At 71.5% G+C, this 55,622-nt stretch carries 50 protein-coding genes (1 of these 50 running past the window's edge); 25 read left to right on the plus strand and 25 right to left on the minus strand.

All coding sequences use genetic code 11. The features are described from left to right. Positions 1 to 250 (minus strand): transposase (locus B9O00_RS21225; RefSeq protein ID WP_143596303.1); only part of this gene is annotated, 250 nt, incomplete at its 3' end. Between the two features lie 572 nt (positions 251 to 822). Between B9O00_RS21225 and B9O00_RS21230 the strand changes: the two genes are divergently transcribed. Beyond that, complete coding sequence (locus tag B9O00_RS21230) at positions 823 to 3,033, plus strand: PAS domain-containing hybrid sensor histidine kinase/response regulator (protein WP_159460281.1); 2,211 nt, start codon at positions 823 to 825, stop codon at positions 3,031 to 3,033. A 113-nt stretch (positions 3,034 to 3,146) separates the two neighbouring features. Here B9O00_RS21230 and B9O00_RS21235 read toward each other — a convergent pair whose 3' ends face one another. Beyond that, a complete protein-coding gene (locus tag B9O00_RS21235) occupies positions 3,147 to 3,845 on the minus strand; it encodes a Crp/Fnr family transcriptional regulator (RefSeq protein WP_085124743.1) in 699 nt (232 codons plus the stop codon). A gap of 219 nt (positions 3,846 to 4,064) precedes the next feature. Here B9O00_RS21235 and nirK point away from each other — a divergent pair, with 219 nt between their 5' ends. Next, complete coding sequence (gene nirK / locus B9O00_RS21240) at positions 4,065 to 5,135, plus strand: copper-containing nitrite reductase (RefSeq protein ID WP_085124744.1); 1,071 nt, start codon at positions 4,065 to 4,067, stop codon at positions 5,133 to 5,135. Between the two features lie 89 nt (positions 5,136 to 5,224). After that, a complete protein-coding gene (locus B9O00_RS21245) occupies positions 5,225 to 5,692 on the plus strand; it encodes a pseudoazurin (RefSeq protein WP_085124745.1) in 468 nt (155 codons plus the stop codon). Between the two features lie 130 nt (positions 5,693 to 5,822). Here B9O00_RS21245 and B9O00_RS21250 read toward each other — a convergent pair whose 3' ends face one another. The 6 genes from B9O00_RS21250 to B9O00_RS21275 form a co-directional block, all read right to left on the minus strand. Continuing rightward, on the minus strand, positions 5,823 to 6,191 hold the full coding sequence (locus tag B9O00_RS21250) for a hypothetical protein (protein ID WP_085124746.1): 369 nt from the start codon (positions 6,189 to 6,191) through the stop codon (positions 5,823 to 5,825). A gap of 143 nt (positions 6,192 to 6,334) precedes the next feature. Continuing rightward, a complete protein-coding gene (locus tag B9O00_RS21255; protein ID WP_085124747.1) occupies positions 6,335 to 7,165 on the minus strand; it encodes a FadR/GntR family transcriptional regulator in 831 nt (276 codons plus the stop codon). 17 nt (positions 7,166 to 7,182) lie between these two features. Beyond that, entirely contained in the window at positions 7,183 to 8,145 is a 963-nt protein-coding gene (gene yjfF, locus B9O00_RS21260) for a galactofuranose ABC transporter, permease protein YjfF (RefSeq protein WP_085124748.1), read from the minus strand. Further along, positions 8,142 to 9,263, minus strand: coding sequence for an ABC transporter permease (locus tag B9O00_RS21265; RefSeq protein ID WP_089229609.1), 1,122 nt, complete (start codon positions 9,261 to 9,263; stop codon positions 8,142 to 8,144). The genes yjfF and B9O00_RS21265 overlap by 4 nt, the downstream gene beginning before the upstream one ends. Further along, the gene (locus B9O00_RS21270; RefSeq protein ID WP_085124750.1) at positions 9,260 to 10,762 is read right to left on the minus strand and encodes a sugar ABC transporter ATP-binding protein; all 1,503 of its coding nucleotides are present in this window, start codon (positions 10,760 to 10,762) and stop codon (positions 9,260 to 9,262) included. Before B9O00_RS21270 ends, B9O00_RS21265 begins: the two co-directional genes overlap by 4 nt. A 119-nt stretch (positions 10,763 to 10,881) precedes the next feature. Further along, positions 10,882 to 11,811, minus strand: coding sequence for an ABC transporter substrate-binding protein (locus tag B9O00_RS21275; protein WP_085124751.1), 930 nt, complete (start codon positions 11,809 to 11,811; stop codon positions 10,882 to 10,884). Positions 11,812 to 12,090: 279 nt separating this feature from the next. On the opposite strand from B9O00_RS21275, the gene B9O00_RS21280 reads away from it, so the two are divergent. The 3 genes from B9O00_RS21280 (at position 12,091) to B9O00_RS21290 (ending at position 19,816) form a co-directional block, all read left to right on the plus strand. Continuing rightward, positions 12,091 to 14,379: a nitric-oxide reductase large subunit gene (locus tag B9O00_RS21280; protein ID WP_085124752.1), complete on the plus strand. Its 2,289-nt coding sequence runs from the start codon at positions 12,091 to 12,093 to the stop codon at positions 14,377 to 14,379. A 343-nt stretch (positions 14,380 to 14,722) separates the two neighbouring features. Further along, positions 14,723 to 18,724: a PKD domain-containing protein gene (locus B9O00_RS21285; RefSeq protein WP_085124753.1), complete on the plus strand. Its 4,002-nt coding sequence runs from the start codon at positions 14,723 to 14,725 to the stop codon at positions 18,722 to 18,724. Positions 18,725 to 18,877: 153 nt separating this feature from the next. Further along, the gene (locus B9O00_RS21290; RefSeq protein WP_089229611.1) at positions 18,878 to 19,816 is read left to right on the plus strand and encodes an agmatinase; all 939 of its coding nucleotides are present in this window, start codon (positions 18,878 to 18,880) and stop codon (positions 19,814 to 19,816) included. Positions 19,817 to 19,864: 48 nt separating this feature from the next. Here B9O00_RS21290 and B9O00_RS21295 read toward each other — a convergent pair whose 3' ends face one another. The 3 genes from B9O00_RS21295 to B9O00_RS21305 all read right to left on the minus strand — a co-directional run bounded on the left by B9O00_RS21295 (position 19,865) and on the right by B9O00_RS21305 (position 22,306). Further along, on the minus strand, positions 19,865 to 20,296 hold the full coding sequence (locus B9O00_RS21295; protein ID WP_085124754.1) for a hypothetical protein: 432 nt from the start codon (positions 20,294 to 20,296) through the stop codon (positions 19,865 to 19,867). Between the two features lie 92 nt (positions 20,297 to 20,388). Further along, positions 20,389 to 21,309, minus strand: coding sequence for an NAD(P)-dependent oxidoreductase (locus B9O00_RS21300; protein ID WP_085124755.1), 921 nt, complete (start codon positions 21,307 to 21,309; stop codon positions 20,389 to 20,391). A 76-nt stretch (positions 21,310 to 21,385) separates the two neighbouring features. Next, positions 21,386 to 22,306: a LysR family transcriptional regulator gene (locus B9O00_RS21305; protein ID WP_085124756.1), complete on the minus strand. Its 921-nt coding sequence runs from the start codon at positions 22,304 to 22,306 to the stop codon at positions 21,386 to 21,388. 107 nt (positions 22,307 to 22,413) lie between these two features. On the opposite strand from B9O00_RS21305, the gene B9O00_RS21310 reads away from it, so the two are divergent. From B9O00_RS21310 to B9O00_RS21355, 10 genes are all read left to right on the plus strand, one after another. Then, positions 22,414 to 24,750, plus strand: coding sequence for a molybdopterin-containing oxidoreductase family protein (locus tag B9O00_RS21310; protein ID WP_085124757.1), 2,337 nt, complete (start codon positions 22,414 to 22,416; stop codon positions 24,748 to 24,750). 505 nt (positions 24,751 to 25,255) lie between these two features. Beyond that, positions 25,256 to 26,353 (plus strand): TMAO reductase system periplasmic protein TorT, encoded by a 1,098-nt coding sequence (gene torT / locus B9O00_RS21315; protein WP_085124758.1) that lies wholly within the window; start codon positions 25,256 to 25,258, stop codon positions 26,351 to 26,353. A 29-nt stretch (positions 26,354 to 26,382) separates the two neighbouring features. Beyond that, on the plus strand, positions 26,383 to 27,939 hold the full coding sequence (locus tag B9O00_RS21320) for a sugar ABC transporter ATP-binding protein (protein WP_085124759.1): 1,557 nt from the start codon (positions 26,383 to 26,385) through the stop codon (positions 27,937 to 27,939). Next, positions 27,940 to 28,965, plus strand: a complete 1,026-nt coding sequence (locus B9O00_RS21325; protein WP_200808618.1) for an ABC transporter permease — start codon at positions 27,940 to 27,942, stop codon at positions 28,963 to 28,965. 80 nt (positions 28,966 to 29,045) lie between these two features. After that, complete coding sequence (locus B9O00_RS21330; protein ID WP_085124760.1) at positions 29,046 to 29,777, plus strand: LamB/YcsF family protein; 732 nt, start codon at positions 29,046 to 29,048, stop codon at positions 29,775 to 29,777. 61 nt (positions 29,778 to 29,838) lie between these two features. Beyond that, a complete protein-coding gene (locus tag B9O00_RS21335; protein WP_085124761.1) occupies positions 29,839 to 30,078 on the plus strand; it encodes an acetyl-CoA carboxylase in 240 nt (79 codons plus the stop codon). 8 nt (positions 30,079 to 30,086) lie between these two features. Further along, complete coding sequence (locus B9O00_RS21340) at positions 30,087 to 31,472, plus strand: acetyl-CoA carboxylase biotin carboxylase subunit (RefSeq protein WP_085124762.1); 1,386 nt, start codon at positions 30,087 to 30,089, stop codon at positions 31,470 to 31,472. Continuing rightward, on the plus strand, positions 31,472 to 32,350 hold the full coding sequence (locus B9O00_RS21345) for a 5-oxoprolinase subunit B family protein (RefSeq protein WP_085124763.1): 879 nt from the start codon (positions 31,472 to 31,474) through the stop codon (positions 32,348 to 32,350). The genes B9O00_RS21340 and B9O00_RS21345 overlap by 1 nt, the downstream gene beginning before the upstream one ends. Continuing rightward, complete coding sequence (locus tag B9O00_RS21350; RefSeq protein WP_085124764.1) at positions 32,340 to 33,311, plus strand: 5-oxoprolinase subunit C family protein; 972 nt, start codon at positions 32,340 to 32,342, stop codon at positions 33,309 to 33,311. The genes B9O00_RS21345 and B9O00_RS21350 overlap by 11 nt, the downstream gene beginning before the upstream one ends. A 151-nt stretch (positions 33,312 to 33,462) precedes the next feature. Beyond that, entirely contained in the window at positions 33,463 to 34,044 is a 582-nt protein-coding gene (locus B9O00_RS21355) for a biotin transporter BioY (RefSeq protein ID WP_235017172.1), read from the plus strand. Positions 34,045 to 34,081: 37 nt separating this feature from the next. Here the strand turns inward: B9O00_RS21355 and B9O00_RS21360 are convergent, their stop codons facing one another. From B9O00_RS21360 to B9O00_RS21375, 4 genes are all read right to left on the minus strand, one after another. Then, positions 34,082 to 35,215, minus strand: coding sequence for an endonuclease/exonuclease/phosphatase family protein (locus B9O00_RS21360; RefSeq protein WP_085124766.1), 1,134 nt, complete (start codon positions 35,213 to 35,215; stop codon positions 34,082 to 34,084). A 209-nt stretch (positions 35,216 to 35,424) separates the two neighbouring features. After that, a complete protein-coding gene (locus tag B9O00_RS21365) occupies positions 35,425 to 36,804 on the minus strand; it encodes an aspartate aminotransferase family protein (protein WP_085124767.1) in 1,380 nt (459 codons plus the stop codon). A 178-nt stretch (positions 36,805 to 36,982) separates the two neighbouring features. Then, a complete protein-coding gene (locus B9O00_RS21370) occupies positions 36,983 to 38,215 on the minus strand; it encodes a M24 family metallopeptidase (protein ID WP_085124843.1) in 1,233 nt (410 codons plus the stop codon). Positions 38,216 to 38,388: 173 nt separating this feature from the next. Next, a complete protein-coding gene (locus B9O00_RS21375; protein WP_085124768.1) occupies positions 38,389 to 39,903 on the minus strand; it encodes an NAD-dependent succinate-semialdehyde dehydrogenase in 1,515 nt (504 codons plus the stop codon). A gap of 183 nt (positions 39,904 to 40,086) precedes the next feature. Between B9O00_RS21375 and B9O00_RS21380 the strand changes: the two genes are divergently transcribed. Next, a complete protein-coding gene (locus tag B9O00_RS21380; protein WP_085124769.1) occupies positions 40,087 to 40,914 on the plus strand; it encodes a 2-keto-4-pentenoate hydratase in 828 nt (275 codons plus the stop codon). Between the two features lie 221 nt (positions 40,915 to 41,135). Here the strand turns inward: B9O00_RS21380 and B9O00_RS21385 are convergent, their stop codons facing one another. Then, positions 41,136 to 41,771, minus strand: coding sequence for a TetR/AcrR family transcriptional regulator (locus B9O00_RS21385; protein ID WP_200808620.1), 636 nt, complete (start codon positions 41,769 to 41,771; stop codon positions 41,136 to 41,138). 96 nt (positions 41,772 to 41,867) lie between these two features. On the opposite strand from B9O00_RS21385, the gene B9O00_RS21390 reads away from it, so the two are divergent. The 3 genes from B9O00_RS21390 (at position 41,868) to B9O00_RS21400 (ending at position 43,442) form a co-directional block, all read left to right on the plus strand. After that, positions 41,868 to 42,452, plus strand: coding sequence for a hydrolase (locus tag B9O00_RS21390; protein ID WP_085124771.1), 585 nt, complete (start codon positions 41,868 to 41,870; stop codon positions 42,450 to 42,452). Then, entirely contained in the window at positions 42,452 to 42,745 is a 294-nt protein-coding gene (locus B9O00_RS21395) for a DUF1330 domain-containing protein (protein ID WP_085124772.1), read from the plus strand. The genes B9O00_RS21390 and B9O00_RS21395 overlap by 1 nt, the downstream gene beginning before the upstream one ends. A 487-nt stretch (positions 42,746 to 43,232) precedes the next feature. After that, entirely contained in the window at positions 43,233 to 43,442 is a 210-nt protein-coding gene (locus B9O00_RS21400; RefSeq protein WP_085124773.1) for a cold-shock protein, read from the plus strand. Between the two features lie 207 nt (positions 43,443 to 43,649). On the opposite strand, the gene B9O00_RS21405 is transcribed toward B9O00_RS21400, so the two are convergent. From B9O00_RS21405 to eutB, 6 genes are all read right to left on the minus strand, one after another. After that, positions 43,650 to 43,997, minus strand: coding sequence for an FYDLN acid domain-containing protein (locus tag B9O00_RS21405; RefSeq protein WP_159460282.1), 348 nt, complete (start codon positions 43,995 to 43,997; stop codon positions 43,650 to 43,652). A 147-nt stretch (positions 43,998 to 44,144) separates the two neighbouring features. Continuing rightward, entirely contained in the window at positions 44,145 to 44,642 is a 498-nt protein-coding gene (locus tag B9O00_RS21410) for an Lrp/AsnC family transcriptional regulator (RefSeq protein ID WP_085124774.1), read from the minus strand. A gap of 12 nt (positions 44,643 to 44,654) precedes the next feature. After that, complete coding sequence (gene doeB / locus B9O00_RS21415; RefSeq protein ID WP_235017173.1) at positions 44,655 to 45,671, minus strand: N(2)-acetyl-L-2,4-diaminobutanoate deacetylase DoeB; 1,017 nt, start codon at positions 45,669 to 45,671, stop codon at positions 44,655 to 44,657. A gap of 129 nt (positions 45,672 to 45,800) precedes the next feature. Continuing rightward, positions 45,801 to 46,982, minus strand: coding sequence for an ectoine hydrolase DoeA (gene doeA / locus B9O00_RS21420; RefSeq protein WP_085124775.1), 1,182 nt, complete (start codon positions 46,980 to 46,982; stop codon positions 45,801 to 45,803). 134 nt (positions 46,983 to 47,116) lie between these two features. After that, a complete protein-coding gene (locus B9O00_RS21425; protein ID WP_085124776.1) occupies positions 47,117 to 48,109 on the minus strand; it encodes a cyclodeaminase in 993 nt (330 codons plus the stop codon). A gap of 163 nt (positions 48,110 to 48,272) precedes the next feature. Next, on the minus strand, positions 48,273 to 49,256 hold the full coding sequence (gene eutB / locus B9O00_RS21430; protein ID WP_085124777.1) for a hydroxyectoine utilization dehydratase EutB: 984 nt from the start codon (positions 49,254 to 49,256) through the stop codon (positions 48,273 to 48,275). A 211-nt stretch (positions 49,257 to 49,467) separates the two neighbouring features. Here eutB and ehuB point away from each other — a divergent pair, with 211 nt between their 5' ends. The 5 genes from ehuB to B9O00_RS21455 all read left to right on the plus strand — a co-directional run bounded on the left by ehuB (position 49,468) and on the right by B9O00_RS21455 (position 53,713). Continuing rightward, positions 49,468 to 50,355 (plus strand): ectoine/hydroxyectoine ABC transporter substrate-binding protein EhuB, encoded by an 888-nt coding sequence (gene ehuB, locus B9O00_RS21435; protein ID WP_085124778.1) that lies wholly within the window; start codon positions 49,468 to 49,470, stop codon positions 50,353 to 50,355. Between the two features lie 124 nt (positions 50,356 to 50,479). After that, positions 50,480 to 51,208, plus strand: coding sequence for an ectoine/hydroxyectoine ABC transporter permease subunit EhuC (gene ehuC, locus B9O00_RS21440; protein ID WP_085124779.1), 729 nt, complete (start codon positions 50,480 to 50,482; stop codon positions 51,206 to 51,208). 260 nt (positions 51,209 to 51,468) lie between these two features. Next, the gene (gene ehuD, locus B9O00_RS21445; RefSeq protein WP_085124780.1) at positions 51,469 to 52,128 is read left to right on the plus strand and encodes an ectoine/hydroxyectoine ABC transporter permease subunit EhuD; all 660 of its coding nucleotides are present in this window, start codon (positions 51,469 to 51,471) and stop codon (positions 52,126 to 52,128) included. Continuing rightward, positions 52,128 to 52,961, plus strand: a complete 834-nt coding sequence (gene ehuA / locus B9O00_RS21450) for an ectoine/hydroxyectoine ABC transporter ATP-binding protein EhuA (RefSeq protein ID WP_085124781.1) — start codon at positions 52,128 to 52,130, stop codon at positions 52,959 to 52,961. The genes ehuD and ehuA overlap by 1 nt, the downstream gene beginning before the upstream one ends. After that, positions 52,958 to 53,713, plus strand: coding sequence for a GntR family transcriptional regulator (locus tag B9O00_RS21455; protein WP_085124782.1), 756 nt, complete (start codon positions 52,958 to 52,960; stop codon positions 53,711 to 53,713). The genes ehuA and B9O00_RS21455 overlap by 4 nt, the downstream gene beginning before the upstream one ends. A gap of 5 nt (positions 53,714 to 53,718) precedes the next feature. Here the strand turns inward: B9O00_RS21455 and B9O00_RS21460 are convergent, their stop codons facing one another. From B9O00_RS21460 to B9O00_RS21470, 3 genes are all read right to left on the minus strand, one after another. After that, complete coding sequence (locus tag B9O00_RS21460) at positions 53,719 to 54,744, minus strand: D-cysteine desulfhydrase family protein (RefSeq protein WP_085124783.1); 1,026 nt, start codon at positions 54,742 to 54,744, stop codon at positions 53,719 to 53,721. A 62-nt stretch (positions 54,745 to 54,806) separates the two neighbouring features. Then, positions 54,807 to 55,262, minus strand: coding sequence for a MarR family winged helix-turn-helix transcriptional regulator (locus tag B9O00_RS21465; protein ID WP_085124784.1), 456 nt, complete (start codon positions 55,260 to 55,262; stop codon positions 54,807 to 54,809). Positions 55,263 to 55,343: 81 nt separating this feature from the next. After that, positions 55,344 to 55,622, minus strand: the final stretch of a protein-coding gene (locus B9O00_RS21470; protein WP_085124785.1) for an FMN-dependent NADH-azoreductase. It continues 348 nt past the right edge of the window; the window shows 279 of its 627 coding nt (coding positions 349-627); the start codon falls outside the window, past its right edge; the stop codon is at positions 55,344 to 55,346.

Consider the following 55,622-nt stretch of genomic DNA (forward strand, 5'->3'; position numbering starts at 1 on the left):
CGATGCGCCGGCTCGATTGGACCCGGTTGAGATAGCCGTAGACGTAGAGCTTCAGCAGCACCGCAGGATGATAGCTCGGCCGTCCAGTCGCCGCAGGATCGACACCGCCGAAGCCCAGCGCGGCGAGATCCAGCTCCCCCACGAAAGCATCGATCACCCGAACCGGATTATCCTGGTGCACCCAATCTTCGAGGCTTTCCGGAAACAGTGTCGACTGATTGCGATCCACACCCTCGACAAAGCGCCTCATCACCGCCCCCGTCGGATCCGACGAGGAATCGTAGCAGCCGACGCGTTTTCACACAGCCAGGGTCAGCTGCTGCCGGTCGGGTGATGGCTCTCGCGTGCCCGATCGAGGCAGCCGGTCGGCCAGGACAGCGCTGTCGGTCCGCTTCGATCGGGCGCCGACGTTCCGGGCCAGGGCCATTCCGACGAGGTCCCGCTTCGAATGCCCGGTCGGCAGGACAACGGCGGGGCAGCGGGGCGACCCCCGCGCGCAAGGCTCTCGGCAGGCCAAGCCCCTGCACGGCCGGTTGAGTGTTAAGCCGGTATAAACCATGGTGCTCCGACGATGCCCATTGTCTTTGAGGGACGTCGCGGAGGATGGTAGGGCCATCGGCGCGTCGGAGAGCCCGGGCGAAGATGGAGATGAAAGTACCCTACCGGCCGCTCCTCACGGTTGCATCGCTGGTCGCCTGGATCGCGGTCGCCGGGACCACGCGAGCCGCTCCCGAAAGTCAGCCTGCCGTCGCTGCCGCCCCGCCTGCCGTCGCTGCCGCCCGGCCCGCCGGGGTTGCTGCCGACGCCGGGCCGGACAGGCGCGTGGGCGAGGTGCGCGTGCGCGAGGCGTCCGACCTCGGTCTCGTCATCGGGGTCTCGGCGGTCGCCGGCCTCGTCGTGGCGCTTCTGGGGGGCCTGACCCTTGCCGCGCGGCGCCAGAACGTGCGCCTCAAGGCGGAGATCGCGGAGCGGGAAGCGGTGTCCCGCCTGCTGGTCGAGAACGAACGGCAGCTGCGCGAGCAGTCGGACCTGCTGCGCCTGACCCTGGAGTCCATGGGGCAGGGTATCTGCGTCATGGACGAGGGCTTCCGGCCGCTGCTGTGGAACAAGCTGGCCTCGGAGCTGTCCGGGGTGCCGCTGGAGATGTACGAGCGCCGTGCCTCGGCCGCCGAGATGGTCGAGTACCAGCGGACGCTGCCGCCGCCCTACGTCCACATCGAGTCGAACCGGCGCGAGACGAAGAACTTCAAGGCGCGCGCGATCGACGGCGACCGGGGGCTGGAGGACTACTACGAACGCGCCGGCCACAAGCCCGGGATGTGGATCGCCGCGACCACCCGCTGGATGCCCGACGGCCGGACCGTGCGCATCTACCAGGACATCTCCCTGCGCAAGCAGGCCGAGGACAGCATCCGCGAGAGCGAGGGGCGCCTGCGCGCCATCATCGACAACTCGCCCAACGAGATCTCCCTGGCGGACACCGCGGGCCGCTACACCCTGGTCAACCGGGCGATCGCCGAGCACCAGGGCCACAGCCCGGACGAGATGGTCGGGTTGACGGCCTACGACCATTTCCCCCGGGACCTGGCCGAGGTCGTCGCCGACCAGGAGCGCAGGGTCCTGCGGACCGGCGCGCCGTGCGAGCGGGAGGTGGAGCTGCCCGTCGAGGGCGGCGGCAGCTACGTCGGCCAGATGGTCAAGTTCCCGGTCATGAAGGAGGACGGCGAGATCTTCGCCGTCGGCACCATCACCACCGACATCACCGCCCTCAAGCAGGCCGAGCAGGGCCTCCAGGAAGCGGTCGCGGGATCCCGGCGCGCGCAGCGCCTGGCCGAGGAGGCCAACCGCGCGAAATCCGACTTCCTGTCCAACATGAGCCACGAGCTGCGCACGCCGCTGAACGCCATCATCGGCTTCACGGAGCTCGTCGCCGACGACGCAGCGCGGCCGGTCGGCGAGCAGCACCGCAACAGCCTGGGCTACGTCCTGCGCGCCAGCCGGCACCTGCTGACCCTGATCGACGACGTCCTCGACCTCGCCAAGATCGAATCGAGCGCCGTCGCCCTGGCGCCGGAGGCGGTGGACGCCGGCCAGGTCGTCGAGGAATGCCTGTCGCTGGCGCGGGCCCTCGCCGCGCCGCGCGGCATCACCGTCGTGCCGGCAACGCTGGACGTCGCGGCTCCGCCGATCCACGTCGACCGCACCCGCTTCAAGCAGGTCCTGCTGAACCTCCTGTCCAATGCCGTCAAGTACAACCGCGACGGCGGCCGGGTGATCGTGGAGACCGGCCGGCCGGCAGCCGGGCGCCTGCCGATCGCCGTGCGCGACACCGGCCCGGGCATCGCCCCGGAGCTGCTCGACCAGCTGTTCGATCCCTTCGACCGCCTGGGCGCGGAGCACAGCGGCATCGAAGGCACCGGCATCGGCCTGACCATCACCAAGCGGCTGGTGGAGCAGATGGGCGGCGCGATCGCGGTCGAGAGCAGGGTCGGCGAGGGCTCGGTCTTCCGGGTCGAATTCCCGCTGTCCTCGGAGACCGCCGCGGCCTCGTCGGCGCGCGAGGAGGCTGACGGCCCCGCCAGTCCGGACCTGAGCGGACGCGTTCTCTACGTCGAGGACAACCCCGCCAACCTGGAACTCGTCCGCCGCATCGTGAGCCGCCATCCGGGCATCGCGTTCAGCGCCGCGCCGACGGCGGAAATCGGTATCGCCGAGGCGCGCGCCGACCCGCCGGACGTCATCCTCATGGACATCGACCTGCCCGGCATGGACGGCTTCCAGGCATTGGAGGCACTCGCCGTCGCGCCGGAAACCCGCCACGTCCCGGTCATCGCCGTGACCGCCGCGGCGACGGGCAGCGACATCCGGCGGGGCCAGGCCGCCGGCTTCTTCGACTACCTGACCAAACCCATCGCGGCGAAGCGCCTGATCGCCACCGTCGCCCGGGCGCTGAGCCCGGCGGCGGCGTCCGGCTGCCTCGTCGTCGGCGACCCGCCCGTGAACCCGGCCATCGCCCGGAGACGACCGGGCTGACCGGGAGGCGCCCGCGAGATCGCCGACCCTCCGGTCACGGCCCTCGAGATGTCGACGACCTGCGGCTTCGCTCACGCCCCGGTCGACGTCGGCAGGCCCGGAACGAGCGCGCCTCACCCCTGCTCGGCGATCTCGACCAGCCTGTGCGGGTGGCGGATCACCAGGTGGCTGCTGCGCCGCGACTCGACGATGCCCTGCTGGTCCCAGGCCGAGAGGGTGCGGCTGACCGTGTGCAGGGTCGTCGCGGTCATCTCGGCGAGGTCCTGGCGCGAGACCGGGAAGGGGATCTCGACGCCGGCTTCGGTACGGCGGCCCGACTGGTTGGCGAGGCGCAGCAGGGTCGAGGCGATGCGCCGCTCGACCCGCTGGGTCGCGATCGCCTGCAGGCGCGCCTGCAGCTCCTCGATGCGGCCGCCGATCACGCCGATGGCGTTGAGCGCGATCTTCGGGAAGCGCTCCATCAGCTCGGCCAGGCGCGGCGCGCTCCAGGACAGCGCCAGGCCGTCCTCGAGCGCGACCGGCGTCGCCGGGAAGGGGATGCGGCGCAGCACCGCGACCGTGCCGACCAGGTCGCCGGGGCCCATGTAGCGCAGCACGACGTTCTGGCCGTCCGGCGTCGTCTGGTCGAGGCGCAGGCGGCCCCAGCCGAGCACGTAGCCGTGGGTTGCCTCCTCGCCCTGCTGGAACAGCGTCTCGTCCTTCTTGAGCGGCCGCTCGTGCGCCTCGCGCGCGACCGTCGCCAGCTGGTCCTCCTCGAGGCCGCCGAAGAAGGGCACGCGCTGCAGCACGCTGGTGCGGGCGGGAATGTCCATCGGCTCTCTTACCTTTCCTTGCGCGGCCGGCCGCGGCCGCGCGAGCGGGCCGTCTCGGCGCGGCCGGTCCCTGCCGGGACGGCAGGATGCCCCGCCGGCGGGCGGCAAGCCAGCCGAGGCCTTTGTGCACTGCAATTGCTGCAACGCAAATAAGACGGGCCGGGGCCGGCTATCTCTTTCCTTGTCGAAACGACGAACCCCGCGTCAAGGAGAAGAGAGATGACCTCCCTCAAGCAAGCCCTGGTCGGCACCGTCAGCGCGGTCGCGCTGGTCGCCGGCCTGGCCCTTGGCGCCGACGCCCTGGCGGCCGACCAGACCGCCGACGCCGACGCCGCTGCCACCAGCGCGCTCGCGCAGCAGAGCATCAGCCGCGACCCGACCGACCTGCCGGGCCCGATCACGCGCCGCGAGCCGGCGACCGTCAAGGTCCACCTGACGACGATCGAGCGCCAGGGCCAGCTGGCCGACGGCACGACCTTCACCTACTGGACCTTCGACGGCAAGGTCCCGGGCCCGATGATCCGCGCCCGGGTCGGCGACACGGTCGAGGTCAGCCTGACCAACGACCCGAACAGCACCATGGCGCATTCGGTCGACATGCACGCCGTGACCGGTCCCGGTGGCGGCGCGGTCGCGACCCAGACGATGCCCGGCGAGACGACCTCGTTCCGCTTCAAGGCCCTGAAGCCCGGCGCCTACGTCTACCACTGCGCGACGCCGATGGTCGCCGACCACATCCAGGCCGGCATGTACGGCCTGGTCGTGGTCGAGCCCGCGCAGGGCCTGCCGACGGTCGACCGAGAGTTCTACGTGATGCAGGGCGAGGTCTACACCGACCAGGTCTACGGCAAGGCCGGCGAGGCCTACACCGACTACGACAAGCTGATGGACGAGAAGCCGGAGTACTACGTCTTCAACGGCGCGGCCAAGGCGCTGACCGGCGCGCACGCCATGCACGCCAAGGTCGGCGAGACCGTGCGCCTCTTCTTCGGCGACGGCGGCCCGAACAAGACCTCCAGCTTCCACGTGATCGGCGAGATCATGGACAAGGTCTACAGCTACGGCTCGCTGAGCGGCGCGCCGGTGACCGACGTCCAGACCGTCACCGTGGCGCCCGGCGGCGCGACCGTCGCCGAGGTCACCTTCGAGGTGCCGGGCCGCTACCTGGTCGTCGACCACGCCCTGTCGCGGCTCGAGCGCGGCCTGGTCGCCCAGATCGCCGTCGACGGCCCGCAGAACCCGCAGGTCTTCGACACCGAGGGCAGCAAGCTGTCCATGGCCGGTCACTGAGCCGCCCCCTTCCGGCCGTGGTTCCCCCAGGCGCTTTCCGAGGGCCGCGGCCGGACCCGCTTCCCCGACAGAGACTGGAGTCCTTCACGATGTTTCCCAAGTTCACCCTGTCCGCCGCCGCCCTGCTGATCGGCCTCATGGCCGGCCTCGGCGCTGCATCCGCAGCCGATCACGAGGTGAAGATGCTCAACCGCGGCAGCGCCGGCATGTTCGTCTTCGAGCCCAGCTACCTGGAGATCGCGCCCGGCGACAGCGTCACCTTCGTGCCGGTCGACAAGGGCCACAACGCCGAGACGCTGCCGGGCATCGCGCCCGACGGCACCGAGCCCTTCAAGGGCAAGTTCGGCAAGGAGGTCACCGTGACCTTCGAGCAGCCCGGCGTCTACGGCTACAAGTGCGCCCCGCACTACGCTCTCGGCATGGTCGGCCTGGTCGTGGTCGGCGATCCCTCGGCCAACCTGGCCGCGGCCGAGCAGGCCAAGGTCGCCGGCAAGGCCAAGGCGGTGATGGCCGGCCTGCTGGCCAGGGCCGAGAAGAAGGTCGCCGCGGCCCGGTAGGCGGGGCCTGCCTCCGGCCCGACAGCTCTCGACCCCGATCCGGCTCTTCCCCCGGCCGGTCCCGGGAAGGCGCCTGGCGGCTCCGCGCCGCCTGGCGCCTTCGTCGTTTCGGGGCGGGGGCGCGGCCGGATCAGCCGGCGTGGTGGCCCTTGTGGGCCATCGGGTCGGTCTCGATCAGGGTCCAGGCATAGTGCGGCGCCGGGCCCTTGCAGCCCTCGATCACCGCGGGCACCGGCACCGCGACGAAGCGGTCGCCGCCTTCCTCGTAGCCGAACTTGTCGTTGCTGCCGCGCTCGGCGCGGGCCTTGATGTAGGGCGCATAGTCCTTCTGCTGCTTCTCGAAGGCGCTGCAGGTCATGTGCAGCGGATGGGTCGAGTCGTAGGACGGCGTGTCGGTCTGCCAAGCCTTCACCTGGTCCATCACCATGGCGGAGGCCGGCACCGTCGCCAGCGTCGCGGCGGAGGCCGCGGCCAGCGCCAACAGCTTCAGCTTGCTCATCGTTCGTCTCCCGAGAGGTTCCCGGCCCAGCCGGGAAGGGCAGGCCGGTCGAGAGCAGGTGGGGGGCCTTCATGGAGGGAAGATGTCCGCCGGGTTAACCGGCCCCTGCCATCCTGTCGCACCCGGAAGGGGCGCGCCGGCGGTCAGGGCTTGCGGCGGCGCGTCCGGGGCCCGGGGTGGAGCGGCGGGGACGGTGCCGGCGGCGCGGCCTCGCGGCGATGCAGGAACTCGCGGATGTCGCCGATGGAATCGCGGAGCAGCTCGGTCATGCGCTCGCGGGCGGCGTCGGCTTTGCCGTCGCGGATCGCCTCGAAGACGGCGCGGTGCTGGGCGAGACGGCCGTCGCGCATCCGCGCGGCACCCTCCCAGCTCAGCTTGAAGGTGCCGACCAGCGCCGCGTGGATCAGGCTGCCGAGGGCGCGCACGAAGCGGTTGTCGGTCGCCTCGAGGATCGCCGAGTGGAACTCGAGGTCGGCGGCGATCAGGTCGCCGGCGCCGTCCTTGAAGCGCTCCATGTCGGCATAGGCGGCCGCGACCCGCTCGACGGTCGCCGGCTGGCGCGCCGCGGCGGCGAGCGCGGCGGCGGCCGGCTCGACCATCCGGCGCAGGGTGAAGAGCTCGGCCATGAACTCCTCGGTCGGCGCGGTCTGGACGTGCCAGGCCAGCACCTCGGGGTCGAGCATGTTCCAGTCGGTCTTCGGGCGGACCCGCGTGCCGACCTTGGGGCGGGCGACGATCAGCGCCTTGGCGGTCAAGAGGCCGTAGGCCTCGCGCAGGGTCGTGCGCGAGACGGCGAAGCGCGCGCACATCTCCGCCTCGCCCGGCAGCGCCTCGCCCGGCGGGTAGAGGCCGCCGACGATCTCGCGGCCGATCGTGCTCGCGACATAGGAGTGCATGTTGCGCTCGAACGAGAGGCCGTTGCCGGCGGAGCGCGCGCGCCGGGCGGGGCGGGCGGCGGTTTCGGGACGGGACAAGGCGGGCCCTCGGGGCGTCAGCTCGCGCGGCCGAGGCCGAAGGAGCTGACCAGGAGCTTCTGGATGACGATGAAGACGAAGAGCAGGGCGCCGCCGCTGATCATGATCCAGGCAGAGTTGAGCGAGCCGTTGAAGTTGATCAGCGTCGAGATCAGCCCGAGGATCATGCCGCCGAACAGCGTCCCCGCCACGAGGCCGACGCCGCCGCTCAGCAGCGTGCCGCCGAGCACGACGGCGGCGATGGCGCTGAGCTCGTTGCCGGTCCCGGCCAGGGGATAGCCTGACGAGGTATAGAGCGCGTAGATGACGCCGCCAAGGGCGCTGTAGAAGCCGCCGAGCGCGTAGACCGAGACGATCGTGCGGCGCGCCGGCACGCCCATCAGCTCCGCCGAGGCCGGGTCGCCGCCGATCGCGTAGACCTTGGCGCCGAAGCGGGTGAAGTGGGCGATGACGACCGCGGCGGCGAGCGCGGCCAGCATGACCATCGCCGAGCTGGTCAGGAAGCCGCCGGTCGGGAAGGGGATGTAGAGGTCGGCGAAGGCGTCGACGAAGGGATGGCGCAGCGGCACCGAGTCGATGTTGACCATGAAGCAGGCGCCGCGCAGCAGGAACAGCCCGGCCAGGGTGATGATGAAGGGCTGGACCTTGCAGAAGTCGATGACGAAGCCCTGGAAGGCGCCGTAGGCGAGGCCGAAGGCCAGCATCAGCGCCGCCGAGGCCAGCGGGTGCCAGCCGGCGGCGTCGAGGTTGGCCATGACGACGCCGACGAAGCCGATCATCGAGCCGATCGAGAGGTCGATGCCGCCGGACAGGATGACGAAGGTCGTGCCGATCGCCGCGATGATGATGAAGGCGTTGTCGGCCAGGATGTGGCCGAGCACCAGGGTCGTGAAGAAGTGCTTGTAGAACACCCCGCCGGTGACGAAGAGCGCCGCGAAGACCGTCATCGTCGCGAGCAGCGGCAGGTAGCGTACCCTCATCTCCGCCTTCCCCCTTTCGGGCTTCCCCCGCCCGGGCTTCCCCCGCCCGGGCTTCCCCCGCCCAAGCTGCCGCGCGCCCGGTTGCGGCGGGTCAGGGCGGCGCGCGCGTCGTCGGACTGCAGCAGCAGCACGGCCAGCACGACGACCGCCTTGACGACCAGGTTGTACTCGGGCGGCACGCCGCTGGTCAGGATCAGGGTGGCCAGCGCCTGGATGATCAGGGTGCCGATCACCGTCATGCCGAGGTGGATCCGCCCGCCGGCCAGCGATCCGCCGCCGATGACCACGGCGAGGATCGCGTCGAGCTCGATGTAGAGGCCCTGGCTGACCGGGTCCGAAATGTGGGTGTCGGCGGTCAGGATGACGCCGGCCCAGCCGGCCGTCAGCCCGGAGATCAGGTAGGCCGAGTAGGTGACCAGCCGCGAGCCGATGCCGGCTAGGTCGGCGGCCCGCGCGTTGCCGCCGACCGCCTCGATGAACAGGCCGAGGGCGGTGCGCCGGAGCAGCAGCCAGAGGGCCGCGAAGCTGGCGGCGCCGAGGAGCAGGCGGGTCGGGATCAGGCCGACGTGGCCGACGCTGAGGCTCTGCAGGAAGGGGCTCTCGAAGCTCGGGTTGGTGCCGCCGTAGATCAGGTTGATCATCAGCCCGATGCCGCGGCCCGAGACCATCAGCACCAGGGTCGCGACGATCGGCTGGATGCCGAGCAGGGCGACCAGGGCGCCGTTCCACAGGCCGCACAGCAGGCCGGCGCCGAGCGCCCAGAGCAGGACCACGACGTGGGGGTCGCCGGCGTGGATGCGCCAGGCGATGGTCGCGCCGCAGATCGCGATGATCGCGCCGACCGAGAGGTCGATGCCCTTGCTGCCGATCACCACGGCCATGCCGAGCGCCACCATGGCGGTCGGCATGGCCCGGTAGAGGATGTCGATGGTGCTGCCGAAGAAGCGCCCCTCGACGACGCGGATGCTGAAGAAGCCGGGCGAGACCAGGCCGTTGACCGCCAGGATCAGGGCCAGCGCCAGCAGCGGCCAGACCGCCCGGTGGCCGGCGAGGCCGCGCAGGCGGGTGCCGAGCGTCCTCGGGGCGGGGGCGACCTCGATCGTCTGGTTCACGCTCATCCGCCGGCGATCAGCTCGATGATGGTCTCGCGGGTGATCTCGGCGCCGGCGATCTCGCCGACGATCCGCCGGTCGCGCAGCACCGCGACCCGGTCGCTGACCGCGACGATCTCGTCGAGCTCGGAGGAGGCGACGAGCAGCGCCAGGCCCTCGGCGCAGAGCCGCCGGACCAGCGCCACGATCTCGGCATGGGCGCCGACGTCGATGCCGCGCGTCGGCTCGTCGAGCACCAGCACGCGCGGCTTCGAGGCGAGGGCGCGCGCCAGCACGACCTTCTGCTGGTTGCCGCCCGAGAGCTGGCCGACCGGCTTCTCGGCGTCGGATGTCGCGATGCCCAGGGCCTCGATCATCGCCTCGGCGAGGCGCCGCTGCTCGTCGCGCGGCAGGGGCCTGAGCCAGCCGCGCTTGGTCTGCAGGGCGAGCAGGATGTTCTCGCGGACGCTGAGGTCGAGGACCAGGCCCTCGGCCTTGCGGTCCTCCGGGCAGAAGGCGATGCCGCGGCGCAGCGCCCGGCGCGGCGAGGCGTGGCCGAGCGGCGCGCCGTCCAGGGTGAGCCGGCCCGAATCGGCGCGCACCGCGCCGAAGATCAGCTTGGCGGTCTCGGTGCGCCCGGAACCGAGCAGGCCGGCCAGGCCGATCGCCTCGCCGGCGCGCAGCACCAGGTCGAAGGGCTCGATCCAGCGCCGGCGGCCGAGCTTCTCGGCGGCCAGCACCGGCGCGCCGGCGGCTTTGGGCGCGGCGGCCGCGCGCTGCTCGACCCGCTCCAGCTCGCGCCCGAGCATCAGCGTGATCAGCTCGCGCTGCGGCAGGGCGGCGGTCGCGGCCGAGCCGACCAGCCGGCCGTTGCGCAGCACCGAGATGCGGTCGGAGATCTCGTAGACCTGGTCGAGGAAGTGGCTGATGAAGACGACGGCCATGCCCTGCGCCTTGAGGTCGCGCAGAATCCGGAACAGCAGGCGGGTCTCCTGGGCGTCGAGGCTGGCGGTCGGCTCGTCGAGCACCAGTACGCGGCTGTCCTCCTCGAGCGCCCGGGCGATGGCGACGAGCTGCTGGACCGCCACCGGGAAGCTGCCGAGCGCGCGCTCGACGTCGATCTCCAGGCTCAGGCGCTTCAGGCGCGCGCGCGCCTTCTCGCGGGCCGCGCGCCAGGAGATCAGGCCGAAGCGCCGCGGCTCGCGGCCCAGGGTCACGTTGCGCGCGACCGACAGGGTCGGGACCAGGTTGACCTCCTGGTAGACCGTGGAGATGCCGAGGGCGCGCGCCTCGGCCGTGCTGCCGACGGCGACGGCCCGGCCGTCGAGGCGCATCTCGCCGGCGTCGGCCGCGAGCGCGCCGGTCATGATCTTGATCAGGGTCGACTTGCCGGCGCCGTTCTCGCCGAGCAGGGCGTGGACCTCGCCCGGATGGAGCGTGAAGTCGACCCGGTCGAGCGCAGGCACCCCGGCAAAGGCCTTGGAGATGCCGACGAGCTCGACGCGCGGTGGCTGGTCTGATGTCACTCGAGCGATCCCGATGGCGCCCTTTGCCGGCCGATCCTCGCAGCAGGCCGGCAGGAAGGGACTGGCCCCGCTGCCCGGTCGGCACGCTCGGCGCGACCGGGCAGCGGGCCGGACGACGCTTAGCTGCCCGGCGTCGCGGCCGTGTGCAGGTCGGAGGGGATCACCACCCACTTCGGCAGGGGCTTCTTGTCCTTCAGGTAGTTCAGAACGACGGGATAGATGTACTTGCCGATCGCCGAGCGCAGCTCGACCGAGGCGTTGGCCTCGCCGGCGGCGAGCGCCTTCTTCATCGCCGGGACGTAGTCGACCGAGACCATCAGCAGGTCCTTGCCCGGGTTCAGCCCGGCCTCCTTCATCGCCTGGATGGCGCCGAGCTGCATGTTGTCGTTGTGGGCGAAGGAGGCGCAGATGCCCTTCAGGTTGTCGGTCGACTTGATGAAGGCCTCCATCACCTTCTTGCCGCCTTCGGTCGTGAAGTCGCCGCTCTGGGACTTCACGATCTCCATGCCGGGGAACTCCTTGATGATCGTCTCGAAGCCCTTGTGGCGCTCGATCGCCGGCGCCGAGCCGGTCGTGCCCTGCAGCTCGACGATCTTGCAGTTGCCCTTGCTGGCCTGGGCCAGCCAGGCGCCGGCCAGCCGGCCCTCGAGGTTGAAGTCGGCGGAGATGCGCGTGACGTAGAGCGACTTGTCGGTGACGTCGACGTCGCGGTCGGCCAGGAACACCGGGATGTGGGCGCGCTTGGCCTCCTTCAGCACCTGGTCCCAGCCGGTGACGACGACCGGGGCGATGACGATGGCGTCGACCTGCTGGGCGATGAAGGCGCGCACCGCCCGCAGCTGCTCTTCCTGCTTGCCCTGGGCGTCGGCGAACTTGAGGTCGATGCCCTCCTTCTTGGCCTCTTCCTGCATGTCCTTGGAGAAGGCCGGGCGCCAGTCGCCCTCGTCGCCGACCTGCGAGAAGCCGATCGTCACGGCGAAGGCCTGGGTGCCCGCCAGCATCATCAGTCCGCCGGCGACGGCGCCGCCGAGCCACGTCAGGTGTCGCATGAGTTCCTCCCGTTTATCGCGAGCGCTGGGTCGGCTCGCTTGCTCCGCTCGCCCGGTTGCAGGCTGTCGTTCCCGTCCCGGTGCGCGAACTAATCATATTATATAACGAAAGGCACGGGAAGCTCGCATCGGTCGTGCGGCCTGTACCCGCCGGCGGGGTGAAAAAGATGCATCAATTATACCTATTTGAGCCAGCGCAAATGCCGGCCGGGACGCGCGCCTAGCCTCGGGGCCGTCGCGGCCGAAGGGCCGCTCGCTCGGATCGGAGGTCTTCCAACCATGCGAACCCATTCGCTCCGGCGCCTGTGGCTGGTGCTCGCGCTGGTGCTGGCCGCGTCCTTCGGGACGCTCGGCCTGCTCGGCCGCGAGATCCACCGCCAGGCGCCGCCCGTGCCCGCCGCCGTCGTCTCGGCCGACGGGCAGATGCTCTACAGCAAGGCCGACATCGACACCGGACGGCAGGTCTACCAGTCGATGGGCGGCCAGCAGCTCGGCTCGATCTGGGGCCACGGCGCCTATCTGGCGCCCGACTGGTCGGCCGACTGGCTGCACCGCGAGGCGACCGCGCTGCTCGACATCTGGGCGGCGCGCGACTACGGCGCGGCCGCCTTCGACGCCCTCGACGCCGAGCGGCAGGCGCCGCTGAAGGCGCGCCTCAAGGCCGAGATGCGCGCCAACAGCTACGACCCCGCGAGCGGCGTGGTCACGGTCTCGGCCGACCGCGCCCGGGCGATCCGCGCGGTCGCCCGGCACTACGAGCAGCTGTTCGGCGACGCCGCGGCGCTCGAGGACCTGCGCACCGACTACGCGATTCCCGACGACGCGATCCCCGACCCGGCGCACCGCCGGGCGCTGGCCGCCTTCTTCCAGTGGGCGGCCTGGGCGACGACCACCGAGCGGCCCGGCGAGGACGTCACCTACACCGCCAACTGGCCGCACGAGGAGCTGGTCGGCAACGTGCCCTCGACGCCGACCGTGGTCTGGTCGGTCGCCAGCGTCGTGCTGCTGATCGCCGGCATCGGCGCGCTGGCCTGGTGGCACTCGGGCCGCCGGGAGGAGGCGGCGCCGACGCCGCCGGCCGCGGACCCGCTCGGCGGCCTCCAGGCGACGCCCTCGATGAAGGCGACGGCCAAGTACTTCTGGACCGTCATCGCCCTGTTCGGCGCGCAGATCGCGCTCGGCGCCACGACCGCGCACTACGCCGTCGAGGGCCACGACTTCTACGGCATCCCGCTCGCCGACATCCTGCCCTACGCGGTGACCCGGACCTGGCACACCCAGCTCGCGGTCTTCTGGATCGCGACGGCCTGGCTGGCCACCGGCCTCTACCTGGCGCCGGTGCTCGGCGGCCGCGAGCCGCGCTTCCAGAGGCTCGGCGTCGACCTGCTCTATGCGGCCCTGCTGCTGGTCGTGGTCGGCTCGATGGCCGGCGAGTGGCTGGGCGTGCAGCAGGTCTTCGACCTCGACACCAACTTCTGGATCGGCCACCAGGGCTGGGAGTACGTCGATCTCGGCCGGGTCTGGCAGATCGCCCTCTTCGCCGGGCTGATGCTCTGGCTGGTCCTGGTCGGGCGCGGCCTCTGGCCGGCGCTCAGCCGCAAGGGCGAGCAGCAGCCGCTGATCGTCATGCTGTTCCTCTCGACCGTCGCCATCGGCCTGTTCTACGGCGCCGGCCTGACCTGGGGGCAGCACACCTCGCTGTCGATGATCGAGTACTGGCGCTGGTGGGTCGTCCACCTCTGGGTCGAGGGCTTCTTCGAGGTCTTCGCCACGGCCGCCATCGCCCTGCTGACCGTGCGGCTCGGCCTGGTCCGCGCCCGCTCGGCCAACCACGCGGTGCTGTTCGCGACCGTGGTCTTCCTGACCGGCGGCGTGCTGGGCACGCTGCACCACCTCTACTTCAGCGGCACGACCACGGCGGTGGTCGCGGTCGGCGCGATGTTCTCGGCGCTTGAGGTGGTGCCGCTCGCGCTGATCGGCCACGAGGCCTACGAGACCTACCGGATGAGCAAGGCAGCCCCCTGGGTCCAGACCTACAAGTGGCCGATCCTGTTCTTCGTCGGCGTCGCCTTCTGGAACCTGGTCGGGGCGGGGATGTTCGGCTTCCTGATCAACCCGCCGATCTCGCTCTACTACGTCCAGGGCCTGAACCTGACGGCGACCCACGGCCATGCCGCCCTCTTCGGGGTCTACGGCCTGCTCGGCATCGGCCTGATGCTGTTCTGCCTGCGCGGCCTCTTCGCCCGCGAGGCCTGGTCGGACCGGCCGCTCAAGTGGGCCTTCTGGCTGCTCAATGCCGGCCTCGCCATGATGGTCACGATGAGCCTGTTCCCGGTCGGCGCCCTGCAGGCCTGGGCCAGCGTCGCCCACGGCCTCTGGTACGCCCGCTCGGCCGAGTTCCTGCAGCAGCCGCTGATCCACACCCTGGTCTGGCTGCGGGTGCCCGGCGACATCGTGTTCAGCGTCGGCGCCCTCTGTCTCGCCGGCTTCGCGGTCCGGCTGGTGCTCGCCGGCCGGGCCCGCCGCCGGGCCACGGCACCGGCCGCCTCGGCGCTGCCCGCCGAATAGCGGAAGGCGGCGGAAAGCCACGGGATCGAGCCCTCTCCGGCGGCCGCCGGAGAGGGCTTCTTCCTGTCCGCCGCCGGGCCGCGCGCACACCGTTCACGTAGATTTCACGGTGTGAATGCTAACAACACGGTACCCGCAAGGGTCGTTCGCATCATCGTTATCTCATAAGTATACGAACGAATGTTTCGTTCCAGGCGTCCAACGGGTCCGGCACACAGGGCCCGGCGGCGCACCGGCCTGGGGCGGTGGATGCGAGACGGGCGGCCGGCCGCGGCGTCATCCTGACGACGCTCCTGCCCGAGTTGGTTCTCTGAAACCTGGGGGATTGATTCGGGAGGACTCCATGCCGACGACAGTCGTATTCCGTCCAGGCTCCGGCCGGGCCCGCGGCCCGGCGATCCGTCACCCGCGCCGCCGGCTCGCCGCCGGCGGCCTGGCGGCCCTGCTGCTGCTGCCGACCCTCCAGGGGGCAGCCCGGGCAGCGCCGCCGGTCGAGTGGTTCGTCAAGGGCACCGTCGAGACGCAGTTCCTGCTTCCCGGCTCGCCGAGCGAGAAGCGCCAGCAGTCGGTCGCGCTGCCGCACGTCAGCGTCTTCCTCTACCGGGCGCGCGATCCCCGCAAGCCGATCGCCTCGACCCTGTCGGACCTGAGCGGGCGCTTCCTGCTGAAGACCGGCGAGAAGGGGCCCTTCACGCTCTGCGTCGAGGCCGAGGGCTTCAGGCGCGACTGCCCGGGCAAGCCCTTCGAGGCCGGCGGTCCGGTCGTCGACCTCGGCAGGGTGCCGATCCAGCCGGCGACCGATCCGAAGAGCGAGTTCCTCGCCTACGGCAAGGTCACCCTGCAGGACGGCGGCCTACCGCGCGCCTTCGAGCCGGCGGTCGACGTCAACAGCTATGCGACGGTGCGCGTCGCGAGCAAGGCCCGCACCAAGTCCCTGGCCTACGTCAACGACTTCGGCGAGTACGTCGTGCCGCGGATCCCGGTCAAGGCGGACTTCCGCCTGGCCGTGCAGGTCGACAAGGCGACGACCCTGCGCGACATCAAGGCGATCACCGGCTTCGCGCCGGGCCGCGCCTACGAGCTCGACGTGGTGCTGCCGAACCGGGCGCCGCAGCTGCGCCTGCTCAGCGTCCTGGCCGGCGGCAAGCCGGTCCAGGTCGCCCAGCCCGGCGGCAAGGTCGACCTGCTCGCGGTCACCCGGGACCGCGACGGCGATAAGCTGAGCTATCGCTGGCTGCTGCCCGACGGCTCGGTCGTCGGTCCGACCACGGATTCGAAGCTGACCTGGCAGATCCCCGCCAAGGCCGGCAACTATCCGGTCACCGTCGTGGTGAGCGACCAGCGCGGCGGCTACGCCAAGACCAGCGTCGTCATCAAGGCCTCGACGGGCGGGGCGACCTTCAGCGGCACGGTGCTCGACGGCTTCGGCCTGCCGGTCAACGGCGCTCAGGTCGAGGTCAACGGCCGCCTGGTCAACACCAACGTCCAGGGCTGGTTCTCCTTCGCCGTGCCGGTGAAGGACCGCTACGTGATGAACATCCGCAGCCTCGGCCTGCAGTCGCCGAACCAGCGCGGCTTCGGCACGGCCTCCTTCGTCTACAAGGCGCCGATCGCCGGCGGCCGCTGGACGCTGCGCCGCGCCCAGGTCACCACCGTCGACCCGACCCAGCCGATCGTGCTGCAGCAGAAGCGCGACCGGCGCGACTGCGTCGGCCCGCGGGCCGCCCAGATCGACTGGTCGCCCTACCTCGGCCCCGGCATCTTCCAGTGGCAGGACGGGCACGGCGACGTCCGGGCCCTGGTCGACCTCGGCGAGAAGGAGGCCGAGGCGCTGCAGAACGTCATGGCCCTGGTCGGCCGGCTCGACCCGGCGCTGGCCTCCGCGCTCGGCAAGGCGACCGGCGCGAAGGTGCGGCCGCGGCAGGAGGAGATGCCCTGCGGCGACGGCATCAGGGTCGCCATCCCCGCGAACGCCCTGATCGACCGCAGCACCAACCAGCCGCCAACCGGGCCGGTCCAGCTGTCGCTCTCGACCGTCTCGCTGACCGCCGCCGACCAGATGCCGGGCGACTACTCGGCGCTCGACAGTGGCGGCAAGGCGACGGCGATGGAGAGCTTCGGCGCCGGCAGCATCGACATCGGCGCCGGCAACGCGCGCTACAACCTGAAGCCGGGCGCGACGGCGACCGTGACCATCCCGGTCGACGTCACCCAGCTGGCCGGCGGCGCCCTGCTGCCGCCGAAGATCCCCTTCCTCTACTACGACGAACAGAAGGGCACCTGGCGCCAGGAGGACGAGGCGGCCCTGACCATGAGCGGCGGCAGCCCCGCCTACGAGATGAAGGTCAAGCACTTCTCGACCCTCAACGCCGACATCCTCAAGACCGGCCAGTCCTGCCTCGCCGTCGAGCTCGACCCGGCCGCCGGCTTCACGCTGCCGCTGACCGTCGAGGTCGTGATGCAGCCCTCGAAGCCCAATCCGAGCGTCATCCAGGTGCGGCAGTTCACGCTCGACTCGACGCAGTCGAACGTCATCTACAACCTGCCCAACAACTCCGACATCGTGCTGACGCCGATCGTCTCCGGCGTGAAGCCCGACGGCTCCAGCGGCGACGTGCCGGCCGGCGTCTTCGTCGTCAACACCGGCGGGCCGCAGACCTCGGCCGTGACGCCGCCGGCGCCCAACCCGGACGGCACCTACTATGCCGAGGACGGCGGCGGCAATCCGACCGGGCCCTGCGCCTCGCGGGTGACGCTGACCAACCTCGGGCCGGTGACCATCGCCGCCGGCTTCGAGTTCCTGCAGGGCCTGTCGCTGCAGGCGACCAACATCGACGAGTTCGGTGCCGCCGTCGCGGCCGCGATCGACGCCGGCTCGGCGGACTACTACCTGCAGGCCGACGCGCGCGGCGGGCGGGCCAGCCTCAACCTCTTCAAGCAGAAGAACCACTTCGGCGATCCGACCGGCGTCGGCGAGATCGAGGTCGAGGCGCAGTTCGCCAACTCCGGCGACCTCGGCTTCGGGCGCGACATGCACTGCCGGCGCAACGCGGCCTCGGACGGCGCCTTCGACTACGCCTGCTACGTCACCAACTTCGGCCAGCCGCCGGCCAACAACCCCGACCAGCAGGATGCCAACGACACGGTCGATCCGGCCGCCCATCCGGACGCCACCGTGGCGATGGAGTTCTCGCGCGTCGAGAACCCGCCGGGCGATCCGGCGGAGTTCCCGGACAACGACCGGGCGGTCAAGTTCTTCGTCTACAACACCAACGATCCCGACGGCCCGCTGCTGCGCAAGGCCGACCTGGACGGCAACGGCGCCCGGCCGGTCCCGCAGCTCTGCATGATCTGCCACGGCGGCACCTCGGCCAGCGTGGCGGCCGATCCGCTCAACCCGACCGGCCCCAAGGCCGGCGCCTTCGAGAACCGCGCCGACATCCTGTCCATGCGGGCGAACTTCCTGCCGTTCGACCTGCACTTCTACAATTTCCCGGCGAGCAAGAGCAAAGCCAGCCAGCAGGACGACTTCAAGGACCTGAACATCGAGATCGTGCAGCAGGTGTCGAGCCACACCGGCACCGGAGACGCGATCGTCGAGCTCGTCGACCTGCTCTACAACCACGGCGCCAGCGCCAGCCAGCTGGAGCAGGAGGTCGTCGCCAACTGGGATCCGGGCAACGTCAACTCGAACCGGCACCGCTTCTACCGGGACGTCTTCGCACGGGCCTGCCGGACCTGCCACGTCGCCCAGCCGTTCGGGGCGCCGACCTTCACCGACGCGGTCGACTTCGAGGCCGCCATCACCAACGTCCAGACGCGGGTCTGCGTGCAGAAGGTCATGCCGCACGCCAAGCGGACCAGCGAGATCTTCTGGACCAGCCTCGGGCCCAGCATGCCGGCCTTCCTCGACCTCTACGGCCAGACCCTGCCGGGCTGGTCGCCGGTCGCCGGTTCGCAGTGCGGCGGCTTCTACCAGAGCGGCGGCATCGCCCCCTCGGTCTGGGCCGGGCAGATCTTCCCGATCCTGACCAACAACTGCAGCGGCTGCCACAGTGCCCCGGGCCTCGCCAACTTCTCGGTCGGCGGCGGCGTCAACGCGACCTACAACGGCGCGAACGGCGTCACCACCGTGATCGCCAAGGACGGCAGCGCGCACTACGTCGTGCCCAACGACCTGGGCAACAGCCTGCTCTACCAGCGCATCACGACCGGCGGCGCCGGCGTCAGGATGCCGCAGGGCGGCGCCAACCTGGCGGTCGACGACACCGACGTGCCGCCGGACGGCATCGCCGACGCGACGGAGATCAGCGCCTGGATCAACGCCGGGGCGACCGGTCCGTGAGGCAGGGCCTGGCCCGGTGATCCTCGGGCGGCGGGGCAGGCCGGGCCCCGCCGCCCTTTCCTTGCCGGCCTTCCCCGTCCCCGGCTTGACAAGCGGTGGCCGGAAGGCGACCCACTGCCGGCTGTTCCACCGGCAGGAAGGGCCATTCCGACGATGAGCCAGGCGACGATCGGGCAGATGTTCCACAGCGCCGGGGCGGTCGAGACCTTCCTCGGCTTTCCCCGCTGCGACGACCTGGAGCGGCTCGACGCCGCGGTCGCCATCCTCGGCGCGCCGGTCGCGACGCCCTACCGCTCGGTCGGCGCCTACTGCGCCGGGGCGCCGGGGGCGATCCGCGCGGCCATGGCGGGCTACGCCGCCAGCCGCGGCCACATGGACTTCGACCTGCTGGCCGCGCCCTTCGCAGCGGCCAGCGTCGCCGACTGCGGCGACCTGCCCTGGGACGCCGAGGATTTCGCCGCGAACCGCGAGCGCATCACCGACGCGGTCCGCAAGGTGCTGAAGGCCGGTGCCGTGCCGGTCGTGCTGGGCGGCGACGATTCGATCCCGATCCCGCTGTTCCGTGCCTTCGAGGGCGGTGGCCCCTACACCGTGGTGCAGATCGACGCGCATATCGACTGGCGCGACGAGGTCGACGGCGAGCACCACGGCCTGTCGAGCCCGATGCGCCGCGCCTCGGAGATGCCCTGGATCGAGCGCATCGTCCAGGTCGGCGCCCGGGCGATCGGCAGCGCGCGTCCCGGCGACTACGAGGTCGCCAGGGCCTGGGGCGTCGAGTTCGTCACCGGCCGCGAACTGGCGCGGCAGGGCGTCCAGACGGTGCTGGAGCTGGTGCCGCCGGGGGCCAAGGTGCTGCTGACCCTCGACTGCGACGGCATGGACCCGACGGTCATGCCGGCGGTGATCGGGCCTGCGCCGGGCGGCCTGAGCTACTGGCAGGTCGTGGAGCTGATCCACGGCCTGGCCGAGCGCGCGACCATCGCCGGCTTCGATATCGTCGAGTTCATGCCCGCGGCCGACCGCGACGGCCTGGCGGCCCTGACAGCGGCGCGCGTGGTCTGCAACGTGCTCGGCGCCCTCGTGAAGGGCTGAGGCCCGGCGGCGGGGCGCCGGCCGGGCCTCTCCGCGGCCCGGGCCGCGCTACGAGCGGTGTCCCCGGCTCTCGGACGGAACGCCGGCGTTCGCCGCCGTGGCGCTGCCGGACGAGGCCACGCCGTGATGGCGGGTGGCCGCCGTGGTGTCGTCGGCGAAGGACGGCTGGGCGCCTTCCAGCCGCTCCGCTTCGAAGGCGCGCGAGACCTGGTCGGGCTGCGCCGCGGCCGGCGCAGTGGCCTGGGCCTGGGCCTGGGTGGCGGCGGTCGCCGTCGAGGTCGCCGCAGCGGTGCCTTCGCGTGCCGCGACCTGGTTCTCGTAGTGCTGCCAGGACAGGTGGTAGGGCTGCTTCGCGAAGGTCGGGTCGGACTTCCAGGCGTTCTCGATGTGCATGGCGACGGCGCTCTCGGCCAGCGCCGGCAAGGTGGACAGCGCCGTCGCCGAGACGAGGGTCAGGGCCAACAGCTTGAGCTTGTTCATGGGGTTCTCCTGAGGGTCTGTCGCGGGAGCGCCTTCGCCTCCGCCACAGTTCAGAAGATGGCGCCGAGCGTGGAGGGAAGATTTCCGCCGGATTAACTCGCGGACATCTTCGCGACCCGCCGGCAATGGTCGAGGGCGGCCCCGATCAGGTTGTCGCTGGCCTCGGGGGTGCGGAAGCCGGAGTGGGCCGACAGCACGACGTTGGGCAGTGCGGTCAGCGGGTGGCCGGCGGGCAGCGGCTCGGTCTCGTAGACGTCGAGCCCGGCGGCGCGCAACCGGCCGCTCTTGAGCGCCTCGATCATCGCCGCCTCGTCGACCAGCGCGCCGCGCGCGGTGTTGACCAGGATCGCGCCCGGCTTCATCGCCGCGAGGCGCCCGGCCGAGAGGAAGCCGCGCGTCTCGTCGGTCAGCAGCAGGTGCAGCGACAGGACGTCGCTCTCGGCCAGCAGGCGCTCGAGCGGCAGGAAGGCGACTCCCTCGGCGGTCTTCGGCGAGCGGTTCCAGGCGATGACCTTCATGCCGGCGCCGCGGGCGATCCGCGCGACCTCCGCCGCGATGCCGCCGAAGCCGAGCAGGCCCAGGGTCTTGCCGGTCAGCTGGATGCCCTCGCTGCGCAGCCACTGGCCGGCGCGCATGCCGTTGTCCATGGCGGCGAGGCCCTTGGCCGCGGCCCACATCAGCGCGATCGCGCACTCCGCCACCGCCGTGTCGCCGTAGCCCTTGATGGTGTGCACCGCGATGCCGTGCCCGGCCAGCGCCTCGGGATCCATGTAGCTGCGCGCGCCGGTGCCGAGGAAGACGACGTGCTTCAGGTCCCGGCAGCGTCGCGCGACCTCGACCGGCAGCGCGGTGTGGTCGACGATGGCGATCTCGGCGCCGTCGAGCACGCCGGGCAGGGCGTCCGGCGTCAGCGCCGGGTCGCGGTTGATCGCGACCGCCGGGTCGTCCGGCCGGAGCAGGCGCTCGGTGACGGCCGCCAGGGTCTCGTTGGCATCGACGAAGACTGCGCGCACGGCTCTGTCTCTCCTTCCCTCGGTTGATCCATCCCTCCATAGCGGACGGGAGGGGATGCGGGAAGGCGCGGCCGGGTCAGTCGCCGACCCGCGAGCCGGCGCCGTTGAAGGTCCGGCTCATGTAGTCGAGGAAGGCGCGGGCCGCCGGCGGCAGCCTGGCGCCGCGGCGCCAGGCGATGCCGACGTCCATCGAGGGGACGTGGTCCTCCAGGCCGCGCGTCTCGATGCGCTGCCCCTCCAGGGACCAGGGCCGATAGACCATGTCCGACAGCACCGTGACCCCCATGCCGCCGGCGACCATCGAGCGCACCGCCTCGACCGAGGAGGTCCGGAAGGTGACGCGCGGCCGGTGCGGCGTCAGCTCCCAGTAGCGCTGGGCGGTGTGCGCCGCCTCGTCGACCGTCAGCATGATGTAGGGCTCGGCGGCGACCTCCTTCAGCGTGATGCGCTCGGCATGCAGCAGCGGGTGGTCGAGCGGCAGCCAGAGGTGCCGGCGCGAGCGGATCAGCGTCTCGGAGACCAGGTGCTCGACGTTCTCCAGGTTCGAGGTCAGGACCACCGCCAGGTCCAGGTCGCCGGCGATCAGCGCCTGCTCGATCTCGCTGCGCGGGGCTTCGCGCAGCGCCACCTCGACGCCCGGGAAGCTGCGCTGGAAGCGGTTGAGCGGCGAGGGCAGGAAGTAGCCGGCGACGGTGTAGGTGACGCCGAGCAGGAGGCTGCCGGCGACGTCGCTGCGCGCGTCCTGGGAGGCGCGCGCCGCCTCGTCCACCGCCGAGAGGATGTTGCGGGCGTGCTGCAGGAAGCGGTGCCCCTGGTAGCTGAGCGTGACGCCGTTCGAGTGCCGGTCGAACAGGCGGGTCTGGAGGTCCGCCTCGAGCTGCTTGATCGCCGCCGTCACCGCCGACTGCGAGACGTTGAGGTCGACCGCGGCCTGGGACACCTGGCCGGTGTCGGCGGCGGCGACGAAGTAGCGGATCTGCTTCAGCGAGAAGGCCATGGCGGGGCTCCGGGTCGGCTGGTCACTGGTTCCGGGACGGCTTCCTGCCTAGACTGCCCCGCATCCGGCCAGGGACGGCTGGCCGCGGGGCGGGACAGGAGGGCGCGTTGGGCAAGGCGGAACGGCATCACGGCTTCTGCGCGCTCTGCCGCTCGCGCTGCGGCTGCATCAATGTCGTCGAGGAGGGGCGGCTGGTCGCGGTCGAGCCCGATCCCGGCCACCCGACCGGCGCCCACCTCTGCGCCAAGGGCCGCGCCGCGCCGGAGCTGGTCCACCATCCCGAGCGCCTGACCCGGCCGCTGCGCCGGACTGCGCCCAAGGGCGCCGCCGACCCCGGCTGGCGGGAGATCGGCTGGGACGAGGCGCTCGACGAGATCGCCGGGCGCCTGGCGGCGATCGCCGCCGAGTCGGGCCCGCAGGCCGTCACCTTCGCGATCACCACGCCGAGCGGCACGGCGATGTCCGACCACATCGACTGGGTCGAGCGGCTGGTCCGCGCCTTCGGCGCCAGCAACACGCTCTACGCCACCGAGCTCTGCAACTGGCACAAGGACCACGCGACGGCCTTCACCTTCGGCGAGGGCGTCGGCGTGCCCGACTTCGAGCGGGCCGGCTGCCTGCTGCTGTGGGGGCACAACCCGAGCACGGCCTGGCTGGCCCACGGCCAGCGCCTGGCCGAGGCGCGGGCGCGCGGCGCCCGGGTGATCGTCGTCGACCCGCGGCGCGCCGGCCCGGCGGTCAAGGCCGACCTCTGGCTGGCGCCGCGGCCCGGCACCGACGGCGCGCTCGCGCTCGGCCTCGCCAACCGGCTGCTCGAGACCGGCCGCTTCGACCGGGACTTCCTGGCCGACTGGAGCAACGGCCCCTTCCTGGTGCGCGAGGCCGACGGCCGCTTCCTGCGGCGCGGCGCGCACTACCTCTGCTGGGACGAGGCGTCGGGGCAGGCCGTGGCGCTCGACGGCCGGCTGCCCTCGGAGCGCGGCGTCGCCCCGGCGCTCGACGGCAGCTACGAGGTCGACGGTGAGGCCTGCCGCCCGGCCTTCGACCACTACCGCCGGCTCTGCGCCGGCTGGACGCCCGAGCGCACCGCCGCGGCGACCGGCGTGCCGGCGGAGCAGATCGAGGCGGCGGCGAGCCTGCTCTGGGACTCGCGGCCGGCCGGCTACTACGCCTGGACCGGGCTCGGCCAGCACGACAACGCGACCCAGACCGACCGCGCCCTGGCGCTGCTCTACGCCCTGCTCGGCAGCTACGACGCGCCGGGCGGCAACCTGCAGCTGCCCGCGGTGCCGGCGCCGGCCGTGGCGGGCCGGGAGCTCGTGACCCCGGAGCAGCGGGCCCGGACCCTCGGCCTCGCCGAGCGGCCGCTCGGCCCGGCCGCCGGCGGCTGGGTGACCGGCGCCGACTTCTGCCGGGCGGTCGAGACGGGCGCGCCCTACAGGCCGCGTGCCCTGGTCGCCTTCGGCTCGAACCTGCTGCTCTCGCAGCCCGACCCGGCGCGCCTCTCGCGCGCGCTGCAGGCGCTCGAGTTCCACGTCCAGGCCGAGCTCTTCATGACGCCGACCGCCGCGCTCGCCGACCTGGTGCTGCCGGTCTCCTCGCCCTGGGAGCACGAGGCGCTGCGCCTCGGCTTCGGCCGGCTGGTCGAGGGCTGCGAGCGGGTCCAGCTGCGCCGGCCGGTGGCGGCGCCGCCGGGCGAGGCGCGCTCCGACACCGCCATCGTCTTCGAGCTGGCGACGCGCCTCGGCCTCGCCAACAGCTTCTTCGGCGGTGATCCGGAAGAGGGGCTGCGCCATCGCCTGTCGGCCCTCGGCCTGACCCCGGAGGAGCTGCGGGCGCGACCGGAAGGCCTGCCGGTGCCGCTCGAGCAGCGCTTCCGCAAGTACGCCGAGCCGGCCGGCGAGGGCCGTCGCGGCTTCGCCACCGAGACCGGCCGGGTCGAGGTCTATTCCGAGCTGTTCCTGCGCCACGGCTACGACCCCGTGCCGGCCTTCCGGCCGTCGCGCGCCGCGCCGGCACGGGGCGGCAGCGCGGCGCGCGGCGACTGGCCGCTGACCCTGTCCTGCGCCAAGGTCACGCAGTTCTGCCACAGCCAGCACCGCAACCTGCCGAGCCTGCGCCGCGTGCTGCCCGAGCCGCGCGCCGAGCTCAACCCGGCGACCGCCGCGGCCCACGGCATCGCCCGGGACGGCTGGCTGTGGCTCGAGACCGCGGCCGGGCGCATCCGGGTGCGCGCCGCCTTCAACCCGCAGCTGCGGCCCGACCTCGTCGTCGCCCAGTTCGGCTGGTGGCTGACCGGCCGCGCGGCCGAGCCCGAGCGCCATCCGGCGTTCGGCGAGGGCACGGTCAGCTACAACGCCCTGCTCGCCGACCCGCCGGCCGACCCGATCTCCGGCGCCCCCAACCTGCGCAGCCAGTCCTGCCGCATCGCCGCGGCGGAGTAGGGCGGAGACGGCGGGACTATCCGCGTTCTCCGTCTCGTCGTCAGCGGCCTCTTCGCGCGTCATCCCCATCCCTTTCTGTCGCCATCCTCGCGGAAGCGAGGATCCAGAAGACGTGGAGGCCAGTGCGGACCGGCGAAGTTCGTGCGAGCGACGCCTTCCTCTGGATCCTCGCTTTCGCGAGGATGACGAAAGGGGGCGAGGATGACGAAAGGGGGCGAGGATGACGAAAGGGGGCGAGGATGACGCCGTGGGGAAGGGTGGCGGACGCGATCGAGCGACGGGCCAACCCGCCCGCCCCCGAAAGGCGGTAGCGATGCGCCCCCGACCGGCTGCAACCCCTGCGCAATATCAGTTTTCCTAATATCAGTCTCCACGATTTCCTATTTCACAATACCCTTCGCAACCGCAACGATGAACCCCAGGCAGCGAGAAGCAAGAACGGCGCTGCGGGGCTTCAGGGAGCCGTCGGCACGGCGCCGGCGGCCGGCGAACAGGGAGACAAGAGATGACAGCTTCTTTCGGAAGGACGGGGAGTCGTGGGCTCGCCCTGGCGACCCTTCTGGCCGCCGGCGCCGGCTTCGGCGGGGCCGCTCTGGCCGCCGACTGGTACCCCTACACGGTGGAGTCCTGGAATCCGCCCTTCGACATGTCGAGCCCGCGCACGACGGTCGACTACGTGCCGCTCAAGAAGGCCGACAAGCCGTGGCAGCTCTGCGTGTCCTTCCCGCACATGAAGGACGCCTACTGGCTGGCCGTCGACTACGGCATCGCCGACGAGGCCAAGGCGCTCGGCGTCAAGATGCATCTGGTCGAGGCCGGCGGCTACACCGAGCTCAACAAGCAGATCTCGCAGATCGAGGACTGCGTCGCCAATGGCGCCCAGGCGGTGATCATCGGCGCGATCTCCTACGACGGCCTGAACAACTTGGTGCACGAGATCCACGGCAAGGGGATCCCGGTGATCGACGTGATCAACGGCATCTCCTCCAAGGAGATCTCGGCCAAGTCGCTGGTCTCGTTCGGCGAGATGGGCGCCAAGGCCGGCGAGTACGTCGCCAAGCTGCACCCGAAGGGCAGCAAGGCCGTCAAGGTCGCCTGGTTCCCCGGGCCGGCCGGTGCCGGCTGGGTCGAGGCCGGCAACAAGGGCTTCATGGACGCGGTCAAGGACAGCGCCGTCCAGGTCGTCGAGACCAAGTACGGCGACACCGGCAAGGAGGTGCAGTCCAAGCTGGTCGAGGACACCCTGCAGGCCCATCCCGATCTCGACTACATCGTCGGCACGGCGGTGACCGCCGAGGCCGCGGTGCCGGTGCTGCGCTCGCGCGGGCTCAGCGACCAGGTCAAGGTCGTGTCCTACTACTTCACCCCGGGCGTCTATCAGGGCATCCGGCGCGGCCAGATCCTCGCCGCCCCGACCGACTCGACGGTGATCCAGGGGCGCATCGCGGTCGACCAGGCGGTGCGCATCCTCGAGGGCAAGGACTACATCAAGCACGCCGGCCCGAAGCTCTACGTGATCAGCAAGGACAACATCAATTCCTTCGATCGCGCGGCGGCCCTGGCGCCGGACGGCTTCACGCCGGTCTTCAGCGTCGGCGAGTAGACGGTCCGCTTCTGACGGGACCGGGTGCCATGACGCACCATCCTGAGAGCGACGGCGGCCCGAGCGATCGGGCCGCCCCGCTGCCGGCCGCCCCGCTGCTGGAGCTGCGCGGCGTCAGCCGGCGCTTTCCCGGCGTGCTGGCGCTCGACAAGGTCGACTTCCAGCTCAGGCCCGGCGAGGTCCACGTGCTGTTCGGCGAGAACGGCGCCGGCAAGTCGACCATGATCTCGATGATCGCCGGGGCGCTCAGACCCAGCGAGGGCGAGTTCCGCTTCCGCGGCGAGCCGGTCGAGCTCAACTCCGTCCATCACGCCCGCGGGCTCGGCATCTCGGCGGTGTTCCAGGAGTTCTCCCTGGTGCCGCAGATGACCGTCGAGGAGAACCTCTTCCTCGGCGCCGAGAGCACGCGGCTCGGCCTGCTCGACCGCCGGGCGCTGCACGACCGGGCCGACGCCATCCTGAAGCGCCTCGGCTTCCCCCTCAGGCCGCGCGACCGGGTGCTGCACCTGACGCGCGCCGAGCAGCAGATGGTCGAGATCGCCAAGGCCTTCCGCTCCGAGCTCTCGGTGCTGATCCTCGACGAGCCGACCGCCTCGCTGACCGAGCGCGAGACGGCGCAGCTGTTCAAGCTGATCGAGCAGGTCAAGGCCCAGGGCGTCGGGGTCATCTACATCACCCACCGCCTCAGCGAGATCCGCCGCATCGGTGACCGCATCACCGTGCTGCGCGACGGCCGCTACGTCGCCACGGTCGATGCCCAGACGACGCCCGAGGGCGAGCTGGTGCGCCTGATGACCGGCCGGGTCTACGACGAGCTGTTCCCCAAGGTGCGCTTCAAGCCGGGCCGCGAGCTGCTCTCGGTCGAGCGCCTGACCACGGCGAGCGGCAGCGTCGTCGAGGCCTCGCTGTCGGTCTGCGCCGGCGAGATCGTCGGCCTCGCCGGCCTGGTCGGCTCCGGCAAGTCGGAGGTCGCGCGCGCCTGCTTCGGCCTGGAGAAGATCGCCGAGGGCCATGTCCGACTGAAGGGCGAGGAGGTTACCGGCCAGGGCCCGAAGCGCATGCTCAAGCGCGGCTTCTTCTACGTGCCGCCGGACCGGCGCGACGAGGGCCTGATGATGATGCGCCCGGTGCGCGAGAACGTCAGCCTGCCGTCGCTGACCCTGGCGCCCTTCGGCAACGGCGCGCTGCTCGACCGGCGCGGCGAGACCGACCGGGTGCGCCGGCTCGCCGAGCAGCTCAACCTGCAGCCGCCGCGCATCGAGCGGGCGGTCGAGGCCTTCTCGGGCGGCAACCAGCAGAAGGTGCTGCTGGCCAAGAGCCGGACCCGGCCGGTCCAGGTCTTCGCCTTCGACGAGCCGACCGTCGGCGTCGACGTCGGCACGCGCGTCGCGATCTACGAGTTCATCCGCGACCTCTGCGAGGCCGGCGCCGGGATCCTGCTGATCTCCTCGGACCTGCCGGAGGTGCTGAACCTGTCGAACCGCGCCTACGTCTTCTATCGTGGCCGGGTCCAGGCCGAACTGGCCGGCGACGAGATCACCGAGGAGAAGGTCCTCAGCCACTTCTTCGAAAGGGACGCCGCCTAGATGGCCATGCTCGAGCAACCGACCCCCGGCGCCGCCGCGCCCTCGCTCTGGCTGAAGCGGCTGTTCGTGCGGCTCGGCGTGCTGCCGTTCCTGCTGATCGTCGCGGTGATCGTCTTCACCCTGATGTCGGACAACTTCCTGACCGGGCGCAACCTCGCCAACGTGGCGCGCCAGTCGGTCTACCTGACGATCGTTTCCCTGGGCCAGATGTTCGCCCTGCTGACCGGCGGCTTCGACCTCTCGGTCGGCACGATCCTGGCCCTGACCTCGGTGGTCGGCGCCCTGGCCATGGCGGCTGCCTTCGGGGCGATGCCCGACGCGCCGGGGCTGGCGATCGCGATCGGCTGCCTGGCCGGCATCCTCGCCGGCACGGCGATCGGCCTGTTCAACGGCGTCGGCGTCGCGATCTTCAACGTCTCGCCCTTCATCATGACCCTGGGCATGGCCTCGATCGGCTTCGGCATCGCGCTGTTCCTGACCGGCGGCGTGCCGGTCTACGGCATGCCCCAGGAGTTCGGCGACGTCTTCGGCTTCGGCGCCTGGTTCGGCATCGACGTGCCGGTCTACGTCGCCGCGCTGCTGATCGTGGTCGTCTACCTGCTGGTCAACTGGACGCCGCTCGGCCGCTACTTCTACGCCGTCGGTGGCAACATCAAGGCGGCGCGGCTCAGCGGCATCGGCACCCGCACGGTGCTGTTCGCGACCTACGTGATCTGCGCCCTGCTGACCGCGCTCGGCGGCATGCTGCTGACCGCGCGCCTGGATACCGGCGAGGCCAACATCGGCGCCTCGATGCCGCTGGAATCGATCGCCGCCTGCGTCATCGCCGGGGTGTCGCTGCGCGGCGGCGTCGGCCGGGTCGAGAACGTCGTGCTCGGTGCCCTCTTCATCAACCTGGTGCAGAACGGCATGAACCTGGCGCGCATCGAGTCCTACCTGCAGACCGTGGTGCTCGGCGTGCTGCTGATCCTGGCGGTCGTCGCCGACCAGCTGCGCCTGCGCTACATCGCCGACCTTAAGGACTGACCGAAGCAACGAGGGCCTCTCCGGCGGCGCCCCGTGCGGGTGGCCGGCAGCATGAAGGCCCGGTCAAGGAGGAACGAGAGATGCCGACGATGATCAACTGCGACATGGGCGAGAGCTTCGGGCTCTACCGCATGGGCGACGACGAGGCCTTGATGCCGCTGATCACGGCCGCCAACGTCGCCTGCGGCTTCCACGCCTCCGACTTCAACCACATGCGCAAGACCGTCCAGCTGGCCAAGAAGTTCGGCGTCCGGGTCGGCGCCCACCCCTCGCTGCCCGACCTGCAGGGCTTCGGCCGGCGCGAGATGAAGATCGGCCGCGAGGAGCTGGCCAACTGCCTGATCTACCAGGTCGGCGCGCTCAAGGGCTTCCTCGAGGCCGAGGGCATGACCCTCAACCACATCAAGCCGCACGGCGCGCTCTACGGCATGGCGGCGCGCCAGGAGCCGATCGCCCAGGCGGTCGCCGACGTCGCCGACATCTTCCGCGTGCCGCTCTACGGCATGGTCGACTGCCTCCACGAGGAGGTCTACAAGGCGCGTGGCCACGAGTTCGTCGGCGAGTACTACGCCGACCTGGAGTACGCCGACGACGGCGGCCTCCTGATCACCCGCGAGCACGAGGCGGTCGACCCCAAGCGCGCCGCCGAGCGCAGCCTGACCGCGATCAAGGAGGGCACGACCCTCTCGGTCGGCGGCAAGACCGTCAGGGTCGGCAACGACTCGATCTGCGTCCACTCCGACACGCCGAACGCCGTCGAGGTCGCGACCCTGGTGCGCGAGACGGTGAAGCCCTTCCTCGCCGCCGCCTGACCGCCGGACCTCCTCCCGCCCTCCGGGGGCCTTCCCGAACCAGCAGCAACAAGAGGCAACGATGGCCAAGCAGATCCTCTCGCCGCTTCCCGGCACCTTCTACCGGCGCCCGGCGCCGGACCAGCCGCCCTACAAGGAGGCCGGCGATGCCGTCGCCAAGGGCGAGGTGATCGGCCTGGTCGAGGTCATGAAGTCGTTCCACGAGGTGAAGTCGACCGCCGACGGCAAGATCGCCGCCTTCCTGGTCGAGAACGAGGGCCCGGTGCAGGCCGGCCAGCCGCTGGCCGACCTGGAAGGCTGACGCGCCCCATGGCCCTGCGGACCCTGTTGATCGCCAACCGCGGCGAGATCGCCGTCCGGATCATCCGGGCGGCGCGCGAGCTCGGCATCCGCACCGTGCAGGCGCACAGCGCGGCCGACGCCGACTCGCTGGCGGTGCAGCTGGCCGACGCGGCCGTCGAGATCGGCCCGCCGCCGGCCTCGAAGTCCTATCTCGACATCGGCGCGATCCTCTCGGCGGCCGAGGCCTCGGGAGCCGACGCGATCCACCCGGGCTACGGCTTCCTGGCCGAGAACCCGGCATTCGCGGCGGCGATCGAGCAGGCCGGCCTGACCTTCGTCGGGCCGACGGCGGAGACGATCCGCATGATGGGCGACAAGGTCGCGGCCCGCGAGGCGGCAGCCCGGGCCGGCGTGCCGACGGTGCCGGGCAGCCAGGGCCGCCTGGACAGCGTCGAGGCGGCGCGGGAGGTGCTGGAGCAGACCGGCTATCCGGTGCTGATCAAGGCGGCGGCCGGCGGCGGCGGCCGCGGCATCCGCATCGCCCACGACCACCACGAGTTCGAGCGGCTGTTCCACCAGGCCGGCGCCGAGGCCAAGGCCGCCTTCGGCGACGGCGGCCTCTACGTCGAGAAGGTGATCCACCGGGCCCGCCACGTCGAGGTTCAGGTGCTCGGCGACGGCGAGCGGGTCGTGCACTGCTTCGAGCGCGAGTGCTCGCTGCAGCGCCGCCGCCAGAAGGTCTGGGAGGAGGCGCCCTCGGTCAGCCTCGCGCCGGGGGTGCGCGAGCGGCTCTGCGCCGCGGCCGTGCGCCTGGCCGAGGCGGTGAACTACCGCGGCGCCGGCACCGTCGAGTTCCTCTACGACGACGAGTCGGGCGAGTTCTACTTCATCGAGATGAACACCCGCATCCAGGTCGAGCACCCGGTCACCGAGTTCGTCACCGGCCTGGACCTGATCGCCGAGATGCTGCGCATCGCCGGCGGCGCGCCGCTGTCGGCGAGCCAGGAGCAGATCGCGCTGGCCGGCCACGCCATCGAGGTCAGGATCAATGCCGAGGACCCGGCGAGCGACTTCATGCCCTTTCCGGGCCTGGTCTCGGACCTGCGCATCCCCGGCGGTCCGGGCGTGCGCTTCGACAGCCTGCTCTATCCGGGCTACGCGATCCCGCCCTTCTACGACTCGCTGCTCGGCAAGCTGATCGTCTGGGCCGAGGACCGGCCGCGGGCGCTGGCGCGCCTGGGCCGGGCGCTGGCCGAGCTCCGGGTCGAGGGCGTCAAGACGACCGCGCCGCTGCACAGCGCGCTGGCCGCGGACGAGGAGGTCAAGGCCGCGCGGTTCCACACGCGCTGGCTCGAGGGCTGGCTCGAGCACAACGCGGCGAAGCTGAAGACAACAGAGGAGGGTGCCGGCTGATGAAGGAAGCACGCTACGCCTTCGGCGGGGACGAGCACGTCTTCGTCGAGGTCGACGAGGAGATGTCGCTGGAGGCCTTCTTCAAGAGCCTGGCGATCACCAACGCGGTGCGCGACTCGCAGATCAAGGGCGTCACCGAGATCTGCCCGGCCAACGCCTCGTTCCAGATCAAGTTCGATCCGGACGTGATCAAGCCGGACGACATGCTCGCCGAGCTGAAGAAGCTCGAGGCCGCTGCCGAGAAGGCCGAGCCCAGGCTGCAGACCCGGATCATCGAGGTGCCGGTCTACTACCAGGATCCCTGGACCCACGAGACGCTGATGCGCTTCCGCGAGCGGCACCAGGACCCGAACGGGACGGACCTCGAGTACGCCGCCCGGATCAACGGCTACGGCTCGGTCGCCGACTTCATCGCCGCGCACTCGGGCTCGCCCTGGTTCGTCTCGATGGTCGGCTTCGTCGCCGGGCTGCCGTTCCTCTACCAGATGGTCGAGCGCGAGCGGCAGATCCAGGTGCCGAAGTACCTGCGGCCGCGCACCGACACGCCCAAGCTGACGGTCGGCTACGGCGGCTGCTTCTCCTGCATCTACTCGGTGCGCGGCGCCGGCGGCTACCAGATGTTCGGCATCACGCCGATGCCGATCTTCGATCCGCAGCAGCAGCTGAACTACCTCAGCGACTTCATGGTCTTCTTCAAGCCGGGCGACATCGTGAAGTTCCAGCCGATCGACGCCGACGCCTATTCCGCGGCGGTCGAGGAGGTCGCCGCCGACCGCTACGTGCCGCGCATCAAGGAGGTGACCTTCGCCCTGGACGCCTTCAATGCCGACATCGACGGCTACAACCGGAAGCTGGAGGAGGCGCTCCATGCCAACTAAGGTCATCGCCGGCGGGCTCGCCACCACCATCCAGGACCTCGGCCGGCCGGGCTACTACCACCTCGGCATCCCGATCTCCGGCGCGATGGACCGCTTCGCGCTGCGCGCCGCCAACCGCCTGGTCGGTAACGACGAGGGCGCGGCGGCCCTGGAGGCGGTCTTCATCGGCCCCGAGCTGGAGTTCACCGAGGACGCCCTGGTCGCGGTCACCGGCGCCGAGATGACGCCGAAGGTCGACGGCGACGAGCAGGCGACCTGGACGGCCTTCCCGGTCAAGGCCGGGCAGGTGCTGTCCTTCGACTTCCTGAGGGCCGGGGCCCGCGCCTATATCGCGATCTCCGGCGGCATCGACGTGCCGATGGCGCTGGGCAGCCGCTCGACCTACGCGATCGGCGCGCTCGGCGGCTTCGAGGGCCGCGCGATCCAGCCCGGCGACCTGCTGCCGCTCGGCAAGGCGGCGCCGGCCAGGGCCGGGAAGAGCCTGCCCGAGGCCCTGCGCCGCGGCAGCGGCAGCCCGGTCGAGCTGCGCGTCCTGCCCGGGCTCTACTGGCACCGCATCGTCGAGGCCTCGCAGAAGTCCTTCTTCGACGACACCTGGAAGGTGGCGCCGGAGTGCGACCGCATGGGCTACCGCTTCCGCTCTGGCAAGGCTCTGGAGTTCGTGCCGCGGGAGCCGCCGTTCGGCGCCGGCTCCGACCCCTCGAACATCACCGACGCCTGCTATCCCTACGGCTCGGTCCAGGTGCCGGGCGGCACGGAGCCGATCGTGCTTCATCGCGACGCGGTCTCGGGCGGCGGCTACTTCATGCTCGGCACGGTGATCTCGGCCGACATGGACCTGATCGGCCAGATGCAGCCGCACACCCCGACCCGCTTCGTCAAGGTCGACATGGATGAGGCCCTGGCCGCCCGCCACGACCGCCAGAGGATGCTCGACAGGATGCGCGAGGCGCTGGCCTAGGGGCCAGGGCCCGTTTGCGCTCCGCCCTTCGACAGGCTCAGGGTGAAGCGCAGTTGGATGGGGGCGGCAACGCCCCCGTCGCTTCATGGTGAGCCTGTCGAACCATGGAGCGACCCGGTCTCTCCGGGACGTCAGCGAGGAGACACGAAACGTGAGCGATACCGCGATCACCCACCCGACCCTGGCCGGCGCGCTGTGGCCGGCGACCCGCGGCAACCGCCTTCTGCGGGCGGCCCTGCTGGCGGTGCTCGGCAGCGCGCTGCTGGCGATCTCGGCCCGGGTGCAGGTGCCCTTCTGGCCGGTGCCGATGACCCTGCAGACCGGCGTCGTGCTGCTGCTGGGGGCTGCGCTCGGCGGCCGCCTCGCCGTCGCGACGGTGCTGCTCTACCTGGCCGAGGGCGCCCTCGGGCTGCCGGTCTTCGCCGGCGGTGGCGGGCCGGCCTACCTGGCCGGGCCGACCGGCGGCTATCTCGCCGGCTTCCTGGTCGCGGCCGCCGCAGTCGGCTCGCTGGTCGAGCGCGGCTGGAGCCGCAGCCTGGCCAGCAGCGCGCTGGCGATGATCCTCGGCGACGTCCTGATCTTCGCCTGCGGCCTCGCCTGGCTGTCGAGTCTGATCGGACTCGACAAGGCGATCGCCGCCGGCCTGCTGCCCTTCCTCGCCGGCGAAGCCCTGAAGATCGCCCTGGCCGCGGCGCTGCTGCCGGCCGCCTGGAAGCTGCTGGCCCGACGCTGAGCGTCGGATCGCGAGAGGGGCGGCCTCCGGCCTTGCGCTAGGACGCCGCCGCTCCCTCCCGCAGGCGCTTCAGATAGTCGGCGCTGCTGTTGGTGCTGATGCGGACCCACAGCGGCTTGTGGTCGGACAGCTGGTAGGTCAGCCAGCTGCGATAGTAGGTCTCCAGCTCGTTCTCCGACTTGTCGGCGCCGTTCGGCGACTTTCTCATCTGGTCGACGTACTCTCGCCACTGAGCCTTCGTGTAGAGGTTTTCGAAGACGTCGAGCACGCCGGAGTTGCGCCTGCTGCCGTCGTCGGCGACCCGGTCGATGTATTCGAGCACGGCCGGCTGCGTCTTGAACGCGATCTGGTCGTAGTACTTGTTGCCGGAGAAGTTGGTCGGGTCGGCCAGCGTCTTCGGCACCTGGAAGCCGTTGGCGAGCAGCGCCGCCATGGTCTCGTGCTCCGGGCTGACGACGTTGAAGTCGCCGAGCAGGATCAGCGCCCTGTCGTGCTTCATCTCCCGGTCGGCGCGCTCGCTGAGGTAGCGCGCGATCGTGCCGATCTCCTGGACGCGCTCCTGCAGCAGCGGCCCGCTCTCGGCGCCGTAGTAGAGGTGGACCGTGCAGATGTCGAAGCGGAACCAGCCGGCCTGGAAGCTGGTGACGAAGGGCGTCCGGCGGAACTGCTTGCCGGCGTAGAGCTTCTTGCCTTCCTCGGTGTCGACCAGCGCGCGGCTGATCAGCATGCTGGTTGGCAGCACGATCTCGCCGGCGATGTTCTTGAACCACAGCTTGCGCTTGTCGAAGCAGAAGGTCAGGCGCTCGCCGTTGCCGCCCAGGCGCGTGTCGGTCACGTCGGTGGCGATGTAGTCCCAGTCGGGGCCGAGGATGGCCATGACCTGTTCCCACTCGTCCAGCTCGTTGACCTCCTGGACGGCGATCAGGTCGAAGCGCGACAGGACCTCGGCGATGTAGAAGTGCGATTCGGGCGCGCGCTTGCCGAAGCCGCGGCGGTTGCCCGGCTTGCCGAAGTCGCGGAGGTTCCAGGAGGCGAGCAGCAGGTTCCGGTCGGCGTCCTTGGCCGGCACGTCCCGGTCGAGCTGCTTGATCAGCGCCTCCAGGTGGCCGATCACGCGGGCGCGTTCGGCCGCCTCCCGGATGCGGTGCTTCAGGTGGTAGTAGTAGGGCATCCCGCCTCTCCCGGTACGGTCCCCGAGGGTCGGCAGCTTCCGGAGCGGCGCCGCGGTCAACCCGACGGGCTTTTTCCCGTTATAGGGGAAAATCCTCGAAGAGTCTTGCGGCTCGGCGGTTGGGCCGCAGGGTGCGGGCCGGGCAAAGAAAGGCCGGGCTCGGCGGCAGGCGGCCGCCGGCCCGGCGAGGGGGAGGAAAGGCTTGGGCGCTAGAGGCCCCGGGCGACCTCCTCGACGGCGCCCCTGGTCGCCTCGACGATGCTGTCGGCCTCGGCCCGGGTCAGGCAGAGCGGCGGTGCGAAGCCCAGGATGTCGCCCTGCGGCATGGCGCGGGCGATGACGCCGCGCGCGAGCGTCGCGGCGGCGACCTTCGGGCCGACCTTGAGGGCCGGATCGAAGAAGGTCCGCGGCGCCTTCTCCCGGACGAACTCGACGGCGGCGAGCAGGCCGTCGCCGCGCACCTCGCCGACGATCGGGTGGCCGGAGAGGGCATCCGAGAGGGCCTTGCGGAAGTAGGCGCCGACCGTGGCGGCATTCTCGACCAGGCCGAGCCTGTCGATCAGCTGCAGGTTGGCGACGCCGGCGGCGGCGCAGAGCGGGTGGGCCGAATAGGTCCAGCCGTGGCCGATCGGGCCCAGCTGGTCGGAGCCCTGCTCCAGCACCTTCCAGAGCTTCTCGCTGACGATCGTGCCGGACAGCGGCGCATAGGCGCTGGTCAGGCCCTTGGCGATGGTCATCAGGTCCGGCTCGAGGCCGTAGTGCTGGCTGCCGAACATCGTGCCCAGGCGGCCGAAGCCGGTCACCACCTCGTCGGCGATCAGCCAGACGTCGTGCTTCTTCAGCACCGCCTGGATCTTCTGCCAGTAGGTCCGCGGCGGCGGCACGATGCCGCCGGTGCCGAGGATCGGCTCGCCGATGAAGGCGGCGATGGTGTCGGCGCCCTCGGCCTCGATCAGCGCCTCCAGGCGCTCGGCGCAGCGGCTCGCGAAGGCCTCCTCGTCCAGGCTCGCGTCGTCGCGGCGGAACCAGTAGGGCGCCTCGGTGTGCAGGATCGGCGCGCGCGGCAGGTCGAAGGCCTTGTGGAACAGCTCGAGGCCGGTGAGGCTGCCGGTCATCACGCCGGAGCCGTGGTAGCCGCGCCAGCGCGAGATGATCTTCTTCTTCTCGGGCCGGCCGAGGATGTTGTTGGCGTACCAGACCAGCTTGATGTTGGTCTCGTTGGCGTCCGAGCCCGACAGGCCGAAGTAGACGTGGCTCATGGGGGCCGGCGCGCGCTCGATGATCATCCGGGCCAGGGTGATCGAGGCCTCGCTGCCGTGGCCGGCGTAGGCGTGGTAGTAGGCCAGCTCCCTGGCCTGCTCGGCGATCGCCTCGGCGATCTCCTGCCGGCCGTAGCCGACGTTGACGCAGTAGAGCCCGGCGAAGGCGTCGAGGCTGCGCCTGCCGTCGCGGTCGACGATGTAGACGCCCTCGCCGCCGGTGACGATCCGGTTCGGCGACTCGCCGCGGGCGTGGGCGCCCATCGCGGTCGAGGGGTGGAAGAAGTGGTCGCGGTCCCAGGCGTCGAGGGTGTCGCGGTTCTGCAGCATGGCTGGTCTCCCGTTTCTTTGCGTTCTGGTCGGCGCTCCCACGCCCCTCGACAGGCTCGGGACGAAGCGACCGTTGGTGCTGGCTCCTACCTCTGCTTCGTCCCGAGCCTGTCGAGGGGCGTGGGAGCTGGAACGGCTAGCGGATGATCGGCACCGGGGCTGCCGGAAGCCGCCCTCGTCATCTGACGATCGGCGGCGGCTGTGTCAGGGTCAGGACCTCCGGTCCCTCCTCGGTCAGCAGCACGCAGTTCGAGACGAAGTGGTCGCCCTGCCCGGTGCCCATCAGCCAGGACAGGATGTGGAAGGACATGCCGGCCCGGATCTCCAGGTCGGAATCGTGGCGCAGGCCGGTCACCGAGTTGCCGCCGGTCCAGGACGGCGGGAAGCCGATGCCGACCAGGTAGCCGCAGTGGTGGCGGCGGTAGTGGGCGAGGCCGGCCGCGTCGACCACGGCCTGCCAGGCGGCATAGACCTCCCTGGCCTTCGCGCCGGGCTTCAGCGCGCCGAGCACGGCGTCGAAAGCCGCCGTGCAGGTCTCGGCCATGGCCAGCGACTCGTCGGGGGCCGCGCCCAGCCAGACCAGGCGGCCGAGCGGCGCGTGGTAGCGGGCGAAGCAGCCCGACAGCTCCAGGAACACCGCCTCGCCCTTGCGGTAGCGGCCCGCGCCCCAGGTCGTGTGCTCCTCGCCGAGCCGGGACTGCGGCCGGATGAAGGGGCCGAAGCCGGGCAGCTGGCCGCCGGCCCGGATCATCGCCGCGACCGAGGCGGCGGCGACCTCGGCTTCCGGCGCGCCGTCGGCCAGGGCCTCGATGGCGGCGCCGGCGGCGACGTCCGACAGGGCGGCGGCGCGGCGCAGCAGCGCCTGCTCCTCGGCGCTCTTGACCCAGCGCAGCCGGTCGACCAGGCCGCCGACGTCGAGCCACTCGGCCTCCGGCAGGCCCTGCATCAGGCCCTGGGCGAGGCCGGCCGGCAGGCCGCTCGACCAGAGCTCCAGGCCGATCCGCGCCCTGCCCGAGACGGCCGCATCGACGGCGGCGACGGCCGCGCTGCTGGCCGTCTCGCCGCGCGTCCGGGCCGTGCCGCGGTCGGCGAGCAGGCGCAGGGTGACGTCGGCGGCGGTCTCGCTGTCGCCGTGGCCGGCGAAGGCAGCGTTGCGCACCTGGTTGGCGACGGTCACCCGCTCCATGGCGCGGGTCACCAGGGTCATGGCGCCCTCGGCCGGGACGATCAGCAGGTGCGGCGCGAAGTAGCCCCAGTGGTCGAGGCCCGAGAGGTAGTAGATGTTCTCCGGCGTCGAGAGCAGGCAGAGGTCGAGGCCGCGCGCCGCCATCTCGGCGCGCACGGCCGCCAGGCGGCGCGCCAGCTCGGCCTCGGAGAAGGGCGCCGCGGGAGCGGCCTGCGGGTTGGGCATCTGCACCTTCTCTATTCCCTCTCTCGCTCGTCATCCCCGCGAAGGCGGGGATCCATAGGGACTCTCGGCTCCGGCCTCTGCCCGTTCCGTAGGCGCCTGCGGTGCCTCCCCATGGATCCCCGCCTGCGCGGGGATGACGAGGAGGGAGCGGCGGAGCAGAAGAGGACCGGCTTCTAAGCCACCTCCGAGCAGACGTACTTCAGCTCGGTGAAGGCCTCGAGGCCGGCGCGGCCGCCCTCGCGGGCCAGACCCGACTGCTTGACGCCGCCGAAGGGCACCGGGGCGCCGGTCACCTTGGTGCGGTTGACCGCGACCATGCCGTACTCCAGGGCCTCGACGACGCGGGCGATGCGCGCGCGGTCGCCGCTGTGCAGGTAGGCGATCAGGCCGTACTCGGTGGCGTTGGCCTTGGCGAGGACCTCCGCCTCGCTGTCGAAGGGGGCGAGGGCGGCGATCGGGCCGAAGGTCTCCTCGTTGAAGACCAGCGCCGCGTCGGGCACGTCCGCCAGCACCGTCGGCTCGAAGAAGCAGCCGCCCAGCGCGTGGCGCGCGCCGCCGAGCAGCAGCCTGGCGCCGCGCGCCGTCGCGTCCTCGACCTGTTCGGCCATCTTGGCGAGCGCGCGCTCGTGGATCAGCGGGCCGATCTCGACGCCGGGCTCCAGGCCCGGACCGACCTTGAGGTCCCGAACGCGCTCGAGGAAGCGGGCGAGGAAGGCCTGGTAGACCGGCCGCTCGACATAGATCCGGTTGGCCGCCAGGCAGTCCTGGCCGCTGGTCGCGAACTTGGCCGAGAGGCAGGACTCGACGGCGCGCTCCAGGTCGGCGTCGGCGAAGACGACGAAGGGGGCGTGACCGCCGAGCTCCAGGATCAGCTGCTTGACCGTCGGCGCGCACTGCTCGGCCAGCAGGCGGCCGATCTCGGTCGAGCCGTTGAAGGAGAGGGCGCGGACCCGCGTGTCGGCGCACCAGGCCGGCACGATCTCGGCGGCCCTGCCGGTCACGACGTTGAAGACGCCGGCCGGCAGCCCGGCGCGGTCGGCCAGCTCCGCCAGGGCGAGGGCCGAGAAGGGCGTCTCCGACGAGGGGTGGACGACGACGCTGCAGCCGGCGGCGAGCGCCGCCGCGGCCTTGCGGGTGATCATCGCGGTCGGGAAGTTCCAGGGCGTGACCAGGGCGGCGACGCCGATCGGCTCGCGCCGCACCGCGGTCTCGGCGCCGGGCAGGTGGCTCGGCAGGCTCTCGGCCGAGACCCGGACCGCCTCCTCGGCATACCAGGCGAGGAAGCCGGCGGCGTAGTCGATCTCGCCCTCGGCCTCGGCGAGCGGCTTGCCCTGCTCGGCGACCATCAGCAGGGCGAGGTCGCGCCGGTTCGCGACGATCAGCGCGTGCCAGGCGCGCAGCAGCTCGGCGCGCTCCCTGGCCAGGCGTTTGCGCCAGGCCGGGAAGGCCGCCTGCGCCGCCGCCACGGCCGCGGTCGCTGCCTTTGCGCCCAGGGTCGGCACGCGCCCGACCAGGCAGCCGTCGGCCGGGTCCAGCACCTCCAGGGTGCCGGCGTCCCCGGCGGCGGTCCAGCGGCCGCCGATGTAGGACAGCTCGCGGAACAGCCGGCGGTCCGCGAGGTCCGGCTGGCCGCCGGCGCGCGCCGGGGCGGGGACGGAGCGGAGGGACGCGGTCGCGCTTGGGGCCATGACTCTGCCTCGTCTTCACGGGTGGAAAGCTGCACCGAGGCTAGGGCATGACCCGCCGAAAGTGCCGCTGAAGACCCCGGCCGGCGCCGAAGGAACCGCTGCGGAAGCGCCGGTTGCCGGTGGGATTTTCTGGCGGGATAGTGGCGGGGCTCGGCGACTCGGGCTCAGGCGAAAGGAAGCGGGATGACGACCATCGAAGGCGAGGCGCGCACGGACGAGGTCGCCGAAGCGCTGCTCGCGATCCTCGGCACCGGCCGCCAGATCGTGCCGGTGACCCGGCGCCTGCCGGGCTTCGGTCTCGCCGAGGCCTACCGCGTCACGGACCGGATCCGGCGGTTGCGCGAGGCGCGCGGCGAGCGGCCGGTCGGGCGCAAGATCGGCTTCACCAACCGGACGATCTGGGACGAGTACGGCGTCCACGCGCCGATCTGGGCGCCGGTCTACGACACGACGCTGCACGCGGTGGCGGAGGCCTGCGCGGGCTTCGCGCTGGCCGGCTTCGCGGAGCCGCGGCTGGAGCCGGAGATCGTCTTCGGCCTCGGCCATGCGCCCGAGCCGGGCATGGACGAGGCGGCGCTGCTCGGCTGCCTGGACTGGGTCGCCCACGGCTTCGAGATCGTCCAGTCGGTCTTCCCCGGATGGATCTTCGAAGCCGCCGACACGGTCGCCGCCTTCGGCCTGCACGGCGCCCTGCTGGTCGGGCCGCGCAGCCGGATCGAGCCGGGGCAGGGCGACTGGCTGGCCAGCCTCTCCGCCTTCGAGATCGAGCTGCGGCGCGACGGGGAGCTGATCGACCGCGGCCGCGCGGCCAACGTGCTCGACGGCCCGCTCTCGGCACTGAAGCACCTGGTCGGCCTGCTCGCCGAGGATCCGGTCAACCCGCCGCTCGCCGCCGGCGAGCTGGTCACCACCGGCACCCTGACCCGCGCCTTCCCGGTCGTGCCCGGCGAGCGCTGGCGGACGCGGCTCACCGGCGTGGCGCTGGGGGGAATCGAGATCGCCTTCGTGTGAGGGGATTGCCTCCTTCCCCCCGTCATCCCGGGCGTTAGGCGAGCCCGAAAGCCGCGAGGCTTTCGGTGTGCGAGCCTTGCGACCCGGGATCCAGGGGCCAGGGGCACGGAGGTTCCGGCCCCTGGCCCCTGGATCCCGGATAGCTCGCTTTGCCAACGAAAGCAGAGCTTTCGGGCAAAGCGGCTTCCGGGATGACGAGCAATGGAAAGGCTGGCGAATACCTACCCGTCCCCCGCCGCCACCAGGTGCGCGCGCAGCATCGCCTTCAGCTCCGCCACCGCGGGCCCGCGCAGGCTGGTGTCGTCGTCGGCCTCCAGCAGGGCGGCGACGCGGATCATGTGCAGGGTGAGCGCGGCCAGCGCCGGGCGGCGGGCGGCCGGGACCGGCGGCACGGTGCCGGCGAGCAGCGCCTCGATGCCGCCGCGCAGGCGGGCGCGGGCGCGCTTCTTGGCCTGAGGGTCGATGTTGCGCCGCTCGCTCAGCACGACGAAGGCGGGATGGGCCTCGAGGAAGGTGACGAGGCGGGCGAAGAGCCGGTCGACGGCGGCCTCCAGCGGCCGGCCGCGCGCCTCGGCGGCCAGGGCATCGAGCATCTCGGCCAGGCCGGCGAGCTGGCGGGCGTGGAGCTCGGCGGCGAGCTGCTCCTTGGTCGGGAAGAACTGGTAGAGCGAGCCGATCGAGGCGCCGGCGCGGGCCGCGATCTCCGTCATGGTCGCGGCCTCGTAGCCCTGCTCGGCGAAGACCGCGACCGCGGCCTCGACCAGGGCGGCGACCCGCTCGCGGCCGCGCCGGCGCTGCGGCGTCCTGACCGGCCGCTCCTCCTTCTCGTCACTGCCGCTTGCTTTTTGTGAGGCCATGCTCATATACCGTCAACGTGAGGATGAACTCATAAATCTCGCGGCCGGCTCCCGCCCGCTCGGGTCCCCGGGGCCGCCGCCAACCGGGAGTCCCTTATGGACCTTCAGCTCGATCCTCGCAAAACCGCCCTGGTGCTCATCGACCTGCAGGGCGGTATCCTGGGCCTGCCGCTGGCGCCCTACGACCGAGCCGCCGTGGTTGGCGCGGCCGCCCGTCTCGGCCAGGCTTTCGCAGCCGCCGGCGCGCCGATCGTCACGGTGCGGGTCGGCTGGTCGGACGACCTCGGCGACCTGCCGCCCCAGCAGGTCGACCGGCCGATCGCCCTGCCGCCGGAGGGCATGACCGCGACCTGGTTCGAGCCGGCGCCGGAGATCGCGGCCCTGCCGGCGACCGCCTCGATCCTGAAGCGGCACTGGAGCGCCTTCCATGGCACCGAGCTGGACCTGCAGCTCAGGCGCCGCGGCGTCGGGACTCTCGTGCTCGGCGGCGTCGCGACCAACTTCGGCGTCGAGTCGACGGCCCGCGAGGCCTGGCAGCACGGCTATGCCGTGGTCGTCGCCGAGGACGCCTGCAGCTCGCTCGGCGAGCCGCTGCACCGCTTCGCCGTCGAGTGGACGCTGCCGCGGGTCAGCCGCGTCCGCAGCGTCGCCGAGGTGACGACGGCGCTCGGAGCCGCCTGATGGCCCGCGCCTACGTGATCTCCGACGTCGCCTTCCGCGATCGCGCGGCGCTCGAGCGCTACCGGACGCTTGCCGCCGCCTCGATGGCCCGGCACGGCGGCCGCTACCTGGTGCGCGGCGGGCCGGTCGAGGCGCTGGAAGGCAGCTGGCAGCCGGCGGCCCTGATCGTCGTCGAGTTTCCGGACCGGCAGGCGGCGCAGGCCTGGTACCGCTCGCCGGACTACGCCGAGGCGCTGGCCTTCCGGGACGCGGCCCTGTCGCGCGACCTGATCCTGGCGGAGGGGGTGGGTTAGGGGCTTCCCTTCCCTGTCCGTTCGTCATCCGCGCGAAGGCGGGGATCCATAGGGACTCGCGGGCCCGCAGCCGCCGGCTTCCCTGGCGATTCACCATGGATCCCCGCCTTCGCGGGGATGACGATCAAGGGGGGAGCAGGGACTGAAGTGCTCCCACGCCCCTCGACAGGCTCGGGACGAAGCGACCGTTCGAGCCCGCTCCGCCCTTTGCTTCGTCCCGAGCCTGTCGAGGGGCGTGGGAGGCGACCCTGGAAAAACGAGGAAAACAGCCGTCTTTCTCGTGTGCTCGCAAAATTAAATCGGGAAGATCAAATATTTCCCTTGCCATACGGTCACGGCCTGCCATCTCTTCACCGTTGAGATTCGGCCTGACGACTTGGCCTCGCCGCGACAAGCGCGCCTGACTGACGACCTCTCCAAAATCTCGATTCGCACGGCTGCGTTAGGCGCGGCCTGTCTACACTCGTTTCCAAAGGAAAACGCTCCCATGAACAAGGGAACCGTCAAGTGGTTCAACGCCCAGAAGGGCTTCGGCTTCATTCAGCCGGATAACGGCGGCAACGACGTCTTCGTGCACATCAGCGCCGTCGAGCGTGCCGGCATGAGCAACCTCAACGAGGGCCAGAAGGTGACCTTCGACGTGGTCGCTGATCGCCGCACCGGCAAGTCCTCGGCCGAGAACCTGCGCGCCGCCTGAGGCGGTTGCACGCGACCAGCCTGCCGCAGCGCCCGGGCCTGGCCAGGCGCGGCGCGGAATCGGAGCCCCGCGTCTGGTTCGCCAGGCGCGGGGTTTCCTTTTGCAGGGCGCGGAGCCGCAGCGTCGGGTAGCCGACCACCGGCCCCTGGCGTCGCGCAGGCAGGGGCCTGGTGCTCCGCGACCGGTTCGGCGCTAACCGGTTTGGCGCTATGCGACCTCGGAGTCCTCGGCCGGCTCGTCGGACTCGTCCGAGGCGTCTTCCTCCCCGGCCTCGTCCTCGTCGTCCGCAAGCTGCTCGTCCTCGATCTCGTCCTGCTCCGCCTCAGCCTCCGCTTCCCGGGCGGCCGGCACCCGCTCCCCGGGCGCCGCCCGCCGGCGGCCGAAGGCCGTGCGGCTGCCCATGCCCCGGGCGCCCCGGCCACCGGCCGGCAGCCTGGTCGCGGCGGGCTCGGCGCCGCAGCTCGGGCAGACATAGGATGTCTGATTCAGATCGTAGTACCTGCTCGCGCAGGCAGGGCAGATGTGCTTCGCGCCCCAGTCGGCTCTCGCCAGCATTCGGCTTATTTCCTTATTCAAACGACAAATTATTGGAAATAAAGAGATGGGGGCCGAAAAATAATTTACAAGTGATGGTTGGAAATTCGGATCGTTCGCCGCGCTCGCCATCTGCGCGAATCCCGGCGCCCGGCGCCGGGCGGCGTGTCAGCTTTCGCCCAGCAGCCGCTCCACCGGCAACGGCGCCTGGCTCTTCACGCTGCGGGTGACGATGTAGGTGAAGTAGCGGTCGATGCCGATCTCGGCCTCGAGCAGGCGGTCGATCAGGCGCTGGTAGCCGTCGACGTCGGGCGCGACGACGCGCAGCAGGTAGTCGAGGCCGCCGCCGGTCGCCCAGCAGTCGAGCACCTCGGGGGTCTGCCGCATGGCCTGCTCGAAGGCCGCGAAGTCCTCCTGCCGGTGGCGCTGCAGCGTGACCTCGACCAGCACCTCGGTGACGGGCGCGACCCTGGCGAGGTCGAGTTTCGCCTGGTAGCCCCTGATCAGCCCCGCACCCTCCAGGCGCTTCAGCCGCTCCCAGCAGGGGCTGGGCGAGAGGTTGACGGCCTTGGCCAGGCGCACCTTGGTGATCCGGCCGTCGCGCTGCAGGACGGCCAGGATCTTCAGGTCGATCGCGTCGAGGCGGAGCGCCGCCGGCTTGCCCATGCTGGCGGTCCGTCAGGTCTCGACGGCGAGCACGCCCAGGCAGTCGCCGGCCTTGACCATGCCGGGGAAGTGCCGGCCGGCCAGCACGCCGTCGATCGGCGCGCGGTACTCGATCACGGCGCCGGCGGTGCGCCGCTGGTCGATGACCCGGGCGACCGGCTGGCCCGCGCAGACGAACTCGCCGAGGTCGACGCAGGGCTCGACCAGGCCGTGGTGCTCGCTGACCAGGTAGCCCTCGTCGGGCATGGTCAGCAGCGTCGTCTCGGCCGGCTCCGGCTCGCCCTCCAGGATGCCGGCGTGGCGCAGCAGGTTGAGAATGCCGCGCTCGGCAATGCGCACCGTCGAGGCGCGCGCCGTGCCGCCGCCGCCGAGCTCGGTCGTGACGAAGGTCTTGCCGAGCTCCTCGACCGCGGTGTCGTAGAGCCCGGTCGGGTCCATCTCGGTCATGATCACCGACCAGGGCGCGCCGAAGGCCTTCATGGCGGCGATGCAGCGCCCTTCGTGCTCCTTGTCGTCGAGCGCGTGGCAGGCGGCGAAGGGCAGGAACTCCAGGGTCCGGCCGCCCGAGTGGATGTCGAGCACGACGTCGGCGCGCGGCAGCAGGTGGCGGCAGAAGAAGTCGGCGATCTTCTCGGTCACCGTGCCGGTCGGCGAGCCGGGGAAGACCCGGTTCAGGTTGCCGTTGTCGATTGGCGAGGTGCGCCGCCCGGCGTCCAGGGCCGGGTAGTTCATCGCCGGCACGATGATGATCCGGCCGCGGATCCTCGATAGGTCGAGGGCGGCGGCCAGCTTGTAGAGCGCGACCGGCCCCTCGTACTCGTCGCCGTGGTTGCCGCCGGTCAGCAGCGCCGTCGGGCCCTCGCCGTTGGCGGCGACGCAGATCGGCGTCATCACCGAGCCCCAGGCCGAGGCGTCGCTGGAGTAGGGCAGCTTGAGGAAGCCGTGGCGCAGGCCGGGCGCGTCCAGCTCGACGGTCGGCCGGATCGGCGAGGGCCGGAGACCGCCCCCGGCCATGCTCTTGTCGGTCATCGCGTCTGCTCCTCGCGCCCGCGCACTGGCTTCACCCTTCGACAGGCTCAGGATGAAGCCCTCGGGGGCCTGCGCTGCAGGTCCCCTCCGCTTCATGGTGAGCCTGTCGAACCATGAAGCGGACAGCCGCTAGCCCTTGACGAACAGCTTGCGCGGCACGTCGGCCAGGGTCTCGCAGCCCGTCCCGGTTATCACGATGGACTCGGTGATCTCCAGGCCCCAGTCGTCGAACCAGAGGCCGGGCATGAAGTGGAAGGTCATGCCGGGCTCCAGGATCGAGGTGTCGCCGGGCCTGAGGCTCATGGTGCGCTCGCCCCAGTCGGGCGGGTAGGACAGGCCGATCGGATAGCCGCAGCGGCTGGTCTTCTCGATGCCGTAGCGCTTCAGCACGCCGAGGAAGGCCCGGGCGATCGCCTCGCAGGGCTCGCCCGGCTTCGCCGCCTCCAGGCCGGCGGCGAGGCCTTCCAGCACCGCCTTCTCGGCCTCGGCGACCCGCGCCGGTGGCTTGCCCAGGTAGAGCGTGCGCGACAGCGGGCAGTGGTAGCGCTTGTGACAGCCGGCGATCTCGAAGAAGGTCGCGGCACCGGCCTCCAGCGGCCGGTCGTCCCAGGTCAGGTGCGGCGCCGAGGCGTCGGCGCCGGTCGGCAGCAGCGGCACGATGGCGGCGTAGTCGCCGCCGGCCTCCGGCAGGCCGTCGGCGGCGGCCTTGAGGATCTCGCCGACGATCTCGTTCTTGCGCCGGCCCGGCTCGGCAATCTCCAGGATGCGGGCGTGCATCCGCTCGACGATACGCGCCGCGGTGCGCATGTAGGCCAGCTCCTGCTCGGACTTGACGGCGCGCTGCCAGTTGACCAGAGCCGTGGCGTCGGCGAAGCGGGCGTCGGGCAGGTGGCGCTGCAGCGAGGCGAAGGCGGCGGCGCTGAAGTAGTAGTTGTCCATCTCGACGCCGATGCGCCGGGCCGCCCAGCCGCGTTCCGAGAGGATGCCCGAGAGCTGGTCCATCGGGTGGCGCACCGCGGACTGCACGTACTCGTCGGGGTACCAGAGGATCCGCTCCTCGGCCATCCAGACGGTGCGCCTGGCGCCGTTGGCGTCCTGGGCCCGGCCCCACCAGAGCGGCGCCTCGTCGAGCGGCAGGATGACCGCCTGGTGGACGTAGAAGGACCAGCCGTCGTAGCCGGTCAGCCAAGCCATGTTCGAGGGGTCGGTGACGATCAACAGGTCGAGGCCGCGCGCCTCCATGGCGCGCCTGGCCTTGGCGATGCGACGGTCGTACTCGCTGCGCTCGAACCGCGGGGAAGAGGTGGTCATCTGGTCTCCGCTCCTGATGTATCGCCTGGCGTCCCCCTCACCCTCCCACGCTCCGCGCGGGCCCCTCCCTCTCCCCTCAGGGGAGAGGGTGCCGAGCGTGCGCGAGGCGGGTGAGGGGGACGCCTGCGCTGACCCTACGTCTCGATCTCTTGCCCGACGCCGGCCGCGGCGCAGCGCTGGAAGGCGGCGGTGGCGATGGCGGTGTCCTGGATGCCGGTCCCGGTCAGGTCGGCGACGGTGATCTGGTCGTCCGTGGTCCGGCCGGCCGACAGCCCCGCGATCACCTGGCCGAGCTCCGGCGGCGCATGGTCGGCGGGCAGCAGGCCGGCGGCGATCGCGGCGCGCAGCTCGCCGAGCGTCGCGCACTGGCCGACCCGGTCGCAGACCAGCAGGTCGGCGCGAGCCAGCACGGCGGGATCGAGCTCGTTCTTGCCGGCGGCGTCGGAGCCCATGGCGGTGACGTGCAGGCCGGGATGCAGCCACTCGGCGCGAATCAGCGGCTCGCGGCTCGGCGTCGTCGTGACCACGACCTGGGCCGCGGCGACGGCTTCCTCGGCGCTCGGGACGGTGCGCACCGGGATGCCCAGGCGAGCCGCCATCTTCTCGGCGTAGGCCTCGGCCTTGGCCGGGTCGCGGGCCCAGACCAGCAGCTCCCCGAAGGGCCGGACCAGCGCCAGGGCCTGGATCTGCAGCTCCGCCTGGAGGCCGGCGCCGAGCACCGCGGCGCTGCGCACCGCGCGCGGCGCCAGGTGTTTCGCCGCGACCGCCCCGGCGGCGGCCGTGCGGATGTCGGTCAGGTAGCCGTTGTCGAGCAGCACGGCCTGGACGATGCCGGTCTCGGCCGAGAGCAGGACCATCAGGCCGTTGAGGCTGGGCAGGCCGAGCTTCGGGTTGTCGAAGAAGCCGGGGCTGATCTTGATCGCGAAGCCGTCCAGGCCGGGCACGTAGGCGGTCTTGACGTCGACCTCGCCGTGGCGCTCGGCGATCTCCATCGAGAGGATCGGCGGCATCACCACGGCCCTGGTCGCGAGTGCCGCGAAGGCCTGCTCGATCAGCTCGACGAGCCCGAGGTCGAGCGTCACCCGGCCGCGCAGATCGGCCTCGGTCAGGATGCGGATGCGCGGCATGCGTCAGTCTCCCTGCGTAGCGTCGTTTCGTTCGTCATCCCCGCCCTTCTGTTCGTCATCCCCGCGAAGGCGGGGATCCAGGGCCTTTCCGCCGCGGCCTGTGGCCCCTGGATCCCCGCCTTCGCGGGGATGACGGCGGAGGAGCAAGCCGCCCTCATCGTGCTCAATACCCGATCGCCGTCAGGAAGGCGCGTCGGTCGACGTTCCGTCCCGAGACGACGACGCCGACGCTGGCGCCCAAGTCCGGGACCAGCCGCTCCAGCAGCACGGACACGCCGACCGCGCCGGCGCCCTCGACGACCAGGCCTTCTTCCTCGAACAGCCAGCGCATGCCGCGGGCGATCTGCGGCTCGTCGAGCAGGACGACCCGATCGACCAGGTCGCGGACCAGGGCGAAGGTGTGGCGGTTGGCGAGGCCGATGCCGCCGCCCAGGGAGTCGGCGAGGCTCTCCTGTTCCTCGACCTCGACCGGCCGGCCGGCGGCGAGGCTGGCGTGCATCGCCGCACCCCGCGCCATCGAGATGCCGACGATGCGGATCGCCGGCTTGAGCGCCTTGGCGGCCAGCGCGATGCCGCCGAGCAGGCCGCCGCCCGACAGCGGCACCAGCAGCGTGTCGAGCCGCGGCGCGTCCTCCAGCAGCTCGAGCGCGATGGTGCCCTGTCCCGCCACGACGTCGGCCTGGTCGAAGGGCGGGATCTCGGCCAGGCCCTCCTCGGCGACCAGGCGGTCGACCTCGGTCTGGGCCTCGTCCTGGGAGCGGCCGACGATGCGCGCCTCGGCGCCCAGCGCCTCGATCGCCGCGACCTTGTTGGCCGGCACCAGGCGCGACATGCAGACGATCGCCGGGATGCCGAGGCGCCGGGCCGCATAGGCCACGGCGCGGCCGTGGTTGCCGGTCGAGGCGCAGGTCACGCCGGCCCGCGCGTGCGCCGGCGGCAGCTGCGCGACGGCGTTGGCGGCGCCGCGGATCTTGAAGGCGCCGATCGGCTGCAGGGTCTCCAGCTTGAGCAGCACCTCCGTCCCCGCCTCGGCCGAGAGCGCCGGCGAGGGCACCAGGGGCGTGCGCAGCGCGACGCCCGAAATGCGTCCGGCGGCGCGCCGGACGTCGTCCAGTTCGAGCGGTGCAGGCTGCCATGACGTGTACATCTATTTGGGAAAGGCCCCGAGGATCAGCACTTCGGCGCAACAATCTGGCCGAAGTGCTCAATGATGTACACAAGTGTTGCGCCGTCCACGATGCTTTGGCAAGCTTCTTGGCCATGCGCTCCCGGTCGGAGCGCGTTTCCCGAGAAAACAGGGGCCGCGGCGCGCCGCCGACGGCCCGAACGAGTTGCACCAACGCACGCGGGAGGTGGGTATGGGAGAGCAGTTCACCCGTCGTTCGGCCCTGGGGCGCGCCGCCCTGGGCCTGGTCGCCCTGGGCGTCGTGGCCGTGGCGGCGGCCGCCCTGGTCGCCGGCACGGCACACGCCGAGTCGACCCTCGAGAAGGCGCGCAAGCAAGGCTACATCCGCATCGGCTTCGCCAACGAGGCGCCCTTCGGCTATGCGACGCCGGCCGGCAAGCTGACCGGCGAGGCCCCCGAGGTCGCCAAGGCGATCCTCAAGAAGATGGGCATCCCCGAGGTCGACGGCGTGCTGACCGAGTTCGGCTCGCTGATCCCGGGCCTGCAGGCGCACCGCTTCGACATCATCGCCGCCGGCATGTTCGTCAATCCGAAGCGCTGCCAGCAGATCGCCTTCTCCGAGCCGAGCTACGGCATCGGCCAGGCCATGCTGGTCAAGAAGGGCAACCCCAAGAAGATCGTCGACTACAGCACGATCGCCAAGAGCCCCGACCTGAAGCTGGCGGTCATGGCCGGTGCCGTCGAGGGCGGCTATGCCAAGGAGGCCGGCGTTCCGCAGGACCAGGTCATCCAGCTTCCGGACCCGCCGAGCCTGCTCGCCGCCGTGCAGTCCGGCCGGGCCGACGCGGCCGCGCTGACCGCGCTCTCGATCGCCAATCTCGCCGCGAAGGGCGAGGGGGTCGAGTCGACCAAGCCCTTCGGCATGGTCGCCGGCAAGTCGGTCAAGGGTCACGGCGCCTTCGGCTTCCGCAAGGAGGACAAGGAGCTGCTCGCCGAGTTCAACAAGCAGCTGAAGGCTTTCATCGGCACGCCGGAGCACATCGCCCTGGTCGAGCCCTTCGGCTTCGGCAAGGACTACCTGCCGAACAAGACCACGGCCGAGCTCTGCGCCGGCAAGTGATCCTGTTCGCCTGACCGGGCCGCGCCGGGCGTCTCCTCCGGGAGCGTCCGGCGCCCCGGTCGCGGCGCCGGACGCGGTGCCGATCGGGGTGCCGATCGGGGGTTCTGGGCGGGGGACTCGTGCCATGGGCGTTCGTCAGACGACGATCCTGGTCATCCTGAGTTTCGTGGCGGGGCTGGTGGTCGCCAGCTTCGCCGGCTTCCGCGAGTTCATCCCGGGCCTGCTGGAGGGCGCCTGGGTCACGGTCAGGATCACCGTCCAGGGCTGCCTGCTCGCGGTGGTCATGGCGGTGATCGCCGGCATCGCCAAGATGTACGGGCCCTGGCCGCTGCGCTGGCTGGCGGTCTGCTACATCGAGGTCTTCCGCGGCACCTCGGCCCTGGTCCAGCTGTTCTGGCTGTTCTTCGTGCTGCCGCACTTCGGCGTCTTCCTGGAGCCGATGACGGTCGCGGTGGTCGGCCTCGGCCTCAACGTCGGGGCCTACGGCGCCGAGGTCGTGCGCGGCGCGATCCAGGCCGTGCCGCGCGGCCAGTGGGAGGCCTCGACGGCGCTCAACCTGACGCGCATGCAGGCGCTGCGCCGGATCATCCTGCCGCAGGCCCTGGTCGCCATGATCCCGCCCTGGGGCAACCTGTTCATCGAGCTGCTGAAGTCGACGGCGATCGTCTCGCTGATCACGATCGGCGACCTCGCCTTCCGCGCCCAGCAGATGAACCAGACGACCCTCAAGACCGTGCAGATCTTCTCGATCGTGCTGGTCATGTACCTCGCGATCTCGATGGTCATCACGCTGCTGATGCGCCTGCTCGAGCGCCGCGCCGCCGCCGGCCTCAGCCGCGGCCGGGTCAGCTGAGGGAGGGGACGATGGGCGGGTGCCAAGTGTTCGCGTCGAGTTCCCCTCTCCGCCCCCGGGGGCGGAGAGGGCAGGGAGAGGTGGGGGTTTTACCCCTCCGTTCCTCCGTTCGTCGCATGAGGCGCGGTGGCGGGGCGGCACCGTCGGGATGGCTCCGGTTCGGCAGCAGCCGCGACCGCCGGCTCGCCCCGCCTCTCCCTGCCCTCTCCGCCCCCCGGGGCGGAGAGGGGACCGCATCGGTTGCCGGGAGGAGCTGAGCCATGCTCTGGGACTGGGGCTACACCTGGGAGATCTTGCCGGTCCTGGCCGGCGCGGCGATCGTGACGATCGAGGCAACCCTGGTCGGCTTCGTGATCGCGGCGCTCCTCGGCCTGGCCTTCGCCATCCTCAGGATGTCGCCCTCGGCTTGGGTCCGCCTGCCGGTCGGCGGCCTCGTCGAGTTCATCCGCTCGACGCCGCTCTTGATCCAGATCTTCTTCCTGTTCTTCGTCTTCCCGAAGTTCGGCGTGACGCTCTCGGCCTTCACCGCCGGCTTCCTGGCGCTCGGCCTGCACTACTCGACCTACTGCTCGGAGGTCTACCGGGCCGGGCTGGAGAACATCCCGAAGGGGCAGTGGGAGGCCTCGATCGCGCTCAACCTCAGCCCCTGGGTCACCTTCCGGGACATCATCATCCCGCAGGCCATCCCGCCGGTCGTGCCGGCGCTCGGCAACTACCTGGTCGCGCTGTTCAAGGAGACGCCGCTGCTCTCGGCGATCGCCGTCCTGGAGCTGATGCAGACCGCGAAGATCCTGGGCTCGGAGAACTTCCGCTACACCGAGCCGATGACCCTGGTCGGGATCTTCTTCCTTTTGCTCAGCCTGATCTCGGCCGCCGGCATCCGCCAGGTCGAGCGCTGGCTCAAGAACCGGAGGGGCTGATGGAGGCTTCGACCAGCGAACGGCCGGCCGCCGCCGAGGGCGGAGTCGCGCCGATGGTGCGCTTCGACAGGGTCACCAAGCGCTACGGCGCCCTGACCGTGCTCGACGACCTGCAGCTCGACATCGCGGCGGGCGAGAAGGTCGCGATCATCGGGCCCTCGGGCTCGGGCAAGACCACCGTGCTGCGCATGCTGATGACCCTGGAGCGCATCGACGGCGGCGTCATCTGGGTCGACGGCGAGCCGATGACCCACATGCCGGGGCCCGGGGCGGCAGGGAGCGGCTCGCTGGTGCCGGCCAGCCAACGCCACCTGCGCCAGGTGCGCGGCAAGGTCGGCATGGTGTTCCAGCACTTCAACCTCTTCCCGCACATGAGCGCGCTGAAGAACTGCATGGAGGCGCCGGTCACGGTGCTCGGCCTCTCCAGGAAGGAGGCCCGCGAGCGCGGCGCCGAGCTGCTCTCGATGGTCGGGCTCGGCGACAAGCTCGACCACTTTCCGGGCCAGCTCTCGGGCGGCCAGCAGCAGCGCGTCGCGATCGCCCGGGCGCTCGCCATGCGCCCCAAGGTCATGCTGTTCGACGAGGTCACATCGGCGCTCGACCCGGAGCTGGTCGGCGAGGTACTGACGGTGATCCGGAAGCTGGGCGCGGAGCACGACCTGACCATGATCATGGTGACCCACCAGATGGGCTTCGCCAAGGAGTTCGCCGACCGGGTCTGCTTCTTCTACCAGGGCCGCATCGCCGAGACCGGCGCGCCGGCGGAGCTGTTCGGCAACCCGGAGAACGAGCGCACCCGGCAGTTCCTCAGCGCCGTGCTCGAGGCCGGATGACGGGCGGCGAGGCCGCCAGCGCCGCCGCCGCGCCGCTGCGCCGGCGCCGTTCCGCCCGCGGGACCGGGGGCGTCAGTCCCGGCCGGTCGCGCTCCTCGGCGCGCGAGCGGCTCGACCGCATCTACACGACGATCCGCGACCGCATCTGCCTGCTCGACTACGCGCCGGGCACGCGCCTGTCCGAGGAGGAGCTGGCGAGCGAGTTCAAGGTCAGCCGCACGCCGATCCGCCGGGCGCTCAGCCGCCTTGAGGCCGAGGAGCTGGTCGAGATCCGCCACGGCGTCGGCAACTTCGTGACCGACGTCGACGAGGCCGACCTGAAGCAGGTCTTCCAGCTGCGCATGGAGCTGGCGGTGCTGATCGGCCGGCTCGACCCGCTGCCGCGCGGGCCCGAGGATCTCGCCCGGATGGAGGCGCTGCTGGCGCGCTGCGACCGCCTGGCGCAGGACCCGGAGCCGCGCGCCTTCGCCCGGCTCAACATGGACTTCTTCCTGGAGTTCGACGCGATGATCGGCAACCGGCCGCTGCGCGAACTGACCGCCCGGCTCTACTACCAGACCAGCCGGATCTGGCTGAAGTCGGTGCCGCACCTCAACCTCGGCCACGAGATCGAGATCTTCCGCCGCGAGATGGCCGAGACCCTGGCGGTCATGCAGAGCGGCGACCTGGAAGCCGTCGGCCACATCCGCCGCCACCACATCTCCATGTCCGTGCGGCGCATGCTGGACTATGGCGAGGGGGAGGAGGGGTAGCGGTCCTAGATCGCCAGGGCCTTCTGGTAGGCGAAGAGGGTCGGCGTGCCGCCGCTGTGCAGGAAGACGATGTCGTCGGCGGCGCTCCAGCGGCCGGCGCGGACCAGGGCGATCAGGCCGGCGAGGCCCTTGGCCGAATAGACCGGGTCGAGCACGAGCGCCTCCAGGCGGCCGGCGAGGCCGATCGCCTCGAGGGTCGCGGCGTGGGGCAGGCCGTAGGCCGGGCCGGCATGGCCGGCGACCACCTCGACCCGCTCCTCGGGGAAAGGAACGCCGAGAAGTTCGGCGGCCTCGGCGCCGTAGCGCCGCACGTCGGCCTCGACCCGCTCGGGCTCGGCGTCGATGTCGATGCCGACGATCTCGGTCTCCGGCAGGGCGAGGGCGGCGCCGACGACGAGGCCGGCCTGGGTGCCGCCGCTGCCCGAGCAGTGCACGACGGCGCGCGGCGCGAAGCCGAGGGCGGCGCTCTGCTGCGCGATCTCCAGCAGCGCCGAGGCGTAGCCGACGGCGCCCAGGCCGCTGGAGACGCCGTAGGGCACGAGGTAGGGCCGGCGGCCCTCGGACCTGAGGCTCTCGGCCAGCGCCTCGATCGGGCCGTTGCGGTCGCCGCTCCAGTCGACGGCGTGCAGCGTCGCGCCGAACAGGCGGTTGAGCAGGGCGTTGCCGCTGGTCTCGTAGTCGGGGGGCGGGGCGGCCAGGCGGCCGTGGTAGACGACCAGGTGGCAGGCGAGGCCGAGCTTGGCCGCGGCGGCTGCGACCTGGCGCTGGCTGTTGGACTGCGCGACGCCGCCCGAGACCAGGGTGTCGGCCTCGGCCTCGATCGCCTCGGGCAGCACGTAGTCGAGCTTGCGCAGCTTGTTGCCGCCGAAGCCGACGCCGGTGCAGTCCTCGCGCTTGACCCAGAGCCGGGGGCCGCCGAGCTGGGCGGTCAGCCGCCCCAGGGGTTCGAGCGGGGTCGGCAGATGGGCGAGCCCGACGCGCTCGAAGCGCGCGAGCCGGTCCGCCAGCCCCGCCACCGACCCCTGGTTCATGGCAGGAGCCTAGCGGTTCTCCCGGAGTCCGGGAAAGGCGGCTCCGCCCCTCGTGCCGCGGCTCAGCCGGCCGGGCGCCCGCGCTCCCGGCCGAGCAGCTGCGTCAGCTCCTCCAGCAGGCCGCGCAGCCGGCGCCACGTCTCCTCTCCCATCTCGCGCGCACGGTCCGCCTCGAACTCCCGGCTGATCGCGACCAGGGCGTCGTGGAGCTGCCAGCCGCGCTCGGTCAGCCGCACCAGCTTGGCGCGGCCGTCGCTCGGGTCCGGCGCCAGCTCGGCGTAGCCGCGCTCGCGCAGGGCGTCGACCAGCTGGGCCATGCTCTGCTTGGTCATGCGCGCCCGTTCGGCGAGCTCGGTGACGCGCGAGCCGTCGCGGGCGATGTGGCGCAGCACGGCGCGGTGTGCCGGGCGCGCGTCCTCGAAACCGCGCTCGCCGAGCCGGACCTGGCTGCAGTCGTGCGGGGCCTCGAGCGCTTCGTCGCCGAGTTCGGCATCCCGGTCGAGGAGACCGGCGCCCAGGAGCGGTCGGTCTCCGAGGCGCTCGTCGCCCGGGTCGTCCGGGAGTGCGAGCGCCTCGGGATGTCCGTGGCCCGCCGAGTCTCAGGCGGCGACCAGCTCCGGCACGCTGCCGAGCGCGGCCTCGAGCGCGGCCGTCCGCGCTTCCGCGCCGAGCGCGAGTCCTTCGGCCCTCACGAAGCTCACGTCGGCAATGCCGAAGAAGCCGAAGACGGCTCTCAGGTAGGGCTCCTGGAAGTCGACCGCGGCCTGCGGCGTGTCCGGCCTGTAGAGGCCGCCGCGCGAGGAGGCGACGATCACCTTCTTGCCGCCGGCGAGGCCGGTCGGGCCGGCCTCGGTGTAGGCGAAGGTCCTGCCGGCGAC

The sequence above is a fragment of the Tistlia consotensis USBA 355 genome (genome assembly GCF_900177295.1).
In the GTDB taxonomy this organism is placed as follows: Bacteria; Pseudomonadota; Alphaproteobacteria; order Kiloniellales; family DSM-21159; genus Tistlia; species Tistlia consotensis.

What these genes read in the sequence shown, in the direction of transcription:
- B9O00_RS21235 (WP_085124743.1), bottom strand. Translation starts at nt 3,845, where the DNA reads ATGGACATTCCCGCCCGCACCAGCGTGCTGCAGCGCGTGCCCTTCTTC.
- nirK (WP_085124744.1), top strand. Translation starts at nt 4,065, where the DNA reads ATGACCTCCCTCAAGCAAGCCCTGGTCGGCACCGTCAGCGCGGTCGCG.
- B9O00_RS21245 (WP_085124745.1), top strand. Translation starts at nt 5,225, where the DNA reads ATGTTTCCCAAGTTCACCCTGTCCGCCGCCGCCCTGCTGATCGGCCTC.
- B9O00_RS21250 (WP_085124746.1), bottom strand. Translation starts at nt 6,191, where the DNA reads ATGAGCAAGCTGAAGCTGTTGGCGCTGGCCGCGGCCTCCGCCGCGACG.
- yjfF (WP_085124748.1), bottom strand. Translation starts at nt 8,145, where the DNA reads ATGAGGGTACGCTACCTGCCGCTGCTCGCGACGATGACGGTCTTCGCG.
- B9O00_RS21265 (WP_089229609.1), bottom strand. Translation starts at nt 9,263, where the DNA reads ATGAGCGTGAACCAGACGATCGAGGTCGCCCCCGCCCCGAGGACGCTC.
- B9O00_RS21275 (WP_085124751.1), bottom strand. Translation starts at nt 11,811, where the DNA reads ATGCGACACCTGACGTGGCTCGGCGGCGCCGTCGCCGGCGGACTGATG.
- B9O00_RS21280 (WP_085124752.1), top strand. Translation starts at nt 12,091, where the DNA reads ATGCGAACCCATTCGCTCCGGCGCCTGTGGCTGGTGCTCGCGCTGGTG.
- B9O00_RS21285 (WP_085124753.1), top strand. Translation starts at nt 14,723, where the DNA reads ATGCCGACGACAGTCGTATTCCGTCCAGGCTCCGGCCGGGCCCGCGGC.
- B9O00_RS21290 (WP_089229611.1), top strand. Translation starts at nt 18,878, where the DNA reads ATGAGCCAGGCGACGATCGGGCAGATGTTCCACAGCGCCGGGGCGGTC.
- B9O00_RS21295 (WP_085124754.1), bottom strand. Translation starts at nt 20,296, where the DNA reads ATGAACAAGCTCAAGCTGTTGGCCCTGACCCTCGTCTCGGCGACGGCG.
- B9O00_RS21305 (WP_085124756.1), bottom strand. Translation starts at nt 22,306, where the DNA reads ATGGCCTTCTCGCTGAAGCAGATCCGCTACTTCGTCGCCGCCGCCGAC.
- torT (WP_085124758.1), top strand. Translation starts at nt 25,256, where the DNA reads ATGACAGCTTCTTTCGGAAGGACGGGGAGTCGTGGGCTCGCCCTGGCG.
- B9O00_RS21320 (WP_085124759.1), top strand. Translation starts at nt 26,383, where the DNA reads ATGACGCACCATCCTGAGAGCGACGGCGGCCCGAGCGATCGGGCCGCC.
- B9O00_RS21325 (WP_200808618.1), top strand. Translation starts at nt 27,940, where the DNA reads ATGGCCATGCTCGAGCAACCGACCCCCGGCGCCGCCGCGCCCTCGCTC.
- B9O00_RS21330 (WP_085124760.1), top strand. Translation starts at nt 29,046, where the DNA reads ATGCCGACGATGATCAACTGCGACATGGGCGAGAGCTTCGGGCTCTAC.
- B9O00_RS21335 (WP_085124761.1), top strand. Translation starts at nt 29,839, where the DNA reads ATGGCCAAGCAGATCCTCTCGCCGCTTCCCGGCACCTTCTACCGGCGC.
- B9O00_RS21340 (WP_085124762.1), top strand. Translation starts at nt 30,087, where the DNA reads ATGGCCCTGCGGACCCTGTTGATCGCCAACCGCGGCGAGATCGCCGTC.
- B9O00_RS21345 (WP_085124763.1), top strand. Translation starts at nt 31,472, where the DNA reads ATGAAGGAAGCACGCTACGCCTTCGGCGGGGACGAGCACGTCTTCGTC.
- B9O00_RS21350 (WP_085124764.1), top strand. Translation starts at nt 32,340, where the DNA reads ATGCCAACTAAGGTCATCGCCGGCGGGCTCGCCACCACCATCCAGGAC.
- B9O00_RS21360 (WP_085124766.1), bottom strand. Translation starts at nt 35,215, where the DNA reads ATGCCCTACTACTACCACCTGAAGCACCGCATCCGGGAGGCGGCCGAA.
- B9O00_RS21365 (WP_085124767.1), bottom strand. Translation starts at nt 36,804, where the DNA reads ATGCTGCAGAACCGCGACACCCTCGACGCCTGGGACCGCGACCACTTC.
- B9O00_RS21370 (WP_085124843.1), bottom strand. Translation starts at nt 38,215, where the DNA reads ATGCCCAACCCGCAGGCCGCTCCCGCGGCGCCCTTCTCCGAGGCCGAG.
- B9O00_RS21375 (WP_085124768.1), bottom strand. Translation starts at nt 39,903, where the DNA reads ATGGCCCCAAGCGCGACCGCGTCCCTCCGCTCCGTCCCCGCCCCGGCG.
- B9O00_RS21380 (WP_085124769.1), top strand. Translation starts at nt 40,087, where the DNA reads ATGACGACCATCGAAGGCGAGGCGCGCACGGACGAGGTCGCCGAAGCG.
- B9O00_RS21385 (WP_200808620.1), bottom strand. Translation starts at nt 41,771, where the DNA reads ATGGCCTCACAAAAAGCAAGCGGCAGTGACGAGAAGGAGGAGCGGCCG.
- B9O00_RS21390 (WP_085124771.1), top strand. Translation starts at nt 41,868, where the DNA reads ATGGACCTTCAGCTCGATCCTCGCAAAACCGCCCTGGTGCTCATCGAC.
- B9O00_RS21395 (WP_085124772.1), top strand. Translation starts at nt 42,452, where the DNA reads ATGGCCCGCGCCTACGTGATCTCCGACGTCGCCTTCCGCGATCGCGCG.
- B9O00_RS21400 (WP_085124773.1), top strand. Translation starts at nt 43,233, where the DNA reads ATGAACAAGGGAACCGTCAAGTGGTTCAACGCCCAGAAGGGCTTCGGC.
- B9O00_RS21405 (WP_159460282.1), bottom strand. Translation starts at nt 43,997, where the DNA reads ATGCTGGCGAGAGCCGACTGGGGCGCGAAGCACATCTGCCCTGCCTGC.
- B9O00_RS21410 (WP_085124774.1), bottom strand. Translation starts at nt 44,642, where the DNA reads ATGGGCAAGCCGGCGGCGCTCCGCCTCGACGCGATCGACCTGAAGATC.
- doeB (WP_235017173.1), bottom strand. Translation starts at nt 45,671, where the DNA reads ATGACCGACAAGAGCATGGCCGGGGGCGGTCTCCGGCCCTCGCCGATC.
- doeA (WP_085124775.1), bottom strand. Translation starts at nt 46,982, where the DNA reads ATGACCACCTCTTCCCCGCGGTTCGAGCGCAGCGAGTACGACCGTCGC.
- B9O00_RS21425 (WP_085124776.1), bottom strand. Translation starts at nt 48,109, where the DNA reads ATGCCGCGCATCCGCATCCTGACCGAGGCCGATCTGCGCGGCCGGGTG.
- eutB (WP_085124777.1), bottom strand. Translation starts at nt 49,256, where the DNA reads ATGTACACGTCATGGCAGCCTGCACCGCTCGAACTGGACGACGTCCGG.
- ehuB (WP_085124778.1), top strand. Translation starts at nt 49,468, where the DNA reads ATGGGAGAGCAGTTCACCCGTCGTTCGGCCCTGGGGCGCGCCGCCCTG.
- ehuC (WP_085124779.1), top strand. Translation starts at nt 50,480, where the DNA reads ATGGGCGTTCGTCAGACGACGATCCTGGTCATCCTGAGTTTCGTGGCG.
- ehuD (WP_085124780.1), top strand. Translation starts at nt 51,469, where the DNA reads ATGCTCTGGGACTGGGGCTACACCTGGGAGATCTTGCCGGTCCTGGCC.
- ehuA (WP_085124781.1), top strand. Translation starts at nt 52,128, where the DNA reads ATGGAGGCTTCGACCAGCGAACGGCCGGCCGCCGCCGAGGGCGGAGTC.
- B9O00_RS21455 (WP_085124782.1), top strand. Translation starts at nt 52,958, where the DNA reads ATGACGGGCGGCGAGGCCGCCAGCGCCGCCGCCGCGCCGCTGCGCCGG.
- B9O00_RS21460 (WP_085124783.1), bottom strand. Translation starts at nt 54,744, where the DNA reads ATGAACCAGGGGTCGGTGGCGGGGCTGGCGGACCGGCTCGCGCGCTTC.